The 56,621-nt window shown below is 71.4% G+C and carries 52 protein-coding genes and 1 pseudogene (1 of these 53 running past the window's edge); 25 read left to right on the top strand and 28 right to left on the bottom strand.

The features are described 5' to 3' along the window. Positions 1 to 194, top strand: the 3' portion of a protein-coding gene (locus ABEA87_RS29145) for an acyltransferase family protein (RefSeq protein WP_345635003.1). The gene continues 1,111 nt to the left of window position 1, outside the view; the window shows 194 of its 1,305 coding nt (coding positions 1,112-1,305); the start codon falls outside the window, past its left edge; its stop codon occupies positions 192 to 194. Positions 195 to 213: 19 nt separating this feature from the next. Here the strand turns inward: ABEA87_RS29145 and ABEA87_RS29140 are convergent, their stop codons facing one another. Both ABEA87_RS29140 and ABEA87_RS29135 read right to left on the bottom strand, forming a co-directional pair. Further along, on the bottom strand, positions 214 to 1,368 hold the full coding sequence (locus tag ABEA87_RS29140) for an RtcB family protein (protein WP_345635001.1): 1,155 nt from the start codon (positions 1,366 to 1,368) through the stop codon (positions 214 to 216). A gap of 102 nt (positions 1,369 to 1,470) precedes the next feature. Beyond that, the gene (locus ABEA87_RS29135) at positions 1,471 to 1,938 is read right to left on the bottom strand and encodes a nuclear transport factor 2 family protein (RefSeq protein WP_345634999.1); all 468 of its coding nucleotides are present in this window, start codon (positions 1,936 to 1,938) and stop codon (positions 1,471 to 1,473) included. Positions 1,939 to 2,152: 214 nt separating this feature from the next. Between ABEA87_RS29135 and ABEA87_RS29125 the strand changes: the two genes are divergently transcribed. The 4 genes from ABEA87_RS29125 (at position 2,153) to ABEA87_RS29110 (ending at position 6,675) form a co-directional block, all read left to right on the top strand. Continuing rightward, the gene (locus tag ABEA87_RS29125; protein WP_425570974.1) at positions 2,153 to 3,304 is read left to right on the top strand and encodes a cellulose binding domain-containing protein; all 1,152 of its coding nucleotides are present in this window, start codon (positions 2,153 to 2,155) and stop codon (positions 3,302 to 3,304) included. 34 nt (positions 3,305 to 3,338) lie between these two features. Next, complete coding sequence (locus ABEA87_RS29120) at positions 3,339 to 4,475, top strand: cellulose binding domain-containing protein (RefSeq protein WP_345634997.1); 1,137 nt, start codon at positions 3,339 to 3,341, stop codon at positions 4,473 to 4,475. Positions 4,476 to 4,586: 111 nt separating this feature from the next. Then, positions 4,587 to 5,792: a cytochrome P450 family protein gene (locus tag ABEA87_RS29115; RefSeq protein ID WP_345634995.1), complete on the top strand. Its 1,206-nt coding sequence runs from the start codon at positions 4,587 to 4,589 to the stop codon at positions 5,790 to 5,792. 145 nt (positions 5,793 to 5,937) lie between these two features. Then, positions 5,938 to 6,675 carry a FadR/GntR family transcriptional regulator gene (locus ABEA87_RS29110; RefSeq protein WP_345634993.1) on the top strand — a complete coding sequence of 246 codons (738 nt, stop codon included), beginning with the start codon at positions 5,938 to 5,940 and terminating at the stop codon, positions 6,673 to 6,675. Here ABEA87_RS29110 and ABEA87_RS29105 read toward each other — a convergent pair. The 9 genes from ABEA87_RS29105 to ABEA87_RS29065 form a co-directional block, all read right to left on the bottom strand. Next, positions 6,663 to 7,106, bottom strand: a complete 444-nt coding sequence (locus ABEA87_RS29105) for a nuclear transport factor 2 family protein (RefSeq protein ID WP_345634991.1) — start codon at positions 7,104 to 7,106, stop codon at positions 6,663 to 6,665. The genes ABEA87_RS29110 and ABEA87_RS29105 overlap by 13 nt on opposite strands. 27 nt (positions 7,107 to 7,133) lie before the next feature. Further along, a complete protein-coding gene (locus ABEA87_RS29100; protein ID WP_345634989.1) occupies positions 7,134 to 7,847 on the bottom strand; it encodes an HAD family hydrolase in 714 nt (237 codons plus the stop codon). Between the two features lie 97 nt (positions 7,848 to 7,944). Then, positions 7,945 to 8,445, bottom strand: a complete 501-nt coding sequence (locus ABEA87_RS29095) for a carboxymuconolactone decarboxylase family protein (protein ID WP_345634987.1) — start codon at positions 8,443 to 8,445, stop codon at positions 7,945 to 7,947. A gap of 69 nt (positions 8,446 to 8,514) precedes the next feature. Beyond that, positions 8,515 to 9,951 (bottom strand): MocR-like pyridoxine biosynthesis transcription factor PdxR, encoded by a 1,437-nt coding sequence (pdxR, locus tag ABEA87_RS29090; RefSeq protein WP_345634985.1) that lies wholly within the window; start codon positions 9,949 to 9,951, stop codon positions 8,515 to 8,517. 160 nt (positions 9,952 to 10,111) lie between these two features. Further along, entirely contained in the window at positions 10,112 to 11,065 is a 954-nt protein-coding gene (locus ABEA87_RS29085) for a sugar kinase (RefSeq protein WP_345634982.1), read from the bottom strand. Continuing rightward, the gene (locus ABEA87_RS29080) at positions 11,058 to 11,705 is read right to left on the bottom strand and encodes a bifunctional 4-hydroxy-2-oxoglutarate aldolase/2-dehydro-3-deoxy-phosphogluconate aldolase (protein WP_345634980.1); all 648 of its coding nucleotides are present in this window, start codon (positions 11,703 to 11,705) and stop codon (positions 11,058 to 11,060) included. The genes ABEA87_RS29085 and ABEA87_RS29080 overlap by 8 nt, the downstream gene beginning before the upstream one ends. A 5-nt stretch (positions 11,706 to 11,710) precedes the next feature. After that, on the bottom strand, positions 11,711 to 12,850 hold the full coding sequence (gene dgoD, locus ABEA87_RS29075) for a galactonate dehydratase (protein WP_345634977.1): 1,140 nt from the start codon (positions 12,848 to 12,850) through the stop codon (positions 11,711 to 11,713). A 43-nt stretch (positions 12,851 to 12,893) separates the two neighbouring features. Further along, a complete protein-coding gene (locus tag ABEA87_RS29070) occupies positions 12,894 to 13,670 on the bottom strand; it encodes an SDR family NAD(P)-dependent oxidoreductase (protein ID WP_345634975.1) in 777 nt (258 codons plus the stop codon). A 518-nt stretch (positions 13,671 to 14,188) separates the two neighbouring features. Then, positions 14,189 to 14,557 carry an FKBP-type peptidyl-prolyl cis-trans isomerase gene (locus tag ABEA87_RS29065; protein ID WP_345634973.1) on the bottom strand — a complete coding sequence of 123 codons (369 nt, stop codon included), beginning with the start codon at positions 14,555 to 14,557 and terminating at the stop codon, positions 14,189 to 14,191. Positions 14,558 to 15,247: 690 nt separating this feature from the next. Between ABEA87_RS29065 and ABEA87_RS29060 the strand changes: the two genes are divergently transcribed. The 3 genes from ABEA87_RS29060 to ABEA87_RS29050 all read left to right on the top strand — a co-directional run bounded on the left by ABEA87_RS29060 (position 15,248) and on the right by ABEA87_RS29050 (position 18,710). Beyond that, positions 15,248 to 15,841: a MarR family winged helix-turn-helix transcriptional regulator gene (locus ABEA87_RS29060; protein ID WP_345634971.1), complete on the top strand. Its 594-nt coding sequence runs from the start codon at positions 15,248 to 15,250 to the stop codon at positions 15,839 to 15,841. A 41-nt stretch (positions 15,842 to 15,882) separates the two neighbouring features. Next, entirely contained in the window at positions 15,883 to 17,526 is a 1,644-nt protein-coding gene (locus ABEA87_RS29055) for an MDR family MFS transporter (RefSeq protein WP_345634969.1), read from the top strand. A 188-nt stretch (positions 17,527 to 17,714) separates the two neighbouring features. Continuing rightward, a complete protein-coding gene (locus ABEA87_RS29050) occupies positions 17,715 to 18,710 on the top strand; it encodes an NADPH:quinone oxidoreductase family protein (RefSeq protein WP_345634967.1) in 996 nt (331 codons plus the stop codon). A 31-nt stretch (positions 18,711 to 18,741) separates the two neighbouring features. On the opposite strand, the gene ABEA87_RS29045 is transcribed toward ABEA87_RS29050, so the two are convergent. Together ABEA87_RS29045 and ABEA87_RS29040 are read right to left on the bottom strand one after the other, a co-directional pair. Next, complete coding sequence (locus ABEA87_RS29045) at positions 18,742 to 21,132, bottom strand: excinuclease ABC subunit UvrA (protein ID WP_345634966.1); 2,391 nt, start codon at positions 21,130 to 21,132, stop codon at positions 18,742 to 18,744. Between the two features lie 239 nt (positions 21,133 to 21,371). After that, the gene (locus tag ABEA87_RS29040) at positions 21,372 to 21,728 is read right to left on the bottom strand and encodes a VOC family protein (protein ID WP_345634965.1); all 357 of its coding nucleotides are present in this window, start codon (positions 21,726 to 21,728) and stop codon (positions 21,372 to 21,374) included. Between the two features lie 403 nt (positions 21,729 to 22,131). On the opposite strand from ABEA87_RS29040, the gene ABEA87_RS29035 reads away from it, so the two are divergent. From ABEA87_RS29035 to ABEA87_RS29015, 5 genes are all read left to right on the top strand, one after another. Next, positions 22,132 to 23,253 carry a type III PLP-dependent enzyme gene (locus tag ABEA87_RS29035; RefSeq protein WP_345634963.1) on the top strand — a complete coding sequence of 374 codons (1,122 nt, stop codon included), beginning with the start codon at positions 22,132 to 22,134 and terminating at the stop codon, positions 23,251 to 23,253. 113 nt (positions 23,254 to 23,366) lie between these two features. Beyond that, the gene (locus ABEA87_RS29030; RefSeq protein WP_345634962.1) at positions 23,367 to 25,805 is read left to right on the top strand and encodes a penicillin acylase family protein; all 2,439 of its coding nucleotides are present in this window, start codon (positions 23,367 to 23,369) and stop codon (positions 25,803 to 25,805) included. 331 nt (positions 25,806 to 26,136) lie between these two features. Continuing rightward, a complete protein-coding gene (locus ABEA87_RS29025; protein ID WP_345634960.1) occupies positions 26,137 to 27,324 on the top strand; it encodes an LLM class flavin-dependent oxidoreductase in 1,188 nt (395 codons plus the stop codon). Then, positions 27,324 to 27,806 carry a MarR family winged helix-turn-helix transcriptional regulator gene (locus ABEA87_RS29020; RefSeq protein WP_345634958.1) on the top strand — a complete coding sequence of 161 codons (483 nt, stop codon included), beginning with the start codon at positions 27,324 to 27,326 and terminating at the stop codon, positions 27,804 to 27,806. Before ABEA87_RS29025 ends, ABEA87_RS29020 begins: the two co-directional genes overlap by 1 nt. After that, positions 27,803 to 28,468, top strand: coding sequence for a CE1759 family FMN reductase (locus tag ABEA87_RS29015; RefSeq protein ID WP_345634956.1), 666 nt, complete (start codon positions 27,803 to 27,805; stop codon positions 28,466 to 28,468). Before ABEA87_RS29020 ends, ABEA87_RS29015 begins: the two co-directional genes overlap by 4 nt. Positions 28,469 to 28,504: 36 nt before the next feature. Here ABEA87_RS29015 and ABEA87_RS29010 read toward each other — a convergent pair whose 3' ends face one another. Both ABEA87_RS29010 and ABEA87_RS29005 read right to left on the bottom strand, forming a co-directional pair. Beyond that, entirely contained in the window at positions 28,505 to 29,161 is a 657-nt protein-coding gene (locus ABEA87_RS29010; RefSeq protein ID WP_345635146.1) for an aldo/keto reductase, read from the bottom strand. Positions 29,162 to 29,219: 58 nt separating this feature from the next. After that, complete coding sequence (locus ABEA87_RS29005; RefSeq protein WP_345634954.1) at positions 29,220 to 29,588, bottom strand: aldo/keto reductase; 369 nt, start codon at positions 29,586 to 29,588, stop codon at positions 29,220 to 29,222. Between the two features lie 164 nt (positions 29,589 to 29,752). Between ABEA87_RS29005 and ABEA87_RS29000 the strand changes: the two genes are divergently transcribed. Continuing rightward, positions 29,753 to 30,667 (top strand): AraC family transcriptional regulator, encoded by a 915-nt coding sequence (locus tag ABEA87_RS29000; protein WP_345634952.1) that lies wholly within the window; start codon positions 29,753 to 29,755, stop codon positions 30,665 to 30,667. Here ABEA87_RS29000 and ABEA87_RS28995 read toward each other — a convergent pair. After that, complete coding sequence (locus ABEA87_RS28995) at positions 30,659 to 31,261, bottom strand: TetR/AcrR family transcriptional regulator (protein WP_345634950.1); 603 nt, start codon at positions 31,259 to 31,261, stop codon at positions 30,659 to 30,661. The two genes, ABEA87_RS29000 and ABEA87_RS28995, sit on opposite strands and share 9 nt — an antisense overlap. A 92-nt stretch (positions 31,262 to 31,353) precedes the next feature. On the opposite strand from ABEA87_RS28995, the gene ABEA87_RS28990 reads away from it, so the two are divergent. Together ABEA87_RS28990 and ABEA87_RS28985 are read left to right on the top strand one after the other, a co-directional pair. Next, positions 31,354 to 31,776: a VOC family protein gene (locus ABEA87_RS28990; protein ID WP_345634948.1), complete on the top strand. Its 423-nt coding sequence runs from the start codon at positions 31,354 to 31,356 to the stop codon at positions 31,774 to 31,776. Positions 31,777 to 31,877: 101 nt separating this feature from the next. Further along, positions 31,878 to 32,606, top strand: a complete 729-nt coding sequence (locus tag ABEA87_RS28985) for a dienelactone hydrolase family protein (protein ID WP_345634946.1) — start codon at positions 31,878 to 31,880, stop codon at positions 32,604 to 32,606. Positions 32,607 to 32,656: 50 nt separating this feature from the next. Here the strand turns inward: ABEA87_RS28985 and mltG are convergent, their stop codons facing one another. After that, complete coding sequence (mltG, locus tag ABEA87_RS28980; RefSeq protein ID WP_345634944.1) at positions 32,657 to 34,939, bottom strand: endolytic transglycosylase MltG; 2,283 nt, start codon at positions 34,937 to 34,939, stop codon at positions 32,657 to 32,659. A gap of 119 nt (positions 34,940 to 35,058) precedes the next feature. Then, positions 35,059 to 35,472: a type 2 periplasmic-binding domain-containing protein gene (locus ABEA87_RS42745; RefSeq protein WP_425570973.1), complete on the bottom strand. Its 414-nt coding sequence runs from the start codon at positions 35,470 to 35,472 to the stop codon at positions 35,059 to 35,061. Between ABEA87_RS42745 and ABEA87_RS28975 the strand changes: the two genes are divergently transcribed. The 3 genes from ABEA87_RS28975 (at position 35,452) to ABEA87_RS28965 (ending at position 36,732) form a co-directional block, all read left to right on the top strand. Beyond that, positions 35,452 to 35,808, top strand: a complete 357-nt coding sequence (locus ABEA87_RS28975) for a hypothetical protein (protein WP_345634942.1) — start codon at positions 35,452 to 35,454, stop codon at positions 35,806 to 35,808. The two genes, ABEA87_RS42745 and ABEA87_RS28975, sit on opposite strands and share 21 nt — an antisense overlap. 93 nt (positions 35,809 to 35,901) lie before the next feature. Then, positions 35,902 to 36,045: a GPGG-motif small membrane protein gene (locus ABEA87_RS28970; protein WP_345634941.1), complete on the top strand. Its 144-nt coding sequence runs from the start codon at positions 35,902 to 35,904 to the stop codon at positions 36,043 to 36,045. Between the two features lie 159 nt (positions 36,046 to 36,204). Next, positions 36,205 to 36,732, top strand: a complete 528-nt coding sequence (locus ABEA87_RS28965) for a DUF6328 family protein (protein ID WP_345634939.1) — start codon at positions 36,205 to 36,207, stop codon at positions 36,730 to 36,732. Positions 36,733 to 36,815: 83 nt separating this feature from the next. On the opposite strand, the gene ABEA87_RS28960 is transcribed toward ABEA87_RS28965, so the two are convergent. Both ABEA87_RS28960 and ABEA87_RS28955 read right to left on the bottom strand, forming a co-directional pair. Beyond that, entirely contained in the window at positions 36,816 to 37,142 is a 327-nt protein-coding gene (locus ABEA87_RS28960) for a plasmid stabilization protein (protein WP_345634937.1), read from the bottom strand. Between the two features lie 95 nt (positions 37,143 to 37,237). Further along, on the bottom strand, positions 37,238 to 37,417 hold the full coding sequence (locus ABEA87_RS28955; RefSeq protein ID WP_345634935.1) for a thiamine pyrophosphate-dependent enzyme: 180 nt from the start codon (positions 37,415 to 37,417) through the stop codon (positions 37,238 to 37,240). A gap of 227 nt (positions 37,418 to 37,644) precedes the next feature. Between ABEA87_RS28955 and ABEA87_RS28950 the strand changes: the two genes are divergently transcribed. Beyond that, positions 37,645 to 37,815 (top strand): hypothetical protein, encoded by a 171-nt coding sequence (locus tag ABEA87_RS28950; protein ID WP_345634933.1) that lies wholly within the window; start codon positions 37,645 to 37,647, stop codon positions 37,813 to 37,815. 79 nt (positions 37,816 to 37,894) lie between these two features. After that, on the top strand, positions 37,895 to 38,080 hold the full coding sequence (locus ABEA87_RS28945; protein ID WP_345634932.1) for a CsbD family protein: 186 nt from the start codon (positions 37,895 to 37,897) through the stop codon (positions 38,078 to 38,080). Between the two features lie 121 nt (positions 38,081 to 38,201). On the opposite strand, the gene ABEA87_RS28940 is transcribed toward ABEA87_RS28945, so the two are convergent. Next, positions 38,202 to 38,618: a ferritin-like domain-containing protein gene (locus ABEA87_RS28940; protein WP_345634931.1), complete on the bottom strand. Its 417-nt coding sequence runs from the start codon at positions 38,616 to 38,618 to the stop codon at positions 38,202 to 38,204. 463 nt (positions 38,619 to 39,081) lie between these two features. Here ABEA87_RS28940 and metX point away from each other — a divergent pair, with 463 nt between their 5' ends. From metX to ABEA87_RS28925, 3 genes are read left to right on the top strand one after another with little or no spacing between them, the layout of a single operon-like run. After that, a complete protein-coding gene (metX, locus tag ABEA87_RS28935) occupies positions 39,082 to 40,317 on the top strand; it encodes a homoserine O-acetyltransferase MetX (protein ID WP_345634930.1) in 1,236 nt (411 codons plus the stop codon). Beyond that, complete coding sequence (locus ABEA87_RS28930; RefSeq protein WP_345634929.1) at positions 40,314 to 41,639, top strand: O-acetylhomoserine aminocarboxypropyltransferase/cysteine synthase family protein; 1,326 nt, start codon at positions 40,314 to 40,316, stop codon at positions 41,637 to 41,639. The genes metX and ABEA87_RS28930 overlap by 4 nt, the downstream gene beginning before the upstream one ends. Positions 41,640 to 41,646: 7 nt before the next feature. After that, positions 41,647 to 42,129 carry a CoA-binding protein gene (locus tag ABEA87_RS28925; protein WP_345634928.1) on the top strand — a complete coding sequence of 161 codons (483 nt, stop codon included), beginning with the start codon at positions 41,647 to 41,649 and terminating at the stop codon, positions 42,127 to 42,129. 98 nt (positions 42,130 to 42,227) lie between these two features. On the opposite strand, the gene ABEA87_RS28920 is transcribed toward ABEA87_RS28925, so the two are convergent. After that, positions 42,228 to 43,766, bottom strand: coding sequence for an FAD-dependent monooxygenase (locus ABEA87_RS28920; RefSeq protein WP_345634926.1), 1,539 nt, complete (start codon positions 43,764 to 43,766; stop codon positions 42,228 to 42,230). A 71-nt stretch (positions 43,767 to 43,837) separates the two neighbouring features. Here ABEA87_RS28920 and ABEA87_RS28915 point away from each other — a divergent pair, with 71 nt between their 5' ends. Beyond that, on the top strand, positions 43,838 to 44,536 hold the full coding sequence (locus ABEA87_RS28915; RefSeq protein WP_345634924.1) for a TetR/AcrR family transcriptional regulator: 699 nt from the start codon (positions 43,838 to 43,840) through the stop codon (positions 44,534 to 44,536). A gap of 55 nt (positions 44,537 to 44,591) precedes the next feature. On the opposite strand, the gene ABEA87_RS28910 is transcribed toward ABEA87_RS28915, so the two are convergent. From ABEA87_RS28910 to ABEA87_RS28885, 6 genes and pseudogenes are all read right to left on the bottom strand, one after another. Continuing rightward, positions 44,592 to 44,966: a hypothetical protein gene (locus ABEA87_RS28910; RefSeq protein WP_345634922.1), complete on the bottom strand. Its 375-nt coding sequence runs from the start codon at positions 44,964 to 44,966 to the stop codon at positions 44,592 to 44,594. Next, a complete protein-coding gene (locus ABEA87_RS28905; RefSeq protein ID WP_345634920.1) occupies positions 44,963 to 45,514 on the bottom strand; it encodes a hypothetical protein in 552 nt (183 codons plus the stop codon). The genes ABEA87_RS28910 and ABEA87_RS28905 overlap by 4 nt, the downstream gene beginning before the upstream one ends. Positions 45,515 to 45,638: 124 nt before the next feature. Then, positions 45,639 to 46,292: a hypothetical protein gene (locus ABEA87_RS28900; RefSeq protein WP_345634918.1), complete on the bottom strand. Its 654-nt coding sequence runs from the start codon at positions 46,290 to 46,292 to the stop codon at positions 45,639 to 45,641. Between the two features lie 14 nt (positions 46,293 to 46,306). Beyond that, a complete protein-coding gene (locus ABEA87_RS28895) occupies positions 46,307 to 46,885 on the bottom strand; it encodes a hypothetical protein (protein ID WP_345634916.1) in 579 nt (192 codons plus the stop codon). Next, positions 46,878 to 48,143 carry a hypothetical protein gene (locus ABEA87_RS28890; protein WP_345634914.1) on the bottom strand — a complete coding sequence of 422 codons (1,266 nt, stop codon included), beginning with the start codon at positions 48,141 to 48,143 and terminating at the stop codon, positions 46,878 to 46,880. Before ABEA87_RS28890 ends, ABEA87_RS28895 begins: the two co-directional genes overlap by 8 nt. Then, positions 48,140 to 56,621: pseudogene (locus ABEA87_RS28885) on the bottom strand (hypothetical protein); the annotation flags it as partial. The pseudogene ABEA87_RS28885 and the gene ABEA87_RS28890, both read right to left, overlap by 4 nt.

The following is a 56,621-nucleotide window of genomic DNA, read 5'->3' as shown; positions in this document are numbered from 1 at the left end:
CGCGGGTCTTCGAGCTGCCGTTCCGGCGCTACCGCGGCTGGGGCCCGATGTGGGCGGCGGCGGGGGCCCGGGCGCGGCGGCCGGGCAACCCCGACCGCCGCTCGACCGCCCCGCCGCTCGACTCCCCACCGCTCGACTCCCCACCGCTCGACTCCCCACCGCTCGACTGCCCCGCCGGTCGGCGCGCGGACTGACTGTCCGCCCCCGCCGCGATCAGCCCTTGTAGTTGAAGACCTGCCGGAGGGTGTGCCGCACCTCGACAAGGTCGCGCTGGTCCGCCATCACCTGGTCGATCGACTTGTACGCGGCCGGGTGCTCGTCCACCAGGGCCTGCGCGCGGTCGGCGTTCCAGGTGCGGCCGGCCATCGCGGCGGCGAGGGAGGCGCCGGTCAGCTCCTTGCGTGCCCTGGCCCGCGACATGCGACGGCCGGCGCCGTGCGAGCAGGAGTGGTACGACGCCCCGTTGCCCAGGCCCCGGACGATGTATGAACGGGTGCCCATCGAGCCCGGAATCACTCCCTCGTCGCCCTCGGCCGCCTTGATGGCACCCTTGCGGGTAATCCACAACTGCCGGCCGTGGTGCCGCTCCTGCGCGGTGAAGTTGTGGTGGCAGTTGATGGTCCGTACCCGGTCTCCGTGGCCGACCACCTCGAACAGCGAAGCCACCACCGCCGCGTCCATCCGCGCCCGGGAAGCCAACGCGTACCGCTGCGCCCACAGCATGTCCCGGATGTAGCTTGTGAACTCCGGGGTGCCCTGCACGAGATAGGCGAGGTCGGGGTCTTCGAGCGTGATGAAGTACCGGCGCATCAACGCCTTGGCCGCCTCGATGTGCCGCTTGGCGAGCTGGTTGCCGATGCCCCGCGACCCGGAGTGCAGCACCGTCCAGACCCGGCCACGCTCGTCCAGGCACACCTCGACGAAGTGGTTGCCCGAGCCGAGCGTGCCGAACTGGGCCAGCACGGTGTTCTCCTGCTTGCCGTTCAGCTCGGTGCACGGCCGGCCGATCGTGGCGACGGCCTCGGCGGTCCGGCCATCCTCGTGGCCCTTGCCGAGCCCGGCCGGGATGCGCCGCTCGACGAGCGGCATCAGCGAGGACAGGTCATCCGGCAGGTCCGAGGCGCACAAGGTGGTCTCGGTGGCCACCATGCCGCAACCGATGTCGACGCCCACCGCGGCGGGGATGATGGCCCCCTCCGTGGGAATGACCGAACCGACGGTGGCGCCGATGCCGAGGTGCGCGTCGGGCATGAGGGCGACGGGTCCTGGCACGAAGGGCAGGCGGGCGGCGCGGGCCGCCTGGTCGATGGTGTCCTGCTCGATGTCGCTCGCCCACGAAAGGAGGTTCGGGGCTACCTGGCGGGGCACGATGTCGTCCTCTCTGTCCGTACCGGAACTGCCCCGCCAGTGTGATCTACCGGGCCGGGTTCACGCGCCCGATTTTCGACTTTCCCGCACCGAACCGTCCCGTCACTTCGACGGTTCGGCGGACGCCGTGGCCGGGTGGGGTACGGAGCCCGTCAGCGGGGTGGTGTCGAGGTATCTGAGTTCGTAGACGCGCTCCGTGAACTTCCATCCCTCGGCGGTGCGCCGGTAGCGGTCGTGGTAGATGCCGTAGTTCGAGTGTGAGCTGCCGTCACGCAGGCGCCCGAACTCCGAGATGTAGGCGCGGCCGGACGCGGTCTGCCCGTCGAGCCGGATCGTGCCCGGGTGGATGGTCTGCACGAAGTACTCCCACAGGTCCTGCAGCCGCCGCGCACCGGCCCGAATCGCCTCGCGGCCGACGGCCTCGGCGTTGGCCTCCGGGATCCGCAGCACACCGTCGGGCGTGAACAGCGACGCAAGGCGGTCGTAGTCGTGCATCGTCGCCGCATCGGTGAATTCGCCGCGCAGCGCCTCGATCTCGAAACGATCGGCGATGGCTTGAAGGTCGGTCATTGGTCTCCCTCGTGTCGCGGGTACGGTCGCGGCGGGGTGCCGCCCGGGCCGGGCTGTATGCCCTTATCAGTACGACGAGACGGTCGACCGCGATGTGAGGCCGCCCTCGACGACTCCGAAAGTTAGGCGCTAGCGTGATGTCATCCCGCTGACCGCCATCCGACGGCGCATTACATATCTTGACGTCTATCAATGTCTCAATCATCGTTGGGGCATGTCAGAAACGAATTCCATTGCGGGTTTTCGCAACAGACGACCTAATCTCTTCGCCGCGATCGTGCTGTCCGTCACCGTGGTCGGAACAGGGCTGGTCGCCGTCAAAGCCGCGGATGCGGGATCGGTACCCACGAAACCGGCGGCCGCGCCGGCGACCACCCCAACCCCCTCGCTGCCGAACACCTCTCCCTTCCCACCGACGGCGCCGACCGATCTGGTCGTCACCGCCATCACGTCCCACTCGATCTCGATAGCGTGGACCGCGTCGACCCCCGGCTGCTGCGCGATCACCGGATACGACGTCTCGTACCCGCCGGCGTTCAGCGACATCTGGTCCGAGACGTCCGTCGGGAACGTCACCTCGACCACGCTCACGAACGTCGTGCCGACCGGGCAGTACTCGATCGCGGTGGCCGCCATCGACAGCCTCGGACACCTGTCCGCGTCATCCAATGTGCTCACGGTGGTCACTCCGGCCTCGGACAGCGGCCCGGACATCATCCCGCCGTCGGCGCCGACCGATGTGCGGGTCATCGCCGGCGCCCCGGTCATGCTCGCCTGGTCGCCGTCGACCGACAACGTGGGCGTCACCGGATACGACGTCTACCGATGGGACGGCCTCTACGCCCCGGTGCTGCTGGGCACGACGACCGGGACGACGCTCGCGGTGACCCAGGCGACGCCCGGCCCGTTCAGCGTGGTCTTTGTTCGCGCGCGCGACGCGGCCGGCAACCGGTCGATCGCCGGCCGGCTGGACGGCCCTCTCCCGCCGCCCACCTCTCCCCCACCGCCGACCTCCGCCCCGCCGGCTCCCTCGCCCACGCCCTCGCCGACCTGTGGAGTGACCTACACGACCGTGTCGCAATGGCCGGGCGGCTTCGCCGCGACCGTGCGGATCGCCAACTCAGCGTCGAAGAGAGTCAACGGGTGGCGGCTCGCGTTCGCGTTCGGCGGCGACCAGCGCATCACGTCCGCGTCGAACGCCGGGTTCAGCCAGTCAGGCGCGAACGCCACGCTGCGCAACGGGGCCCGCGACGCGGTCATCCCGCCGCACGGCAGCGTGATCGTGAGCATCCGCGGCACGTGGCGGGCCAGCGACGCACCGCCGTCGACCTTCCGGCTCAACGGCAACCCCTGCGCCGGCGGCTGACCGCGTCGGCCTCACCACACCCCTGGAGTCTCTGATGTCCACGAAAATGTTCACGAGACCGCTGTACTTGGCGGTGCTCGCCGCGGTAGCCGCGGCCGGACTCGCGATCGTGTTCATGCCCGACGCGCAGGCCACTTCCGCGCCTCGGGTCGATCCGCTCACCGGCGCCCACGTCGCGAACCCCGCGGCCACGGACACCGAACCGCCGACGACGCCGACCGGCCTGGGCTGGTCGTTCCGCTGCGACACCACCAGCAGCACCGGAACCATCCTCATCACCCTGACCTGGACCGCGTCGACCGACAACGTGGGCGTCACCGGGTACGACCTCTTCGCCGCCCAGGGAGTCACGTCCGACTCGTTCGCTCTGATCGCCACCACCACGACGACCTCGTACACCACGCCCGTCTTCCTCGGCAGGCTCGAACTGCGGGCCCGCGACGCCGCCGGCAACACCTCGGACTTCACCGCACCGCGCCTGATCGCGCCGCCGCCCTCGCCGTGCCCGCCCCCGGGATCGGTGCCACCGGTCGACACCCAGCCGCCGACGATGCCGGCCAACCTGACCGCCTCGTTCAGCTGCGACGGCACCCGGGGCGAACTCATCACCCTGAACTGGGCCGCGTCGACCGACAACGTCGGCGTCACCGGGTACGACGTCTACGCGACCGGGAGTTCGTCCGGCTCGTTCGGCTTCGTCGCCACCGCCCCGACGACCTCGTACACCCAGGCCGTCGCCTTCACCAGGTATGAGGTTCGCGCACGGGACGCGGCCGGCAACACCTCGGCCTTCACCGCGCCCCTGCTGACCCTGCCGCCGCCCTCGCCGTGCCCGACCCACTCGGCATCACCGCCGCCGAGCCACGGCACCTGCTCCGCCAACTACAGCCTGGGCTCGACCTGGCCGAACGGCTTCCAGGGCCAGGTCACGGTGACCAACACCGGCAGCGACTCCACGAACTCCTGGACGGTCACCCTCACCTTCGCCAACGGCCAGACCATCACCCAGGTCTGGGGGGCGGGCACCACGAACACCGCCAGCCCCTACACGTTCAACAGCCTGTCGTACGACGCGACGCTCTCCCCTGGCGCGTCCACCACGTTCGGCTTTCTCGGTAGCTGGAGCGGCACCAACACCGCCCCCGTGGTGACCTGCGTCCGGACCCCGTAGTCGCCGACGTCGGCCGGGGCGCCGTACCGCGCCCCGGCCGCACGCCCGCTCCCCGTGCGCCCGGGCGGCGCCCGGACGTGCCGTCCGGTATCGGTGGTAAGGTGCCTTTCCGTGCAGGCCGCCGCAGAAACACCAGAATCCGTCGACCTGGCAGCGCTGGTCGCCGATCCCTACACCGCCTATGCCCGGCTGCGCGACGCCGGCCCGGTGCACCGGATCACCACACCCGATGGCTTGTCCGCCTGGGTCGTCACCGGGTACGACGATGTCCGGCAGCTGTTGGCCGATCCCCGGATGTCGCTGAGCAAGCGCAACGCGCGCCCCGGCGGCTACCGCGGTCTCGCACTTCCCCCGGCGCTGGACGCCAATCTCCTGAACCTGGACCCGCCCGACCACACCCGGCTGCGGTCCCTGGTCACCAAGGCGTTCACCGCGCGGCGGATCGCGGACCTCCGCGACCCGATCCAGCGGATCGCCGACCGGTTGCTGGACGCCAGCATTCCGCGGGGGCACGCCGACCTGATCGCCGACTACGCCGCACCCCTGCCGATCGCCGTCATCTGCGAGCTCCTGGGCATCCCCGAGACCGACCGAGGAGACTTCCGCGGCTGGACGGACGCCCTGATCGCCCCCGACCCGGCGCGGCCGTCGGCGGCGAAGGAGGCCGTCGGCAACATGCTGCGGTTCCTGCACCAGCTGATCGCGCACAAGCGCACGCGGCACGCCGACGACCTGCTCTCGACCCTCGTCGAGGTGCGCGACGGCGGGGACCGGCTCACCGAGGACGAACTGACCTCGCTGGTGTTCCTGATCCTCTCCGCCGGGTACGAGAACGTCGTGCACCTCATCGGCAATGGCACGCTCGCCCTGCTTGAGCACCCCGACCAGCTGCGGACGCTGCGCGAGAAGCCGGAGCGCCTGGAGGGCGCGGTCGAGGAGCTGGCCCGCTTCGACGGGCCCGCCCCGCTGGCCATCCGCCGCTTCCCGGTCGAGGACGTGACGGTCGGCGGGGTGACCATCCCGGCCGGCGAGACGGTTCTGCTCTCCATCGCCTCGGCCAACCACGACCCGCGGCGCATCCCGCAGCCGCAGCGCCTCGATCTGGAACGGGAGCGGTCGGCGTCCGGGCACCTCACATTTGGTCAGGGCATCCACTACTGCCTGGGCGCGCCGCTGGCCCGCCTGGAGGTCACCATCGCGCTGGACACGCTGCTGCGGCGCCTGCCGCACCTCGCCCTCGGCGTGCCGCGCGAGCGGCTGCGCTGGCGGCCGACCATCCGCGCGCGCGGGCTGCTCGCCCTGCCCGTGACGTTCTGAGGCGCGGCGGACCGAAGATTTTTGCATAAAAGATTCCAAGGAGTAGGCTGCCTCGGGCGAGCCGTCGCACCCGTATGGGGCCGGCGCGCGTGGTGGTCGCTCGGCAATGCCAGCCGCGCGACCGGCGGCCCCCTGAGAGGAAATCGTGGCACGTTACCCCGGTCGCGGACTGCACGGACAGGCGGTGCACGAGCTCGGGGGCAGGGTGGTGCGCGGAGAGTGGGCGCCCGGGCAGACCATCTACCCCGAACAGCTCGAGGCCGAGCTGGGCGTTTCGAAGACGGTCGTCCGGGAGGCATTGCGGGTGCTGGGCGCCAAGGGCCTGGTCGACTCCCGCCCCAAGCGCGGCACCTTCGTGCGCGAGCGCAGCGAGTGGAACCTGCTCGACAGCGATGTCCTGCAATGGCAACTGCTCGCCGGTGCCTCGGACAATCTCCTGGCCGACCTCGCCGAGCTGCGCGTCATCGTGGAGCCGGCCGCGGCGCGCCTCGCCGCCCGGCGACACACCGCCGAGGACGCCGAGCGGCTCGGCTCGGCCCTCGACGCGATGGCCGCCGCCGAAGGCGACGCCGAAGCCGCCATCGCCGCGGACCTCGACTTCCACCGCGCGCTGCTGAACGCCGCCCACAACGAGCTGTTGCAACGCATGGACGTGGTACTCACCAACGCGCTGGGCGCACGCGACCGGCTGGTCCACCAGCAGGGCGACGCGTGGGCCGACCCCACCCCGATGCACGCGGCCATCCTGGAGCGGATCCGGGCGCGTGACGCGGAGGGCAGCGCCGCGGCCACGCTCGAGCTGCTGGCCAGCGCCGAGGCCGACGCCGAGCGGGTCCGCGGGCAGGCGCGCGAACCGAAGCCGGGCGGGACTCAGAAGTCCTGACGGGGCGTCCCGACCGTCCCGATGGCTTCGGCCGCCAACTGCGTGTCCTCGTACAGGTGCAGTCGTACGATCTGGCCGTCCCGCACGGTGAGGTGCATGGCCACCGGCGTGCCGAACCGACGCCCGTTCGCCTTCACCGTGTGCGTGAAGTGGCCCAGCGCGACCGCGTCGGCGCCCTCCACGACAACCTGGTCGATGGCGACTTCGCTCTCACCCGCGACAAATACCGGCCACATGGTGATGAAATATTCGGGAACCTGCTGCCGGCGAGAGCGGCGCCCCGCCCACGGGATGTCCTCGCGGCCCGGTACGAACCAGTCGATCTCCTCGGCGAAGAGGTCTGCGACCCGATCGGCATCGCGCTCGCCGAGGAGGCGGAAGAACGTCTCGACCGTCGCGCGGGTGCTGTGCGGGCCGTTTTCACTCGACATAACTGTTTCTCCTTATCATCGAAAAGACTAACTCCGGACTGTCCTGGGTGGACAGACACCGTTGAGGTGCGCGGGGAGCTGGCCGAGATCGGTGATCCGTGGCAGCCCGGGTCGCCCGGCCACGCCGTCGCGGTCCAGCCAGATCCCGACGAGCCCCGCGGCCACCGCGCCGGCGGCGTCGAGATCGGGGTCGTTGCCGACGTACAGGACTTCACTCGGGTCCAGATTCAGCGCGTCGCACGCCCCGTGGAAGGCGGCGGCCTCGGGCTTGGACGCGCCGAGTTCGGCCGAGCACAGTACGGCCTCGAAGTACTGGCGCACCCCGAGGATGCCCAGCTTGCGCTCCTGGTAGGCCAGGCTGGAGTTGGACAGGACGGCTTGCCGGTAGTCGCCCGCGAGCCAGTCCAGCGCCGCGAGGCTGTCCGGAAAGAGGGCCCAACCGGCCTCGAAGTGGGCCACGTACCGCTCGAACCACGAGTCCGCCTCGGCGTTGTCCAGGTCCGCTCCGAGGAATCCTCGGACCCGCGCCCGGCGCTGCCCCTGGAAGTCGGTGTCCCGCGCGGCGAACCTGGCCCAGTGCAAATCCGTCTGGGCTCGCCAGTGCCGCAGGGCGTGGTCGACGGAGGGGAACAGCTCGGTCAGCCCCTCGGCCGCCAGGTGGTTCCGGATGCCGACGCGGTCCGCGCCGGTGTAGTCGAACAGAGTGTCGTCGACGTCCCAGAGCACGGCGCGGATCGTCATGGGGTTTCCTTTGTCGCGGAGGGATGTCGGGGAGCAGTGGTGGCGCGCCGGACCCGCTGATCGGACCCGCTAATCGGACCCGCTGCGGCGGGTGCGGCTAGGCGCCCGGCGAATAGTGGCCGGGGACCATCCGGGTGGACACCCCGAGGCGGTTCCACGCGTTGATCGTCGTTATCGCGACGATGAGTCGGGCCAGCCCGGTCTCGGTGAACTCGTTCGCCGCTCTGGCATAGACCTCATCCGGAACGCCTCCGTCCGTGAGCACGGTGATCGCCTCGGTCAGCTCGATGGCCGCGATCTCCTCGGCCGTGTAGAAGTGTCTCGACTCCCGCCACGCGTCGAGCTGGATGATGCGCTGCGCCGACTCGCCGGCCGCCATAGCGTCCTTGCTGTGCATGTCGAGGCAGAAGGCGCAGCGGTTGAGCTGCGAGGCGCGGATCAGGACCAGGTTGAGCAGGGTCGGATCGAGGCCCTGCCGCGCGGCCGTGTCGAGACGGACCATGGCCCGGTACGCCTCGGGAGCGAGTTTGTCCCATTCCAGCCGTGGAGCGTGTTCTGGTAGCTTCTGCCCGCTGCCGGGATCGCCAGAGGTGGTCATGCGCCCAACGCTAGGCACCGATTGGTCGCCAGATCTGGTCCAGTTCAGGGGAGAATTGCTGGGCCAATCTCACTCGGCGGCGGCGTCTCCCGCCGATGGCATCACCGCGCACAGCGCGTCCAACGCGCCCGCCCACGCGCTGTTCGAGGGGGCCGCGTAGTTGACGACCAACGCGTCCCGCAGCGGTAGCTGCGCGCCGGAGCCCGCCACGTCATAGCGGAACTCCGCCATCCCGCTGACCGCCAGGCCCTGCCGGGCCGCCGCCTCGACGACCGAGCTCTCGGTTCCGGGCGGAAGTTCGAGGACCATCTGCAGCCCAGCGGCGATGCCGGTCACCCGGATGCCGGGCGCCCGCCGCGCCAGGGCGGCGACCAGTTGGTCGCGGCGTCGCCGGTAACGCAGCCGCATCGAGCGCACCTGACGGTCGTACTCGCCCGAGGCGATGAACTCCGCGAACGTCAGCTGCTCCAGCGCGCTGGACACCCAGTCGGCCTGCCCCTTCGCCGCCACGATCTCCGGGACCAGATCCCTGGGCAGAACCATCCAGGCCAGCCGCAGCCCCGGCGCCAGCGACTTGCTCACCGTGCCGAAATACACCACCCGCTCCGGGTCGAGGCCCTGCACGGCGCCGACCGGCTGACGGTCGTACCTGAACTCTCCGTCGTAGTCGTCCTCCAGGATCAGGCCGCCGGTGGCCCGCGCCCATTCAACGGCCGCCGCGCGCCGATCCCGGTGCAACACCACCCCCGTCGGAAACTGGTGCGCGGGCGTCAGCAGCACCGCGCCGACGCCACGCAACCGCACCAGGTCGTCGGTACGCGCGCCACGCTCGTCCACGTGGAGGGACGGGGTACGCAGGCCGGCGCTGGCGAGCTGGTCCCGAGACACGTCGAGGCCGTACGACTCGATGGCCACCGCCGGTACCTGCCGTGCCTGGAGCACCCGGGTGATCAGCATCAGCCCGTGGTGGAACCCCGAGCAGATGACCACCCGCTCCGGCTCGGCGTGCACCCCACGGGCCCGGGTCAGGTAGCCGGCGAGCGCGGTGCGCAGTTCGACCCGGCCGAGGGCGTCGCCGAGGCCGAAGGCTTCGTGCGGTGCCGCGGTCAGCGCGCGGCGGGCCGCGGCGAGCCACTGCTTGCGGGGAAACTCCGAGAGGTTTGGCGAACCCAGCAGCAGGTTGTACCTGGGGCCGCCCTCGGCCGGCCTCGTACGGACCCCGGCGGGCGTAGCGCCGACCGGCTCGGCCCGCCTGGCCACCCGGGTCCCGGAGCCCTGCTGGGCGGTGAGCCAGCCCTCGGCGACCAGTCGAGCGTAGGCGTCCACCACCGTATTGCGGGCGATGCCAAGATCGGCGGCGAGCGATCGGGAGGACGGCAGGAGTGCACCGGGCGCCAGGCGCCCCGTGCGCACCGCCTCCCGCAGGGCGTCCGTGAGCCCGACGCGCAGCCCGGGCCCGGTCAACTCCAGGTGCAGGTCGATCCCGAACGCCGAGGGCGGAGGCACCGCCGAGGGCGGAGGGATCGCCGAGGAGGGAGTCGCCGAATTGGACCCTGGATCCGCCACAAAACTGGACCCTACTCCGCGACCACCTGGTCGCGTAGCGTTACGCCCGGAGCCCTCGCGCGCCCCACACCGGCCGCCCGGCCGGCGCGGGGCTACCGGGTCACCGCAGCGTCGTCTCCGCCGGCAGCTCCATCAGCGGCAACTCTTCGCGCCGGGGCAGCCCTTCCCAGTCCCCCGCACACGACACGCAGAACGCGGCCACCGACGCGCCCCGGCGCAGCCGTTCGCGCGGCGGCAGGCCGTCGATGCGCGCGGACAGGTACCCGGCGACGAACGCGTCCCCGGCACCCACCACGTCGACCACCTGGGTCACCGGTACCGCGGGAACCTCCTGGCGCTGGTCCCGGGTGACCACCGCCGCGCCCCGGGGCCCGTCCTTGACGACCACCTCGGCCACCCCGAGCCCCAGCGCCGCCGAGACCGGGTCGTCCTCGCTGCCGGTCGCCGCGGCCAGCACGGCCAGCTCGTCGGTGCCGCAGAACAGCACCTCGATGTCGGGCAGGATGGCGCGCAGCCGTTGCCCGGCGGTCTCGACGGAGCACAGCCTGGTGCGGTGGTTCACGTCGTAGGAGACCGCGACCCCGGCCGCGCGGGCCGAGGCGACCGCGCCGAGCACCGCGCCGGCGGCGGACTCGCTCAACGCGGCGGTGATTCCGGTCAGGTGCAGGATCCTCGTGCCGGGGGTCAGGCAGTCGGCCACATCGGCCGCGTCGATCCGCGACCCGGCCGACCCGGACCGGTAGTACTCGACGGCGGTCAGCGCGGGCGTGCGGGGCGAGCGCAGCAGCAGGCCGGTCGGCGCGGCCGGATCCACCCGCGCCAGCGACACGTCCACCGACGACTCCCGCAGGCTGGACAGCACGAGTTCGCCGCCGCTGTCGGCGCCCACCCGGCCCACCCAGCGGGTCGAGTGGCCCAGCCGGGCCATGCCGATCGCCACCGTCGCCTCGGCACCGGCGACCGAGGCCACGAACGGCGACCCCACCCGCAACGGGCCCGGCTGGCCGCCGCGCAGGACGAGCATGGCCTCGCCGAGGGTGACCAGGTCAGCCATTGACTGCCTCGTCGAACCCGGCTGCCCGCCGGAACGCCCGCGCGCGCTGGGCGAGGGCCACCTGGTCCCCGCCGCGCAGGGCGTCCCCGAACAGTGGACCGCCGACACCCACCGCCACGGCACCGGCGGCCAGGTACTCGGTGGTGTGCTCGGCCGCGACGCCGCCGACCGGCACGAAGTCCACGTGCGGGAACGGCGCGCGCAGCGCCCGCAGGTAGTCCACGCCGCCCTGCGAGGCAGGGAAGAGCTTGACCGCGGCCGCCCCGGCCAGCCCGGCCCCCACCACCTCGGAGGGCGTGTACGCGCCGGCCACCACCGGCAGCCCCAACGCGACGCAGGCGTCGACGCCCGGCCCGAGCGCCGGGGTCAGGGCGAACGCCGCGCCGGCGGCCACCGCACCCTCGGCCTCGTCGGCGGTCAGCACGGTACCGGCGCCGACCAGCACCTCGTCGCCAAGTTCCCGGCGGGCGCGGGCGATGAGAGCCAGCGCGTCCCGGCCGGTCAACGAGACCTCGATGAGGGAGATTCCGGCCCGGGCGACGGTCTGGATGCTGCGCAACGCGGCCTCGTGGTCGTCGCCGCGCAGGATGCCGATCAGCCGGTGCTCGACCAGTAGCCGGCGTAGTTCCACAGTGGACATCCCGGTCACCACTCCGCCAGCGATCCGTCGGTGTGCCGCCACACCGGCGAGTGCCAGTCTCCGCCCAGTTCGTCGGCCCGGCGCACCGCGTCCTCGTCGATGTCGATGCCGAGTCCGGGGCCGGTCAGGCGCTCGATGTGCCCGTCGACATACCGGAACACGCCGGGATCCACCAGGTAGTCGAGCAGGTCGTTGCCGACGTTGTAGTGGATGCCCAGGCTCTGCTCCTGAATCAGGAAATTCGGCGTGGCGAAGGCGATCTGCAGGCACGCGGCGAGCGCGATCGGCCCCAGCGGGCAGTGCGGCGCCAGCGGAACGTCGAACATCTCGGCCAGCGCGGCGATCCGGCGCACCTCCGAAATCCCGCCCGCGTGCGACAGGTCCGGCTGCACCACCGAGATTCCGTTGTTCAGCACCGGAAGGAACTCGGCCCGCGAGTACAGGCGCTCCCCCGTCGCCAACGGCACCGGCCCGACCAGCCGCCCGATCAGGCCGAGGTACTCGGGCAGCACCGGCTCCTCGACGAACAGGGGATGGTACGGCTCCAGCAACGGGATGAGCCTGGCCGCGTCGGCCATCGAGACCCGGCCGTGGAAGTCCAGCGCCAGATCCCGTTCGTCACCGAGCAGGCCGCGGGCGAGCTCCACCCGCTCCAGTACGGCCGCCACCTCGGCGCGGTTGGACAGGCGGCGGAACCGGCCGGTGGCATTCATCTTGAGGGCGGTGAACCCGCGCTCCACCTGCGCCGTGATTGACTCGGCCAGCTGCGCCGGCTCGTCGCCGCCCACCCAGTTGTACATCCGCACCCGGTCGCGGACCGGGCCGCCGAGCAGTTCGTGGACCGGCGCGCCGCGGACCTTCCCCGTGATGTCCCAGAGCGCCTGGTCGAGCCCGGCCACCGCGCTGGACAGCACGGGCCCGCCCCGGTAGAAGCCGGCCTTCGTCATCAGCTGCCAGCAGTCCTCGAGGTGCAGCGGGTTGGCGCCCAGCAACAGGTCGGCCAGTTCGTGCACCGCCGTCCTGGTGGTGGCCGCGCGCCCCTCGACCAGCGGCTCGCCCCACCCGGAGACGCCCTCGTCCGTGGAGACCTTGCAGAACAGCCAACGCGGCGCGATCTGGAAGGTCTCGACCTTGGTGATTTTCATGGCTTCCTTGTCTGCCCGGCCTACGCCGACCTCTGTGCCCGGCCTACGCCGAGGCCTTGGTGATGCTCCAGCCACCGTCGATGACGAGCGAGGCTCCGGTGATGAAACTCGCGTCGCCGCTGGCCAGGAAGGCGATCGCGGCGGCCACCTCGTCCGGCCGGCCGAAGCGCTTCAACACGGTCTCCTCGACGCTGGCCCGACGCAGGTTCTCGTCGATGCCGTCCCAGGCCCGGGTGAGAATCGGGCCCGGCAGCACCGTGTTCACCCGCATCGCGGGGCCGTACTCGACGGCGAGCTGGCGGCCCAGCGCGGTCAGCGCGCCCTTCACGCTCGCGTAGGCCGGGTTGCCCGGCAGCCCGAACAGGGCATGCACCGAGGACGTCAACACCATCGACCCGCCACGCTCCAGCAGGTCCGCCAGGCAGGCGCGCAGGCCCAGGTAGGCGCCGGTCAGACCGACCTCGATGGCGCGCGCCCACAGCAGCGGGCTCAGCTCGTGGGCCGCCCCGGCGGGTTGGAACGCGGCATTGCTGACCAGCACGTCGATGCCGCCGCCGAGGGCACGCGCGGCGTCAACCGCCCCCGCCCAGTCCTCTTGCCGGGAAACGTCGCAGGCCACGAACGCGGCGCGCTCGCCCAGCTCGGCGGCGAGCGCCGCGCCCGCCACGGCGTCGACGTCGGCGACCACCACGGTGGCGCCCTCGGCGTGCAGCCGCCGGACGACCGCCTCGCCGATGCCCGCCGCGCCGGCGGTGACCAGTGCGCCGCGTCCGACAAACCTGCCGGTGGGCGATCGGAAACTTCCCTGATCGGGCACCATGCTCCCCTGTTGATCTCACGCGGCCGGCCCAAAGCCTACGACATGATTCATGTTTTATGAAGAGTTGGCCCGCAAGGGATCCATAGATGATTGTTGATTGCTACGCGGTGGTGGCGCAGCGCGACGATCCGGTCGCACGGCGATGCCACGGTGGGCATGCTCGGCGACACGCCGAGCCTCGCGATCGGCGACCCGCGGAGCCTCATGGTGTCGCCGCGCGCCTGGTCACCGGCCGTCGACGGGACGGCAGTGCCGGATGTGTCCATTGTGGAGGATCGGGAAGGATGCCTCGCTACGACGCGGGATGTCCGTTCACCGCGCCGACCTCTCGGCGGGCGGCGCGACCGCGCGGCCCCCAGGGGTACGCCGCTGCGATACCGGGAGCCGGGCGATCCGCCGCCGCGTACCGCAAGCCCGGCTGAGCCACCGCGGCGACCGGAGCGCCGCCCCAGCGCTCAGCGGCGCGGTGGCTCAGCGGCGCGGTGGCTCAGCGGCGCGGTGGCTCAGCGAGCCCGGGGCTACCGGACGCCGATCAGGTCGACCACGAAGATCAACGTCTCGCCCGGCTTGATCGCGCCGCCGGCCCCGCGGTTGCCGTACCCCAGGTGCGGCGGGATGACCAGCCTGCGCCGGCCCCCGACCCGCATGCCGACCACACCGCGGTCCCAGCCGGCGATGACCCGCCCGCCGCCCAGCGGGAACGCGAACGGTGAGCCCCGGTTCCACGAGGCGTCGAACTCCTCGCCGGTGGAGTGCGCGACGCCGACGTAGTGCACGGTCGCCTGCTGCCCGGGCCGGGCCTCCTCGCCCTCGCCGACGGTGATGTCCTCGATGACGAGGTCGGCCGGTGGCGCACCCTCGATCGGGTCGATCTCTGGCTTCTCCACGTGGGCTCCTTCTCCTATCGGGCCGGGGAGGGGTCTTTGTCTCCCCGTACATTCACCTCGGGCGGCGGCCCGCCCGATTCGGCACACTACCTGGCAATGGTCGCCGCGCGCCGCAGCGTCGCCGAACCCCGGCACCCGGGTGAGCCCGACCGGCCGCCTGTGGCCGGGGTCACAGGCGGCCGCCGCTTCGGGCCTGCCTCACGGCGGCCCCGGTTGGCGGATTCCGACCCGGTGCCGCACCACCCAGGTACGTCCACAGTGGACCTCGTAGGCACCACCGAGCCGGGAGGAGGTACGCGGAGTGTCGCCTGGCCACCCGTCAACCACCCCGGACCTCGACCACCGCTACCCCAGTAACGGGAGCCGACCACCGCTCCGGTGAGCGCGGCGCGGATCGCCGGGTGGTGATCCCGGTCACCACCGATCGCGCCCGTCCCCCGCCGCGCGACCGCCGTCCGGCCGGGACGATCGCCGGACCCCCAAGATCGCAGCCGGCGCGGGCAGCCGGGACAGACCGGCACCCGTCGCCGAGCCGTCGATCCTGGTTTCGCCGGACCGGTAAGACGGGGTCATTCCGGGTAGGGGGTGCCAGTCGGTGTCATCCGCGTCACGCCCCGCGAACTTGCCGCCGTGGTGGCATCTGCTGGATGCTTGTACACGGCAACTAGTTGGACACTACAATTAAGTGGGGTGAGGGGCCTGATGGTCGATCCCGCGTCGGCGATCGCAGAACCAGACTCGGCCGAACCGCTCCAGTGTGGCCAACTGGACTGGGCGGACAGCTCGAGTGTGGCCGGGGTCGCGGACTCCGTTGTCGACCTGTTGCGGACGGTTCGCCGGGCCAAGGCCCGGCTGCTCGCCGCGACCGGCAACGACGTCGAGTCGGTGACTCAGGTCCTGCTGCGCACGGTGGCCGCCGAGGGTCCGATCCGGGCCAGCGCGCTGGCGGTCAGCGTGCACTCGGACCTGTCGACGGTCAGCCGCCAGACGGCCGCACTGGTGGCCGGCGGGCTGCTGGAGCGCCGCGCCGACCCGGTCGACGGACGCGCCAGCCTGTTGGCGGTCACCGAGGCGGGCCAGGCGGTCCTGTCCGAGCACGGCCAGGCCAGGGCGGCGTTCTTCGCCCAGGTGCTGGACGGCTGGGACCCCCAGGAACTGGACCAGTTCGCCCGACTGCTGCAGCGGTTCACCGCCGCCTACGACCACACCCACACCGCATGGATGGCCGGGCCTATTCCGGGCCATCCCACCGAATCCCCCGATCCGGAAGGCGCCATCGTATGACCAGCACCGCACAACGTCCGGCCGTCGCTCCATCGGACGGTGTGTTAACCCACCGTCAGATCCTGACGATCCTGTCGGGCCTGGTGATGGGTATGTTCCTCGCCGCCCTGGATCAGACGATCGTCTCTACCGCGATCAAGACCATCGGGAATGATCTCGACAACCTGTCGGCCCAGGCCTGGGTCACGACCGCGTTCCTGATCACCTCAACGATCGCAGCTCCGCTGTTCGGCAAGCTGTCGGACATTTACGGCCGCAAGCGACTGTTCATGTACGCCATCGTCATCTTCGTGGTCGGTTCCGCGCTGTGCGGCCTGGCCCAATCCATGTACGAGCTGGCCGCGTTCCGCGCCTTCCAGGGCATCGGCGCCGGCGGCATCATGCCGCTGGCACTGGCGATCATCGGCGACATCATTCCGCCGCGGGAGCGGGCTCGCTACCAGGGCTACATGATGGCCGTCTTCGCCAGCGCCTCGGTCCTCGGCCCGGTGCTGGGCGGGCTGCTGTCCGGCACTGACAGCTTCCTCGGCACCGCCGGGTGGCGCTGGATCTTCTACATCAACGTCCCGATCGCCGCCATCGCCCTCGTGGTGATCGCCAGGGTGCTGCGCATCGACCACGTACGCCGCGAGCGGCGCATCGACTGGTACGGCTCGGCCACCCTCGCCATCGGCCTGGTGCCGTTGCTGATCGTCGCCGAGCAGGGCCAGGAGTGGGGCTGGGCCTCGATCAGTTCCTTCGCCTGCTACGTGATCGGCGCCGCTGGACTGGCCTCGTTCATCTGGATCCAGCACCGCATGGGCGACGACGCCCTGCTGCCGCTGCGACTTTTCCGCAGCCGCACCTTCTCGGTCGCCTCGGCGCAGGCCGCCGTCATCGGTATGGCCATGTTCGGTGGGCTGTCGGTGATCCCGCTGTACCTGCAGATCGTCAAGGGCGCCTCGCCGACCAAGTCCGGTCTGCTGCTGCTGCCGCTGGTGGCCGGCATGATGGTGGCCTCGCTCGGCGCGGGTCGAATGATCTCCCGCACCGGTCGCTACAAGATCTACCCCGTCGTCGGCTCCGTGCTCATGGTCATCGGCATGGCCCTGATGGTCCAGGTCAGCGCCGATACGGCCCTGTGGCAGACCGACATCTACATGGTCATCTTCGGTGTCGGCCTCGGCCTGAACATGCAGAGCCTCGTGCTGGCCATGCAGAACGCGGTTCCCCCGAAGGACATGGGTGTCGCCTCGGCCGCCTCCACGTTCTTCCGGTCCGTCGGCGGCACGCTCGGCACCGCGATCTTCCTGTCCATCCTGTTCTCCCTGGCGGGCACCAAGATCGGCCAGAACTACACCAAGGCCGCGCACGACCCGTCCTACCTGGCCGCCGCCAAGGCGCACCCCGACCAGGTCGCCTCCCTGCAGCAGCACCTGGGCGGCGGACTGAATGACACCTCGTTCCTGAGTGGGCTGGTCAGGCCCCTGACCCACCCGTTCTTCGCCGGGTTCTCCTCGGCCGGGGACATCGTGTTCCTCGTCACCGCCATCCTGCTGATCGGCGCGGTCATCCTGTCGGTCTTCCTCAAGGAGGTACCGCTGCGGCTGATGTCCGGCAACCAGGCCCGCGCCCAGGCGGAAGCCGGCAAGATCGAGGAGTCGGAGCAGGTCGAGTTCGCGAACGACGACGCCCTGCTGCACTGACGACGCCTGACCACCGGTACCGGTGATGCCCGCTCAAACGGGCATCACCGGTACTTTTTTGTCCCCACCCGCCATCGGAGCTTCCCCGTACCGACCCCTCGTGGCCTGGGAAAAGTCATGGGTGGACCCGGCCGGCGTGCGTATCGTACGAAGGGGGGAAAGATCATGTTTCCAGGTAAGGGTGTGCAATGTTCTCTGGTCGCGCATGGCGCGTGGTGAATTTCGGCGAGCCGCGACGGGCGGTTGAGCTTCAGGAGCTGACCTGGGCCGAGCCGTCCCCGGGGCAGGTGCTGATCCGGGTACGGACCGCGGGCGCCGGGTACCCGGACTCGATGATGGTGGCCGGCCAGTTCCCGCTGCTCGGGCAGCCTCCGTTCGGTCTCGGCGAGGAGGCCGCGGGCGAGGTCGTGGCGGTGCCGCCCGGCTCCCGGTTCGCCGTGGGCGACCAGGTCACCGGCATCACCGCCTTCCTTGAGGGGTGGGGTGGGTACGCGGACTACGTGTACCTGCGCGAAGGGTCCATGATGCGCATCCCGTCGCGGATGACCGACGAGCAGGCCGGCGGGTTCCCGATCGGATTCCGCACCGCGTACGCGGGTCTCGTCGAGCGCGCCCCGGTCGAGGCGGGGCAGACCCTGCTGGTGCTGGGTGCGGCGGGCAGCAGCGGCGCCACGGCGCTGCAACTCGGCAAGGCGCTGGGCGCGACCGTGATCGCGGTGGCGGGCAGCCCCGAGAAGCTGGAGTTCTGCGCCCGGTACGGCGCCGACCACGGGGTGAACTATCGCACGGACGACCTGACCGCCCGGATCTCGCAGCTCACCGACGGGCGCGGGGTGAACCTGATCTACGACCCGGTGGGTGGAGCGACGGCGGCCACGGCCATGAAGAGCCTCGCCCGCAACGGCCGGATAGCGATGATCGGGGTGTCCAGCGGGGCTCCCGCGCCGCTGGACTCGATGGACATGCTGCTGCGCAACGTCAGCGCCATCGGCGTGCTCGCCCAACCGAACGACACCCCGGCGGTCGAGGCCACCGTCTGGCGTCACCTCGCCGGCATGATCGAGCAGGGGGCGATCAGCACCCCGGTGGGCAGGGTGTATGGCTTCGACGAGGTACCCCAGATGATCGCCGACCAGACCGCTCCGGGGGCGGGCAAGGTGGTGCTCCGGGTCGCCGCCGCGTAGCCGGTTCTTCCGCGACCCCCGCCGGCCGCGCTCAGGCGCCGACGTAGGCCGCGAGGTGCTCGCCGGTGAGGGTGGAACGGGCCGCGACGAGGTCGGCCGGGGTGCCCTCGAAGACGACCCGGCCGCCGTCGTGGCCGGCACCCGGGCCGAGGTCGATGATCCAGTCGGCGTGCGCCATGACCGCCTGGTGGTGCTCGACCACGATGACCGACTTTCCGGAGTCCACCAGCCGGTCGAGCAGGCCGAGCAGCTGCTCGACGTCGGCGAGGTGCAGGCCGGCGGTCGGCTCGTCGAGGACGTACACGCCGCCGTCGGTGGCCATGTGCGTGGCCAGCTTGAGCCGCTGCCGCTCGCCGCCGGACAGCGTGGTGAGCGGCTGGCCGATGCCGAGGTAGCCGAGCCCGACGTCAACCAGCCGGCCGAGGATGGCGTGCGCGGCGGGGGTGCGCGCCTCGCCGACGCCGAAGAACTCCTCGGCCTCGGTCACCGACATCGCGAGCACCTCGCTGATGTCACGGCCGCCGAGCCGGTACCCCAGCACCGCCGCGTCGAACCGCCTGCCCTCGCACTCCTCGCAGGTGCTGGCGACGCCGGCCATCATGGCCAGGTCGGTGTAGACGACGCCGGCGCCGTTGCAGTTCGGGCAGGCGCCCTCGGAGTTGGAGCTGAACAGCGCCGGCTTCACGTCGTTGGCCTTCGCGAAGGCCTTGCGGATCGGGTCGAGCAGGCCGGTGTACGTCGCCGGGTTGCTCCGCCTCGAGCCACGGATCGCGCCCTGGTCGATCGACACCACCCCGGCGCCGGCCGGGATCGACCCGCGCACGAGCGAGCTCTTGCCGGAGCCGGCCACGCCGGTGACGGCGACCAGTACCCCGAGCGGGACGTCGACATCGACGTCGCGCAGGTTGTGCTCGGTCGCGCCGCGGATCGCGAGCTGGGCGGTGGGCGTGCGTACCTTTTCCTTGAGCGTCGCCCGGTCGCCGAGGTGGCGGCCGGTGATGGTGCCGCTGGCCCGCAGCTCGTCGACGGTGCCCTCGAAGCAGACGGTGCCGCCCGCCGTACCGGCGCCGGGGCCGAGATCGACCACGTGGTCGGCGATGGCGATGGTCTCGGGCTTGTGCTCCACGACGAGTACCGTGTTGCCCTTGTCCCGCAGCCGCAGCAGCAGGTTGTTCATCCGCTGGATGTCGTGCGGGTGCAGGCCGATGGTGGGTTCGTCGAAGACGTAGGTGACGTCGGTGAGCGAGGAGCCGAGGTGACGGATCATCTTGACCCGCTGCGCCTCGCCACCCGACAGCGTGCCCGACGGCCGATCGAGCGAGAGGTAGCCCAGCCCGATCTCCACGAACGAGTCGAGCGTGTGCCGCAGCGCGGCCAGCAGCGGCGCGACGGACGCCTCGTCCAGTCCCTCCACCCATCCGGCCAGGTCGCTGATCTGCATCGCGCAGGCGTCGGCGATGTTGATCCCCTCGATCTTCGAGGACCGGGCGGTCTCGGCCAGCCGGGTGCCGCCGCAGTCGGGGCAGGTGGTGAAGGTGACCGTCCGCTCCACGAACGCCCGGATGTGCGGCTGCAGGGAGTCGACGTCCTTGGACAGCATCGACTTCTGGATCCTCGGGATCAGGCCCTCGTAGGTCAGGTTGATCCCATCAACCTTGATCTTGGTCGACTCCTTGTAGAGCAGATCATGAAGCTGCTTCTTGGTGAACTTCTTGATCGGCTTGTCCGGGTCGAAGAAACCGCAGCCCGTGAAGATGCGGCCATACCACCCGTCCATGCTGTACCCGGGAATGGTCAGCGCGCCCTCGTTGAGCGACTTGCTGTCGTCGTACAGCTGGGACAGGTCGATGTCGTTGACCGAGCCCCGGCCCTCACAGCGCGGACACATGCCGCCGAGGATGCTGAAGCTGCGCCGCTCCTTCACCGTCTTCCCGCCGCGCTCGAGCGTGACCGCGCCCGCCCCGCTGATCGAGGGGATGTTGAAGGAGAACGCCCGGGGCGAGCCGATGTGCGGCCGCCCGAGCCGACTGAACAGGATGCGCAGCATCGCGTTGGCGTCGGTGGCGGTGCCGACCGTGGAGCGCGGGTCGCCACCCATCCGCTGCTGATCAACGATGATCGCGGTCGTCAGCCCCTCGAGCACGTCGACCTCGGGCCGCGCCAGCGTGGGCATGAAGCCCTGCACGAAGGCGCTGTACGTCTCGTTGATCAACCGCTGCGACTCGGCGGCGATCGTGCCGAACACCAGCGAGCTCTTGCCCGAGCCGGAGACGCCGGTGAACACCGTCAGCCGGCGCTTCGGGATCTCGACGCTGACGTCCTTGAGGTTGTTTTCGCGCGCGCCGTGCACCCGGATCAGGTCGTGGCTGTCGGCGACCTGCGCGGCGGCCGAGCGCCGCTGGGTCCTCGCGGTCGTGCTCATGGTGCCTCCAGCTGGCTTGTTGGCGGACCGCCGGCGGCCGCCGCGCGTCGGCTCGTCACGGGCGGCCCGCTCGCCTGGCGCCGTACGCGGCGCGGGGCGGTTCGGCGCTGACAGCGTACGCGGGACGGGGCCGGTACGGGCGAGGGACCGGTCGCCCCGGCCCCGGAGCCCGCACCGGCCCTCGCCCCGCGGCGGTTCTGGGCCCGCACCGGCTCACGCCCCGCGGCGGTTCTGGGCCCTCACCGGTCCTGAACCAGGCCCAGGACGTTGCCGTCGGGGTCGGTGACGGCGGCCACCAGGCGGCCACCACCGACGTCGTGCGCGGCCTCCTTCACCGTGGCACCGGCGGCGGTCACCTCGGCCAGCTTCGCCTCGATGTCCGGCACGTGCCAGTACGCCACCGGCGAGGTCATGCCCTGCGGTCCACCATTGGGCACCAGCCCGATGTGCTGGCCCTCGGCCTCGAACCCGACGTAATAGGGACCGTCGGTCTGCGGCGCCACGCCGAGCAGGGCGGAGTACACCGCCTTGGCCGCCGCCAGGTCGGACACCGGATGCAGTACAGTCTTGATTCCCTGGGTGGAAGAGCCGGTCATGGTCACTCCTGTTGTAGCGGGTCGCGTCGACCCGGTGTGTCGGGTTGCGGTTATCAACGAGCGGGGATCCCGGAAGTCGGCCTATCGGGCCGCCCGGCCGGGGTCGGCCATGATCCAACCGGTCCCGTCCTGCGTCGTTCGCATGGCGTTCACGCTAACCGCGGCGCCGTGACCAGCGCTTCTTGATTCCTGATCGATCTGATCACCCGTTCCGCCACGCCCGACGGCCGGCCCGCCGTCGCCCCTGCCGCGTGGTGCTCGCGAACTAGCGCAGCCGCCGGGAGGCGGCGAATCCGCTGATTCTCCGCGAATCGCGCCACCGCATCGAAGTGGCCTTAACTCTGTTGGCGCGGAACAGCGCACTCTGAGTGGCTGATGTAGCACTCTGAGTACACATCGATGGATGGAGGTGGCGATGATGCGCACGCCCACACTGGTCATGGACCTATCGGCCGTCGAGGAGGCCTACCGCCGGTTCACCGCGGTGATGCCGTCCATCGCCGTGCATTACGCGATGAAGTGCAACCCGCACGGGGAGGTCCTGGCCACGCTGCTGTCGCTGGGCTGCCGGTTCGAGATCGCGTCGGCGCCGGAACTCGACCGGCTACGCACGCTCGGCGTTGACCCGTCGACTGTGCTCTACAGCAATCCCGTCAAACCCGGCACACACATTCGCGCCGCGTACGCCGCCGGCGTGCGCTGCTTCGCGTTCGACTCGCTGGAGGAGGCGACCAAGCTGGGTGCCCTGGCGCCGGGCTCGAACGCCACCGTCCGGCTGAACGCGGGCGCCACCCGCAGCGGCGTACCCAGCGAGGGGAAGTTCGGCGTGGACCCGGACACCGCCGTGCGGCTGCTGGTACAGGCACGCTCGCTCGGGCTGCGCCCGTTCGGGGTCGCGTTCCACGTCGGCTCGCAGATGCTCCTCCCGCAGGCGTGGCAGCCGCCGCTCGTGGCGGTTCGTCACATGATGCAGCGGTTGGCGGACAAGGGGATCTTCCTGCAAATGGTGGATCTCGGCGGGGGCTTCCCGGCCCGGTACGGCGTGACACCGCCACCGCTGGAGTCCTACGCCGCCGTGATCGAGCGCGGCCTGGCGGCGTTACCCTACCCGGTGCGGGCGGTGGTCGAGCCGGGTCGGGCCATCGCGGCCGAGGCGGGCACGCTGACCGCGACCGTCATCGGCACCGCGTTCCGGGGCGGCAAGCGGTGGATCCACCTGGATGTCGGCGCGTTCAACGGGTTGATGGAGAGCCTGGAGACGGGCAACGAACTGCGCTTCCCGGTCAGCGACTCCCGGGGCAGCGCGATCCGCGACCGGTTCACGCTCACCGGCCCGACCTGCGACAGTCAGGACACCATCCTCTTCGACGTCGAACTATCCGCCGATCTATCGACGGGGGACCTCGTCCACATCGGAACGACGGGCGCCTACACGACGGTGTACGCCTCGACGTTCAACGGATTCGAGATGCCAACGGTCAGATGCGTATCGGGGAGCCGGCCGGTTGGCGCCGCGATCGATTGAATCTATCCGTCACGATAGGTACTGTCGCGACTACGCGGGGTTCCCGGACGTCTCGATCATCCTCAATACCGGTGACCCCTGGTTGAGGTGAATCGACTCGGAGGGGATCCCCCATGAGACGCCGACGCTTCAGACTCTCGCTCGCCGTACTCTCCCTCGCCGCTTCCGGCCTGATCGCGGTGCCGGCCCCGGCACACGCGGGGCCGGAGACCGCCACCACCACCGCCTACTCGGCGGTCATCCGGCGGACCAGCTACGGCATCCCACACATCACCGGGTCCAGCCTGGCGAACGTCATGTTCGGCCAGGGCTGGGCGTACGCCGAGGATCGGTTCTGCGACCTCGACGACCAGGTCATCAAGGTACGCAGCCAACGCTCCAGGTGGTTCGGGCCGGGGACCGGCGACATCAACATCGCCACCGACCTGGGCTACCGGGAAATCGACATCATGGGCCTGGCGACCGCGCAGCTGGCCCAGCTGTCCACGAAGGAGTCACAGGTACTCGAGGGCTACGTCGCCGGATACAACGCGTACCTGTCGAAGGTGGGCGCCGCGCACGTACCGGGGTGGTGCGCCGGGGCACCGTGGATCACCCCGATCACCGATGTGGACGTGCTCGCGTACCAGCGCGACGTGGCGCTGCTGGGCAGCGGGCAGAACTTCCTCGGCGCGATGGCCGCGGCGGCGCCACCCGGAGCAGCCGCCTCGTTGGTTCCGAAGGCGGCCGGCGCACCGGGCGTGCGCAACGCACTGGCGCAACAGGCCGGCGACGGGGCGCTGGGCAGCAACGGCTGGGCGCTGGGCAGCCAGAAATCCACCACCGGCAAGGGCGCGCTGGTGGCCAACCCGCACTTCCCGTGGCAGGGCAATCTGCGCTTCTGGGAGTCGCAGCTGACCGTCCCCAACCAACTCAACGTGTACGGCGGCAGCCTCGGCGGCATACCGGGCGTGCAGATCGGGTTCAGCGACAAGGTGGCCTGGACACACACCATCGCCGCCGGCGCCCGGTACACGTTCTACTCCCTGAACCTGGTGCCGGGGTCCCCCACCACGTACCTGGTCGACGGGGTACCCGAGGCGATGACCGCAAAGACGATCACGATCCAGGTGAAGAACGGCAGCGGCACGGTGAACTACACCACGACGCTGTACCAGAGCCGCTACGGGCCGATCATCGACCTGTCCTCGATCGACCCCAGCCTGGGCTGGAACACGGTCAGCGCGATGACCTACCGGGACGCGAACATCGACAACAACCGGGTGATGATCCAGTGGCTGGACATCGCGCAGTCCGCGGATGTCAACGGTGTCCGCAGCGCGATCGCCCAGGACCAGGGCATCCCGTGGGTGAACACGATCGCGACAGACAGCGCCGGCCACGCCTGGTACGCGGACGCCTCGCAGACCCCCGACCTGTCTCCGGCATCCACCGCGGAGTGGGAAAGCAACCCGCTGGGCATCCTGGACGGCAGCAACAGCGCCGACGCGTGGGTGGTCGCGCCCGGTGCGCGCTCCCCCGGCCTGATCCCGTTCGGCGCGCAGCCCCAGTTGTCGCGCAACGACTACGTGTTCAACGCCAACGACAGCCACTGGCTGGCCAATCCCAACCAGTTGCTGACCGGGTACTCACCGCTGCAGGGTTTCGAGGGCACCCCGCAGACCGTGCGTACCCGGCAGAACGTGGCGCTCCTTGCGGGCGGGTTCCCGGGCACGGTCGACTCGTCCGGGCGGTTCAGCCTGAACGGCCTGGGCACCGCCATCCTGTCCGACACCTCGTTCACCTCCGATCAGCTGGTCGGCACGGTGGTGGCGGCCTGCCACGCGCGGGGCTCGACACCGGTGGTGGTGGACGGTCACTCGGTGAACCTCAGCGCCGGATGCTCCGCGCTGGCCTCCTGGGATCGCACGTTCGACGTCGGCAGCAAGGGTGCGGTGCTGTGGCGGGAGACCATCGCGTCGGTGCTCGACCAGGATTCGGACGCGCTCAGCGATGCCGGCCCACTGTGGGGGGTGGGTTTCAACCCGGCCGACCCCGGCCACACCCCGCGCGGCGCGCCCGCCGATTCGACGCCACTGCTGCAGGCGATGGCACGGGCGATCGTCCGGCTCGGCAGCCTCGGCTACGCGCCGAACGTGCCGCTGCAAACGGTGCAGTACACCATCAGAAACAACACGAGGATCCCCGTTCCGGGTGCGAACGAGAACGTGGGCATCGCGAACGCGGTGTACTTCGAGGACGACACGAACACCTCCAATGAGCCGCGGATGACCAACGGCACCGCGATCCCCGGCACCGACCTGACCACCGCGGGGTACGTCGTCAACTACGGCACCAGTTTCCTGGCCACCGTGCAGTACACCGCGTCCGGCCCGCAGGCCCGGGGTCTGCTCACGTTCGGCGAGTCCGGCAACCCGTCCTCGTCGCATTACTCCGACCAGACCCAGCTGTTCAAGACCAAGACGCTGCGGCCGATGCTCTACACCGACAGCGCGATCAACAGCGATCCGAACCTGTCCGTCGAGGCGATCCTGAGCCTGCACTTCGGCTGAGACCCGCCACGCTCCCCCGGCGCGGGCCGTCGATCGGCCCGCGCCGGGGCCGAGCCCGGCACCTGACGGTCCGGCTGCGCAAGGCCCGGCGCCGCGAACCCCGTTGGCCTCCGGCCGGCCCGTTGGCCCCCGTCGGCTCATCTGCCCCCGCCGGCCCCGCCGATCCCCGCTGGCCCTCCGCCGGCCCCCGGAGGATGAGCTGGCTCACAGGACTGCCGTGCGGGAATAGCACGGCCGCCGCGGTGTTGAAGTGCATGCAAACGCATAAACCTTGGGACGGCGTCCGGCCGGACCGGGAAGCGTTGAGGCACAGGTGCGGAGGTAGGAAGCCATGCAGTTCGGGATCTTCTCGGTGAGCGACATTACTCGGGACCCGGTGTCGGGGGAAACTCCGAGCGAGGCGGAGCGCATCGACGCGGTTGTGCGGATCGCCCAAAAGGCCGAAGAGGTGGGACTCGACGTCTTCGCGATCGGCGAGCACCACAATCCACCGTTCTTCTCCTCCGCCCCCTCGACGCTGTTGGCGTTCATCGCGGCGACCACCCAGAAGTTGATCGTCACGACGTCGACGACACTGATCACCACCAACGACCCGGTGCGCATCGCCGAGGAGTACGCGATGCTGCAGCACCTGGCGAAGGGCCGGCTGGACCTGATGCTCGGGCGCGGCAACACCGCGCCGGTCTACCCGTGGTTCGGCCAGGACATCCGCAAGAGCCTGCCGCTGGCGCTGGAGAACTACAACCTGCTGCACCGCCTGTGGCGGCAGGACGTGGTGGACTGGGAGGGGAAGTCCCGCACGCCCCTACAGGGCTTCACGTCGGTGCCGCGCCCGCTGGACGACGTGCCGCCGTTCGTGTGGCACGGCTCCATCCGGACCCCGGAAATCGCCGAGCAGGCCGCATACTACGGTGACGGTTTCTTCGCCAACAACATCTTCTGGCCCAAGGAGCACTACATCCGCCTGATCGGGTTCTACCGGCAGCGTTACGCCCACTACGGCCACGGCAGCGAGAAGCAGGCCATCGTCGGCCTGGGCGGCCAGGCCTACCTCGCGAAGAACTCGCAGGACGCGAAGCGGGAGTTCCGGCCCTACTTCAACGAGGCACCGGTCTACGGGCACGGGCCGACGATGGAGGAGTTCATGGATTCCACGCCGCTGTCGGTGGGCAGCCCGCAGGAGGTCATCGACAAGACACTGACCTTCCGCGAGTCCTTCGGCGACTACCAGCGACAGCTGTTCCTCATGGACCACGCCGGGCTGCCCCTGAAGACCGTGCTCAACCAGCTCGAACTGCTCGGCTCGGAAGTGGTTCCGGTGCTGCGCAAGGAACTGGCCGCCAAGCGCGACCCCGAGGTACCCGACGCCCCGACACACGAGAGCCTGATCACGGCCAAGTACGGCGACCAGCCGCCACGCCAGCCACGCCCGAACGCCAACCGCGGCGACAACGTGACCGGCTCGTCCCCGTACCAGGACACCGCGCCCGAGGTGCGGACGAGCTACCCGAGCCTGTGATGCGCGGCAGGGCTCGACTGGCCAACGACGCGTGGGAGGCTCTCCTGACCGCCCACGCGTCGTTGCTCCGGCAGTTCGCCGCCGAGGGCAGCTGGCAGGATGTGTCGATGCGCGAGTACGACGTGCTCTACACCCTGTCCAAGTGCGACGAGCCGGTACGCATCGGCGAGCTGCACCGGCACGTCCTGCTCAGCCAACCGGCGCTGTCGCGCCTGGTGGACCGGCTGGTGGAACGGGGACTGGTGGAACGCGACGCCGACCCGGCCGACGGGCGCGGCGTCCGGCTGGCCCTGACCGAGGCCGGCCGGGCCCGGCAGCGCGAGGTGGGGCGCCGGCACGGCCTCAGTGTGGCCCGCGCCCTGGGTTCGAGGCTGAGCAGCGAGGAGCTGCGCCAGCTTGAGGCGATCGGCCTCAAGCTGGCCGGACCGGCCACTTCCGACGATCCGACGACAACCGACAGGAACGAGGAGACGCCAAGATGAGCACGTACCGGCTGGTGGTGGTCAACGCCGGAACCAGCGACCCCTCCTCGACCCGACTGCTGGCCGACCGGGTCGCCAGCCGCGTCAGCGCGCTGGCGGCCGGGCGCGGCGCCCAGGTCGCGGTCAGCGTGATCGACCTGAGGGAGTTGGCCAGCGAGATCGCCACGGCGCTGGTCTCCCAGCTGATCGGACCCAAGCTCCAGAAGGCAATCGAGGCCCTCGGCCAGGCCGACGGAATCGTGGCCGGCGCACCGGTCTACAAGGCCGGGCCCAGCGGGCTGTTCACGTCGTTCTTCCAGGTGCTGGACGACGACCTGCTCATCGCCAAGCCCGTGGTGCTGGCCGCGACCGCCGGGACGGCGCGGCACGCCCTCGTGGTGGACGAGCAGATGCGGTCCCTGTTCGCCTACCTGCGCGCGCTGACCGTGCCGACCTCGCTGTTCGCCGCCCCCGAGGACTGGGGCGACGGCGCGCTGAACAAGCGGATCGATCGCGCCGCGGTCGAGCTCGTCCTGCTCATGGCCAGCGGCTTCGCCCAGCAGGTCAAGGACGAGTCGTGGCAGAGCTACCAGCACGAGTTCGGCAGCGCCGGCGGCACCGAGACCGGCATCGAACTCGACTCCGACCTGATGCGCCTGGCCGCCGGCGGCTCCGGCGGCTGACCCCACCACGTTCGCGCGCGGGTCCGGCGTGCCGCTTCAGTAGCGGACATCGCCGGCCAGCAGCGGCGGGTAGACGCCCGAGGTCTCGCCGTCGACAGTGGCGCCCGCGAACTGGAGCATCGCCCGCAGCGCGCCGTGCATCGGCGCCGGGTAGTTCAGGGTCGGGGCGGAGACCTCGTCCAGCACCCGGAGCTGTTCCGGGCTCAGGGTCACCCCCAGGCCGGCCAGGTTGCTCTCCAACTGTCCCACGCGCCGGGCCCCGACGATCGGCACGACGGTGCCCGCGCGGGCGCGCAGCCAGGCCAGCGACACCGCCGCCGAGGTGGTGTCGAGCGCGTCGGCGACGGCTGCCACGGCATCAATGACGGCGAATTCCTCCTCCGTGGGTTGGCCGACGAAGGAGGTGCGGGCCGAGTCGGACACCGGCGCGCCGCGGCGGTACTTGCCGGACAGGAACCCGTTCCGCAACGGGCTCCACGGCACCAGCGCCAGGCCCTGGTCGAGCGCGAACGGCGCCAGTTCACCCTCGACGGTGCGGGCCAGCAGCGAGTACTCGACCTGCAGCGCGACCAGCGGGGTCCAGCCTCTCAGCAGCGCCATGGTGTGGGCCTGCGCGGTGAACCAGGCGGGGGTGTTGGAGAACCCGAGGTACCGGATCTTGCCGGCCCGCACCAGGTCGTCGAGCGTGCGCAGGGTCTCCTCGATCGGGGTGTGCCGGTCCCAGTTGTGCAGCCAGTACAGGTCGAGGTAGTCAGGTGCGCAGCCGGCGCAGGGTCTCGTCGAGCTGGGCGATGATCGACGTGCGCCCGGCCCCGCCGCCGTTGGGATCGCCGGGGTAGAGGTTGGTGAAGAACTTCGACGCGAGTACCACGTGCTCGCGCCGCCCGGGACGCGCGGCGAAGAAGTCACCGAGGATCTTCTCCGAGTGCCCGTTGGTGTAGAAGTTGGCAGTGTCGATGAAGTTCCCGCCGAGATCCAGGTAGGTCCGCAGGATCGTTTCGGACTCGGCCACATCGCAGCCGGCCCCGCCGGGATCCTCGCCGAAGGTCATCGCGCCGAGGGCGAAGGGGCTGACCCGCAGCCCGGAGCGGCCGAGGGTGACGTAGTGATCGAGTGGCATCTGGGGTACTCCCGCGGGTTGTCGAAACGGGCCGGACGGCTCACTCCCATCGAACGTCGGCCGTGCGGCGTCGGGTAGACCGATCCGCGCGGAGTCTTGCCCGATCCTCTCGACATCGCGAGGATCGGGTAGCCGGGCGGGTGGCCGCGTGGTTCCGTGGAGGGGTGCTCGACACCCGACCGCTGGACGAGATCCGGGGCCGCATCGCGACCCACGCCCGCCCCGATCTGCGAACCTCGATCGATGGGCTGCTACTGGCCAGGGTCGAGACGGCGGCGCGGGAGCATTCGCTGACCGAGCCGCTGCTGGTCGTCATGGCCCAGGGCGGCAAGCGCCTGTTGCTCGGCGACCAGGTCTTCGAGTACCGGGCCGGGGAGTTTCTCGTGGTCACCGCGGACCTGCCGGTCACCGGCCACTTCATCGGCGCCAGCCGCCGGGCGCCGGCGCTGGGCGTGGGGCTGGTACTGCGCCCGGCCGTCATCGCCCCGCTGCTGATGCGCACGCCGGTCGGCCAGTGGTCCCGCGGTGCGGCCGCCCAGCCCGCGATCGCGACCGGCGAGGCCGGCCCCGAGCTGATCGACGCCATGGCGCGCATGCTGCGGCTGCTCGACCACCCCTCGGACGCTCCCGTGCTCGCTCCGCTGATCGAGCAGGAGATTCTCTGGCGGATGCTCACCGGCCCGCAGGGGCCGATGATCCGGCAGATCGGCCTGGCCGACAGCGGCCTGTCCCACATCGGCCGGGCGATCGGTTGGATCCGCGACAACTACGCCGAACCGATGCGGGTCGCCGACCTGGCCCGGCTGTCGGGGATGAGCCCATCCGCGTTCCACCGGCATTTCCGCGCCGTCACGGCCATGAGCCCCCTGCAGTTCCAGAAGCACATCCGGCTTCAACAGGCGCGCTCGCTGCTGACCGCTCGCCCCGGCGACGTCGCCCGCGTCGGGCACCTGGTCGGGTACGACAGCCCCACGCAGTTCAACCGGGAATACCGCCGGCTGTTCGGCACCCCACCCGGCCGGGACGCCGCGCGGCTACGCACCGGGGCCGGTGCCGGACCGGTCCGGCACCTACCCTGAACGCCCGCCGGTCACCAGCCGGCGGGCCGCGTCGCGGGCCCGGCGCTTGGTGGGCTCCAGCGCCCCGGCCGGGTCGCCGAAGATCCCCTCGGCCAGGAAGGCCGCGAAGCCGTGCGCCGTGGCGCCCACCGCGTGGATGAGGTCGAGCGCCCCGGCGGGATCCCGGACGAGCCGCGCGGCCGGCTCCCGGAGCAGCTCCAGGACCCGGTCGCCGGCCCGCCCCAGCTCGGGGTAGAGCTGCTTGTCCAGTCCGGTGGCGAAGGTGATGTCGAACAGTGCCCTGCTGTCCGCGGAGAACTGCACGTACGCGGCGGCGAACGCGGCGAGCTGCTCGACCGGGTCCCGCTCACCGGCCATGGCGGCGGAGAAGCGCTCGTACTGCCGCTCGTAGCCGGTGCGTGCCAGCTCGGCCAGCAGCGCTTCCTTGTCCGCGAAGTGCTTGTACGGTGCCGCCACGCTGACGCCCGCCCGGCGGCTCGCCTCGGCCAGCGTGAATCCCTGGGCGCCACGCTCGGCGACCAGTTCCAGGGCGGCGCGCACCAGGGCATTACGCAGGTCACCGTGGTGATGGCCGGTCGGGCGCGCGGTTGGCACCCGCCAAGGTTAACGCCATTCACTTCGCCGTTGGCACCCGATGGTTAATGTCGCTAACCTGGTTAGTGCCGTTAACCATTCGGGAGGTACCCATGCCCGGCTTCGTCTTCGACCACGTCGGCCTCTCGGTCGCCGATCTCGACGCGCAGCGCCGCTTCTACGGTGAGGCGCTCGGCCTCACCGAGGCGGAGGAGACCGTCGACCTGCCGGCGGCACACGTCCGGACGGCGATCCTGCGTGCCGGCAACGGCCTGAAGATCGAGCTGATCGAGCGCCGCGGTTCCCTGCCCCAGGAGTTCGCCGACCCGTTCGACGGCGCCGGCGCCCAGGGCTACTTCCACTGGGCGGTCTACGTCGAGGACCTCGGCGCGGCGTTCGCGAGCGTGCTCGCCGCCGGCGCCCGCGAGGTGTCCGCGCCCGCGGACGCGGTACGGCCCGGAATGCGCTTCGCCTATGTCAAGGACCCCGAGGGCAACCTGCTCGAACTCATCCAGCCCGCGAACCGCCCCGCCTGACCGCACCGTCCCGCGGGACCGTCCCGCCGGACCGCACCGGCGCGGCGCGACCTGGGGCGGGCCCGGGACGGCCGGAATCGCTGGCGGTAGTGTCACTGGACGTGAAGCTGCGTGAGACCGAGGTGCTGGTTCCGGCGCCCGACTGTCAGATCCGTTCGGTGGTCATCAGCCCGGTCGGCGAGGGGCCGTGGCCGGGCGTGCTGCTGTACACCGACATCTTCCAGTTGACCGAATCGACGCTGCGTACGGCACGGCGCCTGGCCTCGGCCGGATACCTCGTCTGCGTACCCGAGATCTACCCGCGCGCGCTGGCCGGCGTCGCGCTGGAGTTCGATGACGCCGGCAAGCAGGCCGGACTCGCGGCCGCCGCCGGCACCAGCACCGCCCAGTTCGACTCGGACCGCGTCGCGGTGCTCGACTTCATGGAGCAGCGCGGTGACATCACCGAGCTGCGGGCGGTCGGCTTCTGCCTGGGCGGCCACCTCGCGTTCCGGGCCGCCTTCGACCCGCGCGTGGCGGCGACCGTGTGCTTCTACCCGACCGGACTGCACGACGGCGCGCTCGGTGCCGACGACGCGGGATCGCTGGCCCGCGCCGCCGACATCCACGGCCGGCTGATGGTCATCTTTGGCTCCCGGGACCCGCACGTGCCCGCCGACGCGCGGCTGCGGACCCTCTCCGCCCTCTACGCCGCCGGCCTGGAGGACCTTGAACTGCACGTGTACGCCGGGGGCGAGCACGCGTTCATGCGCGACATCGGCGCCCGGCACGACCCGGAGCTCACCGACCTCGCGCTGACCGAGGCGGTCTCCTTCTTCAACGGTCGGTGACCGCCGCCGGACCGGCGTCACCCCGCCCCCGCCGGGCGGGGTGACGCCGGTCAGCAGCTCTCGTTGCGCTGCTGACACGCCTCCTGCCCGGTCTTCGCGTAAACCACCTTGGGGCTGCCCGGCAGCGTCTGCCAGTAGTAGTAGGGCCGCTTCGAGGTGTCCGGGTGCAGCGCGGCCGACAGCGCGTCCTTGCCCGGGTTCCCGATCGCCCCCGGCGGCAGTCCCGGGTTCAGGTGGGTGCTGTAGGGGTCCTGCGTACTCGTCAACTGGGACATCGTGAGGTTCTCGGAGTCCTGCGCCGAGTGCCCGGTGATGCGCAGCCAGTAGTTGACCTCGCTGTCGATCTCGAGCTTGGCCCCGGAATCACCGCCGTCCGGACGATAGATGCGGTTGTACACGACCTCGGCGACGCCGGCCATGTCCGGCTGTGACGCCGCCTCCTCCTGGGCGATGGACGCCGTGATCAGGACCTCGTACGGCGTCATGCCCAGCGTCTTGGCGCCGGCCTCGATGTTCAACTGGCTGGACCCGGCCGCATCCATGAACTCCTTCACCATCGTGCTCAGCATCTGCTTCGCGGTCTCGCCCGGCTGGAACGTGTAGGTGTCCGGAAACAGGAAGCCCTCGATGGAGATGATGGACTTCTTGCCGTCGTCGCGGGTGTACCAGGAGGACGGGACGCCCAACGACTCGGGGTCCTTGGCCGCCGCGACGAAGTCGGCCACCGGAACGCCGGTCTTCTCGTGCAGCTTCTCGAAGATGTCCACCGAGATCATGCCCTCGGTGATGGTGATGCCGTTCGACACCAGGTTGGCCAGGCTGCCGTCCGAGTTCTTCGCCAGCAGCATGTCCAGCGCGTTGGCGGCGCTCATTCGCTTGTGCAGGTTGTAGGAGCCCGGCTGGATCTTCACGCTGTCCGGGTTGCTGGCGGCGGCCTTGAAGAACGCCTTCTCGCTCTTGATCACGCCTAGCTTCGTCAGCGACGCTCCGATCAACGTCGCGGTGTCGCCGGGATTGACGGTCGCCTGCACGGTTCCCGAGCCGGAACCGGAGTAGTCCGGAGTCGCGAACCGCGTCTCGTACACGCGGAAGCCAACCAGACCGACGGCGCCGACGAAGCCAACGATCAGCACGAGTACGAGCGTCAGCACCCCGCGGCGCTTGCGGCGCGGCCGCCGCGGGCCCTCGCCGTCCGCTTCGCCGTCCCCGAGGCCCCGGCCGGTGTCGTCGCCACGGTCGTCGGCGTCGCCGAACCGGCCGCGGTCACGCGCGGGCTGGCCGTAGACCCGATCGCTGTAACCCCGGTCGCCATAACCCGGCTCGCCATAGCCCGGGTCGCCATAGCCGCTGGCGCCGTGGCCCGGGTCGCGATAGCCACTGTCGCGATAGCCACTGTCGCGATAGCCATTGTCTCCGGCATAGCCCGGGTCGCCGTGACCGCGATCGCCGTGGGTCCGGTCGTCGTAACCGCGATCGGCGTGGCTCCGGTCGCCGTAGCCGCGATCGGCACGGCCCCGATTGGCGTAGCCGAGATCGGAGTGAGCCTGGTCGGCGTAGCCCCGGTCGTCGTGACCCGGGCCGGGGTATCCGGCGGAGTAGCCCGCGTCGTCGTAGCCGGGGCCCGCGTGTCCCGCATCTCCGCGACCGGGGATGGGGTATCCGGCGGTGTCGTAGCCGGAGGGGGCGAATCTCGGATCGGCGTAGCCGTCGCGATGTCCGCCGTCGTAGCGGTCATGAAGTCCGGTGTCGTAGCCGTCGCGCTGGGCGTTGCCGCGCGATTCGGGGCCACGGGGGTCTGGCTGGACGCGGGGATCCGGCTGGGCTCGGGGATCCGGCGGCTGGACGCGGGGATCCGGCTGGACGCGGGGGCTCGCGAAGCCGCCGGTCTCCGGGATGCCGCGCTGGAATCCGGTCTCGCCGCGGCCACCGCGGCCGTCGTCGTGGCCCCAGGAGCCCGTCGGATAGTCGGCCGCGGGGCCGGGGCCGGGGACGGCGCGGGGATCGGTGGCATGCGCGGGGGCGGCACGGGAGTTGGTGGTCTCGGTCGGAGGTTTCCGCCGGCCGCGCGCTCCGCCGCGCTGGCGGGGAGCCGGTTCATCGTCAAAGCCGCGCTCGATGAAGCTCGGCGCGTAGCCGGAGTCGTCACCGTATGATGTCGGCGGGTACGCATCGTAACCGGGTTCGGAATACCCCGGTGGCTCGTAACCGTACCCGTCCGGCTCGGCACCGCCCTGGGCGTCCTGCCCCGTTGAGTATCCGTGGCCCGGCGCGGAGCGCCGCCGCCGCTCGTGACCTCGGCCGTCATCGTAGGGCTGATTACGTCCGTCTATCATTCGTGAACGCCCTCCCCGAGAGCCGAACACGCGACAGGGTCGATTCGATCGCCGTGCGCATTCATCGCACCCACTCCCGCGTCCTCCGAGCCAGCTCCGATAACGACAGCCCGCTGACACTATCCCGTGGCGCGTGGTTGGGCCAGCGCGGCAATACAACGCTCATCGATATCTTGTGGCACGGACGGACCCGCGCTATCCAGTGAAGCTCCGTGACGGAGAGTAACCACGGTCGTCGATCGCCGACGGATGCTCCGCCGGCGCACCGCCAGCACTGTCAGTGCGCGACCGTGGGCACCGAGTTCGTTTCCCGAGCGGCGGTGACGAAGTCCCGGAGGACGGGGTCGGTGTTGTCGGCGAGTGTTGGCCACCTCGGCGCCGATCCGAGGCGGGGCGTCGAAATCGTCGCGGGCCAGCCAGAAGTCGCGGAACGGCCCCGACGCGGCGGGTAGCGCGACGAACGTTTCGTCGGCCAGGTCGCGCAGCCGGACGGTCTCGCGGGTGACGAGCCGGTGCCCGGTGGGCAGGGCCACCCGCCGCCGGTCGCGGTGGATGGTCTCGGTGGCCAGTTCGCCCTGCCCCGGTACCGGCGCGCCGCCGTCCAGCTCGGCCTGTTCAGCGGGGCGACCCTCGCTCCGCTGACGATCGGCGCGCTGTCCACCACGCTCGGTGTCAGCGCCGCCGTGCTGGTCGCCGCGGCCGCGACGCTGACCGGAGCACTCGCCATCGAGGGCGGCGCCCTGCGGCTGAGGAACCGACCGCTAGCATCGCGACGGCCACAACGGCGGGCCGGCACCTCCGCCCGGTCGGCGCGGGAGACGGATCAGCGGAACGGCACCGGAACGGCGACCGGCATCCACTATGGATGAACACGGACCGCGAGTCGCCGTCCCGGAGACGGATTCTCGCGCGACAACGTGAAACTGGTTTCGCCATTCCGCTCCGAGGGGTACTTCCAGGTCATGGACTTCATTCTTTGGATTATCGCGGTCATTCTCGTCATCTCCGGAATCTTCGCGCTGGTCCGCCGCCAGCTTATGTGGGGCATCCTGCTCATCATCGTCGGACTGCTGGTCGGCCCCGGCGGTGTCAGCATCTTCAGTTAGGCAGCGGGTGGTCTGCCATCCCGGCGCGGCGGCGCGACACGGCGGCTGTGCGGCTGCCCCCATTCGGGGCGGCCCGCACAGCCGCCGTCGACCGGCGTCGGGCCGGCCGGCTACCAGGCGAAGAAAGGGGCGCCATGCGCCCGATGGTGAGCTTCGGCGATGACTGACGTCAATCCCGATGACGAGGGCCGGGGCCGGCAGGATTCGTCCGGCGGACCGCGTGCCGCGGCCGACGGACGCAGCGAGACCCCGATGGAGCGCTGGGACCGCAATCTGGGCGAGTTGCTCCAGGAACTGCGGGTGGCCCAGACGGGGGTGCAGATTCTGTTCGCGTTCCTGTTGACCCTGCCGTTCACCAATCGCTTCGCGCGGGTCGGCTGGCTGGACCGGGACGCGTACCTGGCCACCCTGGTGGCCTCGGCGACGGCCAGCGCCCTGCTGATCACGCCGGTCAGCTACCACCGGCTGGTGTTTCGCAGCGGGCGCAAGCCTCAACTGGTACGGATGGCCTCGGTGCTGGCCGAGGCGGGCCTGGTGTTTCTTCTGGTGGCGGTGGCGGGCGCGGTGTTCGTGGTGGTGGACGCGGTCTCCGGCACGTGGGCGGGGGCCGTGCTCGCCGCCGTGATGGCCGCGCTGTACGTGTGCCTGTGGTATGTGGTGCCGCTGATCCAGCGGTCCCAACGGTAGCGGGTGCGCCGAGAGTCACGGGGCCGCTGGGAGCAGGCACGGTCCGGGCGAGGCACCGCCCGTCCGGCCCGGATAACTCATGACTACCTGCCCACGGCCGTTTCCAGTTGCGCCTTGGACATCGTGGACCGGCCCCTGATGTTGCGCCGCCTGGCCTCCTCGTAGAGCTGGTCGCGGGTGCGGCCACCGGAGCCGGAGTGCGACCGCAGGCCGCCGCGGCGGCCCGACGAAAGGTCGTGGGTCGACGAGCGGCTGGCGGTCTTCGACTCGCCGGAGCGGGCGCGCTCCTTGTTCACCGTGCGGGCGGCGATCTCCTCGGCCACGTTCTCGGACTCGCCGCGCTGCTCCGCGCTGTCCTTGACGTGCTGGTACTGGCGTTCGCGCTTGGCGCTGCATTGCTGCCGTGGCATGTCGTGTTCCTCCTCGACCCTGTCCTGTCCATCTACTGTGGACTGGTGTATCTCCGCGAGCCTTGTGCGGCTGGCCGCGGTGTGGAGCTCCGCCATCAGCATCGCGAACCCGCCTCGCCGACGAAGGCCACCGCCTGCCGGCCCGGGTAGGCGCGCTGGATGCCGATGGCGTACGGCAGCCCGGGCGCCATCGACGCGAGATTGCCCGACAGGTAGAACTCCCGCCCGCCGCGCACCTGCCAGTGCCGGGCCGCCCACGTCGCGATCGCAGTCATGGCGCCGGGTACCCGATGCCTCCCCCGGCCAATCCTGGCCGAATGCCGCCGAATCCCCGCACGGCGGTGGGCCCTCGCACGAACGGGGACCGGTGCGGTTTCCCTGAACCCGGCTTCGGGTAATTGATAGGCACGATGTCGACAGGCGCGGCGCCTCCGACTTCGCGTGGTGTTTGATTTCGGCCCGGCGAGGGTATTCGTGAACGTCGATTAAAGGAGTGTGCGACGTGGCTATCCTTCTCATCGTTCTACTGCTTGCCCTCGTGCTCGGTGGGCTGGGGTTCGCCGTTCACGTGCTGTGGTGGATCGCCCTGGCGGTGCTGGTGATCTGGTTGATCGGATTCGTGGTGCGGGGCGCCGACGCCGCCGGCACGCGCAGCCGTTGGTACCGCTGGTGATTGGCGTCGACGCGATGTGACAAGTTTCGCCTTCGCCGACCCCGGGCACAAGGACACGACCGTATCAAGGAGGTACGCGATGGGCCACGACGACAAGGTCCGCAACGAGGCCGAGCAGCTCAAGGGCAAGGTCAAGGAGTGGATCGGCGATAAGACCGACAACGAGTCCCTGCAGGCCGAGGGCATGCGGGACCAGGCTTCCGGCCGGGTGAAGCAGGCCGGGGAGCATCTCAAGGACGCCGCGGACGACGTGACCGGTCGTTGATGACGGCAGCGATAGGGGTGGCGGGCGACCGCCACCCCTATCGTGCGCCTTGAACAGCCACCACTACGGCCCGAGGGTGTGCCTCGGCCGCCTGCCGGCGGACGCCGGCAGGCGGCCGCACTCATTGTCCGAGCGCCGTGCGCAGTTCCATGACGTGGTCCTGGGTCTGGGTCAGCAGCGGCTTGAGCGCCTCCGCGACATCGGGCAGGCCCAGGTCGCCGGCCTGGGCCACGCGGTCGCGGTAGCGTTGCAGCTGAGCGGTCTCCAGCGCGAGGTCCTGGCGTAGCGCCGCGTCGTCGTCCGGCTCGTTGACGATCTGAGGCACCGCCACGGTCGGCACGCCGCCGAGGAAGTCGACCTGGTTCGCCAGCGTCATGGCGTGGGTCAGTTCCTGGCTGACGTGCTGGCGCAACTCCTCGATCAGAGCCTGGTACTGCGCGCCCTTGATGGTCGCGATGTGCTGCGTGTACTGCACGATCGACTGGTACTCCGTCGAGAGATCCTGATTGAGTAGCTCGACGAATTCTTCCTTTTCCATGAGATCACCACCGGTCATTCGAGAGCGTCGCGACGTGCACTACCCGCCGGCCGCGTCGGCTAATCCAGGGCGGCAACCAGTGCCGGTCCGGCATGACACATGCCGATCTCCCACAAACTCGGCCTGGACCAGGCGCCCGACGGGTATCGGCACGCCGACCACCGCGACGAGGGCTGGACCAAGGTCGTGCTGCACCCGTAACGACCAACCCACCCCTCACCGACCGGGTCACCGGAGCGCGACAGCCGGCGGCCTCGCCCGCCAAGGCGAGCGCTCAACCCGATTGATCATCACGCGGCATCCGTTGTCGGTTCGCCGCACGGCCACGAGGTTCGTACCATTTTTCCGATAAGGGCGAGCGCGTGAGCACGTGACGGTCGACTTACGGTGAGTGCGGTCAACCGGCGTCGAACCATGATCCCCACCAGGGGAGTTGGCTCATTGCCTGGCTATACTCGCGCACATGGCGTCACCCCCGACACTCGTACCCGGCTCGGTCGGCAGTGTCGAAACCAGATATCTCGACCTGCCGGCACCGATCCGGCTCGACTGCGGTCGAGAACTGCACCCGGTCCGGGTGGCGTACGAGACCTACGGAGAACTCTCACCGGAGCGCGACAACGTCATCCTGGTGTGTCACGCGCTCAGCGGCGACGCCCACGCGGCCGGCCACTCGGCGGAGCCACCCGCGGAAAGCACCCGTGACGGGTTCGGGGCCGAGCGCCGCGACGGTGCGGCCGGCAAGGGGCTCGGCTGGTGGGACGGGATGATCGGACCCGGCAAGGCGTTCGACACCGACCGTTTCTTCGTCATTTCCACCAACCTGCTCGGCGGCTGTCGGGGGACGACCGGCCCGTCGTCGATCGACCCCGCGACCGGCCAGCCGTACGGGTCCGACTTCCCCGTCGTCACGGTCTCGGACATGGTGCGCACCCAGCGCGCGTTCCTCGACGTGCTCGGCATTGACCGGCTCGCGGCGGTGGCCGGCGGTTCGCTCGGCGGGATGCAGGCGCTGGAGTGGGCCGTCCTGTTCCCCGACCTGGTCGACGCCGTAGTGGTGATCGCCAGCACGCACGCCCTGCACACCCAGGGCGTCGCCTGGAACGCGATTGCCCGCAATGCGATCATGGGCGATCCGGCCTGGCAGAACGGCCACTACTATGGCACGGGGCGCACGCCCGACGCCGGCATGGGCGTGGCGAGGATGGTCGGTCACGTCACCTACCTGTCCGCGCCGGCCCTGACGGAGCGGTTCGGCCGGCGGCTGCAGTTCGCCGACGACATCCGCTACACGCTGCGCGAGCCCGAGTTCGAGATCGAGAGCTACCTGCGTCACCAGGCCGGGTCGTTCGTCAAGCGGTTCGATGCCAACACGTACCTCTACACGTCGCGGGCGCTGACCTACTTCGATCTCGCGCGCCAGCACGGCGACGGATCCCTCGCGCGGGCACTGGAGGGCGTTTCGGCGCGGACGCTGCTGATCGCGTTCAGCTCGGACTGGCTGTATCCGCCGTCCGCGTCGGAACAGATCGAACAGGCGCTGCGCGCGCTCGGCAAGCCGGTCGAGTTCGAGGTGATCGACGCGCCGTACGGCCACGACTGCTTCCTGCTCGAAGAGGCGCAGCAGATCCCCATCATCCGGCGTTTCCTGGGCGACGGGGAGACCAACCCGCACAGTCGAGAAGAGAGGTCTTCGTGACCGGCGAACCACACCGTGCCGAGCAAGCCCGCGCGTTTGGATTCGAGACCCGCCAACTACATGCCGGACAGCGACCCGACCCGAACACGGGCGCGCGTGCGGTGCCGGTCTTCCAGACCACGAGCTACGTGTTCGAGGACCCCGAGTCCGCGGCGGCGTACTTCAACCTCCAGGAGTACGGCAACACCTACTCGCGCATCATGAACCCGACCGTCGCGGTGTTCGAGGAGCGGGTGGCGAACCTGGAGGGCGGCGTCGGCGGGGTCGCGTTCTCCAGCGGCATCGCCGCGCAGGCGGGCGCGCTCTTCACCCTGTTGGAGCCGGGTGACCACGTGGTGTCCTCCTCGGCGCTGTACGGCGGCACGGTCAACCAGTTCAAGCACCTGCTGCGCAAGATGAACGTCGAGGTCACCTGGGTCGACCCCGACGACCCGGAGGCGTGGCGCAAGGCGGTCCGCACCAACACCAAGGCGTTCTTCGGTGAGACGATCGGCAACCCCGCCGGCAACGTGCTGGACATCGAGACTCTGGCGACCATCGCGCATGAGCACGAGTTGCCGCTAATCGTCGACAACACGTTCGCCACGCCGTACCTGTGCCGCCCCATCGACTTCGGTGCCGACATCGTGATCCACTCAGCCACCAAGTTCATCGGCGGCCACGGCACGAGCATCGGCGGCATCGTCGTCGAGGCCGGCACGTTCGACTGGTCCAACGGTCGCTTCCCGGTCGTCGCCGATCCGTCCCCGGCCTACCACGGTCTGCAGTTCCACGAGACCTTCGGCAGCTACGGCTATCTGATGAAGCTGCGGGCCGAGACCCTCCGGGATCTGGGCGGCACGCTCGCGCCGCTCAACGCCTTCCTGTTCCTGCAGGGGCTCGAGACGCTGTCGCTGCGGATGGAGCGCCACGTCGCCAACGCGCGGAAGGTCGCGGCGTTCCTCGAGTCGCACCCGCTGGTGTCCAGCGTGAGCTACGCCGGCCTGCCGTCGAGCAAATACCAGCCGCTCGTGGAGAAGTACCTGCCGCGCGGCGCGGGCGCGGTGTTCTCGTTCGAGTGTGCCGGCGGTCGGGCCGGCGGTCAGGAACTCATCCGCGGCGTGTCGCTCTGGTCGCACCTGGCGAACGTCGGCGACGCGAAGAGCCTGATCATCCACCCGGCCAGCACCACGCACCGCCAGCTGAGCGACGAGGAGCTCCAGGCGGCCGGTGTCGCGCCGGGGACCATCCGGCTGTCGGTCGGCATCGAGTCCGTCGAGGATCTGATCTGGGACCTGGAGCAGGGCTTCGCCCAGGTCGCCGCCGCAGTGGAAAAGAGGTAATGGGGACATGACCGACCTCGGGCAGTACCAGGACCCCTTGACGATCCAGCGGGTGTTGAACACCGCGCGCACCATCGCGATCGTGGGCCTTTCCAGCAACGAGCTGCGCGCCAGTTATTTCGTGGGCTACTACCTCAAGCGGCACGGCTACCGGGTGATCCCGGTGAATCCCCGCGAGTCGGAGATCCTCGGCGAGACCTGCTACCCGAGCCTGCTCGATGTGCCCGTGCCGGTGGACGTCGTCGACGTCTTCCGCGCGCCGCAGGCCCTGCCGGGCATCGCGCGGGAGGCCGTGGAGATCCACGCCGGTACGTTGTGGTGCCAGTTCGGCGTGATCAACGAGGAGGGCGCCCGGATCGCGGAGGACGGCGGCCTCACCGTCATCATGGATCGCTGCATGAAGATCGAGCACGCCCGTTACATCGGCCGGATGCATTGGCTCGGCTTCAACACCCAGCGCATCACCTCGGTCCGCTCCGGGCTTCAGTAACGTAGTTCCTCATCGGCCGGGGCGGCCCTCGTGTGATGCGATGAGCCGCCGCCAGCCGTCCGCGTGACCTTCCCGGAAGACGATCCTCGACCGCGCGCTCAGGCGGCCGGAACGGGTGCCCGCCGGTCGACGAGGCGGTCGAACGTGGCGCCGAGCCGGTCGGCCTCGCCGCTTCCCGCGCGCCAGGCGATGAAGCCGTCCGGTCGGACCAGGAGGGCGCCGCCGCACGGGATCTGCGGCAGTTCGACCGCCCGGACCGCGATGCCCTGGCGGGCGGCGGCCGCCCGCCAGGCCGGGTCCTCGGCGCCGATGAACAGCGTGAACCGGGACCGAACCAGGTCGAGGGTGCTGACGTGCTCGGTGACCCAGGCGTGTGGGAGCCGGGAGCCGGGCGCGCCGTCGAGGGCGACGGTGAGGTCCTCGGTCGAGGGAAGCTCGGGTTCGGCGTCGATGATCGCCGTGGAGTCGTAGCGGTAGGCGGCGTGGACGATCGGGGCGTTGACGGCGCCCGCCTGGGCGCGGGCCTCGACGACGGCCGGCCCGCTCCCCCAGTGCAGGCGCGGATCGCCCAGGCGCAGGATCGCCTGCTCCATCGCGAACTGCGCGACCGGCCGGCGCTCGGTGTCGTACGTGTCCAGCAGCCCGGAGCCCGCGACACCGCGCAGCACCAGGGCGAGCTTCCACGCCAGGTTGTGCGCGTCGGCGATGCCGGTGTTCATGCCGAAGGCCCCCATCGGTGGGATGGTGTGCGCGGCATCGCCCGCCAGGAACACCCGGCCATCGAGGAAGCGTTCGGCGACGTAGGCCCGCACCCGCCACGGCATGGCGCCGAGGATCTCGATGTCCACATCGGACGAACCGAGGGCGGCACGGATGTGCTCGATGCCCGGCGCGTCCGCGCCTTCGGTGTGGAGGACCCACTCGTGATGGCCGTCGACGGTGACCAGCATCCCCTCGGCGCCCGGGTGAGTGAGCTGGCAGGCGATGAAGTGCCGGCCGCGGGTGAGGTGGCTCAGGTCGGCCCGCAGGAGCGTGTTCATCAGCGGCTGGCCCAGGTTGCCGGGGCCGTGGGTGGCGATGCCGAGCGCGCCGCGCACGGTGCTGCGCACGCCGTCCGTGGCCACCAGGTAGCGTGCCCGGACGGTGCGACCGTCGGACAGGGTCGCGGTGACGCCGTCGCCGTCCTGGGTGAACCGCTCCAGCGCCACGCCGTAGTCGACGGTCGCGCCGCGGTCGCGGGCCGCCGGCAGCAGCACGGCGTCGAGCCGGTTCTGCGGGCAGATGCCCGGCAGGCGAGCCGGGGTGTACGCGGGCGGCGGTGCGGTCCGGCCGGGCGGTGCGGTCCGGCCGGGTGCCGGCACGGGATCGCCGGCGGACAGGACGGCGGCCGCGAGCGTGTCTCCGCTGATCTTCCCCAGGTTTCCGGTCGACATGTCGACCGCGACGTCGCGGACCGAGCGCTCCAGGCCGACCTCGCGGAGGAATTCGACGGTGCGGAAGCCCACGCCGGTCGCCCGCGGGTGGATCCGCGGACCGGGTTCACGCTCGACCACCTGCGCGCGGACGCCGTGATGGGCCAGGAACACCGCGGCGGAGAGCCCCACGGTTCCGGCTCCTGCGATCAGAACGTCTGTCATGGCATCCTCCCGTAGTGGGAACAGCGTTCCCGTTGTGGGAACAGTGTACCCACGACGGTAGAGTGCTGTCCATGGGAGACAGCGAACTCGTCTGGGCGCGCAGGCCGCGAGAGGTCCGGCGACCGGCGCTGAGCGTGGAGCGGATCGTCCGGGTCGCCATCGCCACCGCCGACGCCGACGGGCTGGATGCGCTGTCGATGCGCCGGATGGCGACGGACCTCGGATCGGGCACCACGTCGCTCTACCGGTACGTCACCAACCGCGACGAACTGGTCGACCTGATGACCGACAGCGTCCTCGGCGAGGAGCCGCCCGAACCGCTGACCGGCGACTGGCGCACCGACCTGCGGGCGGTCGCGACGCGGCAGCGCGTGGGCATCCTGCGCCACCCCTGGCTCGGCGCCGTCATGACCACCCGACCGGCGCTCGGGCCCAACGCGCTGCGCGCCGTGGACCTCGCCCTGACCGCGGCCGCCGGCCTGACGCCCGACATCACCGTCGCCGCCGACATCATCGCGCTGATCGGGAACTACGTCTTCGGCGCCGCCTCACAGGAACTCGCCGAGCGGGAGGCCCAACGGCGCACCGGCCAGACCGAGGAGCAGTGGCGCGCCTCGGTCGGGCCCTACATCCGCCAGGTCATCGAGGGCGGCGGCTACCCGCAGTTCGCCCGCCAGGTCATCGAGGCCGAGGACCGCACCTTCGCGGAGCGTTTCGAGTTCGGCCTGGCGTGCCTGCTCGACGGGATCGGGGCCCGCTGCCGACCCTGACCGCCGATCCCGAGCACGGCGGCCGGCCGTCGGCTCGGCCCATGGCCCGTGCGGCTCAGCCCATGGCCAGTTGGGCCGCCCGCCGCAGGACGTCCGGGGCCACCCCGGGCGGCTGGTACTGGTACCGCTTCAGGTGCGCCAAGAACTCCGGCTCCGGCGCGATGCCGTGCCGGGTGGCGAAGTAGGCCAGCGACTCCGACCACACCCAGAACCCGTCGGTGTGGAGGTGCAGCGGCACCACCTCGGGCCGCGCCGGGTCGAAGGGGTCCACGTCGAAGCCGTACGCCGCGACCGCGATCGGCGCCCGCCTCAGGTACCGGCCGACGAAGACACGTTCGAGGTCATCCAGCCGCTCGTCGGGCAGCGCCGGGCTCCCCTGCGCATCGGGCCGCACCGGCGAGACGCCGGCCAGTCGGAGTTCCCCGCTCACCGTGACTCCTGTCCCGAGCCTGCCAGCACCGAACGGTACGCCGCCGCCGCGGCGACCAGACTCGCGCGCCGGAACCGGCCCGGCTCGACCGCCCGCAGGCCTGCACCGCGCTCCGACCAGAAGGCCGAGTCGGGCACGGTACCCGTACCGTCGGGCAGGAACCGCAGCACCTCGTCGATCGCGGCGGCCGCCGAGGCCAGCGCCTCCCGATCCCGGTCGAGCGCCGCCCCGCCACCGTCCGGCGGGTCCGCCGGCCGCGCGCCCAGCAGGTCGGCGAGCCACAGCCACTCCCCCGCATCCAGCAGCTGTGAGGTCCCGTCGACCGACCACGCGCCCTCGGGCGGCACCACGAGCCGCTCGGGCTGGCGGAATTCGAACAGCCGCTCCCGGCCACACCGCTCGCACTCGCCCCGGTAGCGGCAGAGCCAGCCCCCGCCGGCCCCATCGATCCCGCCGGCCTCGCCGACCCTATCGATCCCGCCGGCCTCGCCGACCGAGCTGTCGCGCTCGAATCGCGCCTCGCCACAAACGCATGGATGCAGGTCCATGTAGAGATGCGCCTCACGACTGCTCCGCGCCAGCGGCGCGTCCACCGGCCCGCCAGCGTTCAAGGGGCCGCCACTTTTCATCGGGCCGTCGCTGTTCATCGGGCCGTCGCTGTTCATCCTGCCGTCACAGTTCATCGGGGTCCGGATGGGTGTCGGTGAACTCGCGCAGTCGGGCCCAGCGCTCCGCGCGCTCCCGCTCCAGGATGTCCCGACGGAATTCGTCGGGCACGGCCTGGTACACCTCGCGCCCGGTGGCGGTCCAGAACGCGCCGGCCGGCATCGCGGACGCACCGACGGGCAGGAACTTCAGCGCCTCGTCCACCGCCGCGGCCGAGTTCACCAGGATCGAGACCATGTCCTCCCACGCCTCGGGATCACGCCAGGCCCGCTCCGGGTCCACTCCGCCGGCCACCGTGTCGGCGATCCCCCCGTACGTGCGCGCCGCGATCCACCACTGGCCGGGGTCGATCAGTCCGGACGGGCCGTCGTCCGGAAAGGAGAAGCTGTCGGCGGCCGGCGGCCCGCCGGGCCGGTCGGGCACCTGGAAGGTGAATTCCCGCAACGCGCCGCATCGTTCACAGTCGCCCGCGAAGCGGATCGGCAGCACGCCGTCGCGCTGGGCAAGGACCTCGACGTCCCGCTCGAACCGCGACTCCCCGCATTCGCAGGGATTGATATCCATGTAGAGATGGGCCTCGGCGAAGGTCCGCGCGAACAGCAGCACCGCTGGGGTACCGGCCGGCCGGACACGCTCCGCACCGGCATCCGACGACATCATCAAGGTTGCCTCGCTCACCCTTCGGCGGGCCGGTAACGGGCCCCGAACTCTTCCCACTCCCGCTGGTACCGGGCCCGGGCCTCGGCGATCCGCGCCCGGCCGAACAGCTCCGTACTCGTCTGCCACAACTGGAGCCCGTCCGGTGTCCAGAAGGCGGTCGGCGGCGGTTGGTCGGCGTCCGGGGGGATGAACTTGGCCAGCTCGGCGGCTGCCGCGTCGGCGGTGCTCCAGGCCCGCCGGATCGCCAGGTACCACTCGCGGTCCGGCGTCCGGCCGGCGAGGTGCGTCATGCCCGCCTCGGCCTGCGCGGCGTTGCCCAGCTCCACCAGGCCCCACTGCCCCGCGTCGATCAGGGTCGACCGGCCCTGGCCGTAGGTGAGCCGCCCGAGCTGTTCCGCCCGGGCCTCGGAGTCGACCGGCACGGCCAGCTCGATGCGGTGGTGCTTCCCCTCGTACGGGCCGTCGAAGCGGACCACCCAGCTGTCGTCCTCCTTCGCCACGGTCGAGTACCTGCGGTAGTCGGCCCTCTCCCTCCCGATGAGCGTGACCTCGATATAGATGTACGCCTCGGCGATCGTTCGCGCCTCAAGCACCGTTACTCCTCTCTCCGCCGGCTGCCCCAGCCGCCACCGACCGGCGCGGCCGCGCAGCCGACGACCACCCCGGCTGCTGGGCGCCGACGGCCTGCAGCGCGACCATCGCGCGGAACAGCTCCAGGTGCCCCGGCGCCCGCGCACCCCCCGCAGCCGCCGGCCGGTCCGGGGCCGCCGGCCGGTCCGCCACGTGTGCCAGGTGCGCCAGCAGCGGCGCGGCCGGCGCCAGCTGGTATCGATTCAGGTAGTACGCCGTCGCGACGGACCAGACGAAGCGACCGTCGGTGCGCAGGTCCAGCGGTACCACCGCTGGGCGGTCCGGATCCAACACGTCGCCGCCCGGCTCCTGGGCGGCGAGCAGCGGCGTGTTCGCCGTCAGGTACGCGGCGAACCGCGCCCGCCGTGCCCCGTCGGACAGCCGCGGGTGGTCGGGGTCGAAGCGCGCGCCGAGCATCGGATCCACGGTGTCATACACGGCGGCCACGTGCACCGGGACGCCCGGTGCGGCGCACCACAGCAGCGCCGCGTGGCCCAGCGCCGACCGCTGGTACGGCGGCAGCGCCTGGGCCGCCCCGAACACCTCGACCTGCGGGTCGGGCTCGCCGTGCCGGGCCAGGGCGCACTGGAGCCGCAGGGCGAGCCGGGCGGGATCGGCACCGTCACCCGCCTGCGCCAGGTACACCCGACGCACGGGGATACCGGCGGAGCGCGAAAACCGGTACCCGCGCCACAGCGCCACGGGCCCGGGCCAAGGCGGGCCCTCCGAACACCGCTGTCGGGCGGCGAGGTCTGCGGCGCCGATGGCGGCGAGGTCTGCGGCGGCGCCGACGGCGGCGGAGTCCAGCTCATCCACCAGGCCGGGGTGGCGGTGCCGGTCCGGCCCGGCCGTGAGGTCCAGCCGGTGCGGAATGGCCCCTCCGGCCGCGCGTAGTACCGACGGCGCGGCCGGGGCGAACCGGTACGCCGGCTCCCCGACCGGACCGACCAGCGCGGCCAACGACGCAGCGGACGGCGCGGCGGACGGCCGATCCCCGGGCAGCAGCCAGGCCAGCAACCACGCGTCGGCGGGGTCCAGCGGGGCGCGCGCGGCCACCACGGCCGAGCCGACGTGGTGGCCGAGCGACCGCAGGTCCCCGGCGACCAGCCAGTGCCGCGCCTCGGCGAGCAGCCGGTCCGGGACCCGCCCGGCCAGCCGCAGCAGCAGGTCGTGGCACGCCGCCGCCCGCTCGGAGTACGCGTTCGCCGCGAGCCCGCTCATCGCCCACCCCCTTCGACCAGGTCCGGCGTCGTGACCCGCCCGGGGCCGTGCGGATTCCATTGCCCGACGATTTCGGTGAGCCGCCGATAAGTCGGCTCCGGCAGGTGCTCCAGCAGGTCGACGTCGTCATCGCCGCCGCCACTGCCACCGCCGCCGCCGGCCGCCGACCAAAGGCCGCCATCCTCGCCGAAGCACCCGGTGCTGGCCGACCGGATGCCCCGCATGATTTCGGACAGCGCGTGCTGGTGCTTCATCAGCATCCAGCCGAGAACCGCATGCGCGAACATCTCGGGCGCCACCCCCGGCACGTCCAGCGACCTGAAGAACGACATCATTCGGGCGGCGGTGCCGCGCACCCCGGCGTCGGCCGGCAGTCCCCGGTCGTCAAACACCCGGTCGCTCCACGGGTCGGGTCCAACGCCGGCCGGCAGGTCCCCGTCGCCCGGCCCCGGCGGGCTCGCCATCGCCGGCTCGTCGGACGCCGGCCCCGCCCCGGGCAACTCTTCCCCGGACAGCTCGTCCCCCGACGACTGGTCCTCGAACGGACGAGTCTCGGACGGGCGAGTCTCGGCCAGGGTCTGCCCCCACCGGTGTGTCTGGTCCGCCGAGAGCCGGGCGGCCGGCGACCCGTCCACCGGGCTCGCGGCCAGCGCGGCGTCGTGCAGCGCGGTCATCGTCTCGTGCAGGCCGGCGGCCGGCACCGCGGGGCCGGAGTCGCCCCGGTTGGGATCGTCCCCGCCGGGGCCGAACCGGTCGAGGCCGAACCGGTCGAGGCCGTGCTGCGTGCCGCTCAGCCGGGCGAGCGTGGCCGCCGCGGCGTCGCGCGCCGCCGGGTCGGACGCGAGCGCCTCCCCGAGTCCGCGCTCGATGCCCGCCATCCGCTCCGGCGACATGGCCTGCCGGTCGCCCATGCCCCGATCGCCCCGCCACCAGGCATCCTCGCCGGTGGTCACCGGGCGTCCGGCACCGGTCAGCGCCCAGCGCGGCCCGGCCTCGCCGCCGGCCGGCCCGTCGACGAGCCCACCGACCGGCTCGCCGCCCAGACCGCCACGCGGCTCACCATCGAGCCCACCGACCGGCTCGCCGCCCAGACCGCCACGCGGCTCACCATCGGGGCCGTGGGCCGGCTCGGCGCTCAGGTCGCCCCACGCCGTCGGCCGCGCGCGGCCCGGTGCCCCGGACCTGAAGATGTCCGGGCGGTCCTGCTCCGGCAGCGCGTCGGCGATCTGGCGCAGGTGCTCCAGGCGGGCGACCGCCATGCTCATCCGGTCGACCAGGTGTTCGGCCTGAAGGCGGAACACCTCCAGCCTGTCCTCGCGGGCGAACTTGAAGTTCCGGTAGATCATCTGTTGGCGTTCCTCGGCGATGTCCCGGAGTGCGACGTCGTGGAAACGGTCGCCCACCGCCCGGGTCGCCGAGAAGGCCCACGCGTTCACCGCCTTGGCGCCCTGCTGGATGGCGGCCTCGCCCGCCGCCATGGGCCCGCGGGTGACCACGTTGGCCCCGACCGCCAGGGCCTGGCCGACCGCGTCACGGGCCAGACCGACGACGCTGGCGCCCAGACCGGGCACGTCGCTGGGGATCGCGGCGTTGCTCCTGATCTCCGCCTCGATCCAGTCGCGCACCGCGGCGGACGTCTCGTCGGGCGACCGTCGCGGGTCGACGAGCAGCGAGTAGGTGACGTCCGAGTCGACTAGGTGGGCCCGCATTGCGGCACCTCCGGTCGGCCCGGAGCCGATCTCAAAGACGAAGTTGTCCGGGTCGCCGTCGGCCCGGTAGGTCACCCGGAAGGTGTTCCGGGAGCCGTCGACGGGCGAGACGGCGCCGTGGTGCCCGAGCCCGGTCAGGTGGCGGATCCGGAATCCGAGCTGCGTCGCCAGATCCTGCTCCGGCATCGGGATCGGACCGGCGTCGTGGCTCAGGTCCGCGACCCGGCCGGCGAGGTCGGTGTGCCCCGCGAGCTGCCGCTCGGTCACGCGTACCAGCTTCTCCAGGTCCTCGACCGCGGCCTGGTGCCGATCGCGGAGGTCGATCAACGCATCGGGCGTGACATCGCCCGCCCTCATCTGGCTGAGCACCCGGTGGAACGTGATGTCATGCTCGGTGATCTCGTGGTACCGGGTCAGGCCCTGCCGGAAGACGTGGAATCCCGCGCCCAGTCCGATGTACGCCGCTGTCCACAACGAACCAGTGGCCATCCCGATCAGCGCGGAGCTGCCCAGACCGGCCGTGCTCGGCAGGGCGTCCTCACGCAGCCACCGGCCGATCGTCATTCGATCGTCGCGGCGCCACAGGATGCCGTCGGCGATCAGGTGGATCGCCTTGCGGATCTCCGCCGGATCGGCCCGCGGGTCGACGACCAGCTCGAAGAAGCCCTTGCGCAGCCGGCCCTCGGCCGGCACCACCGGCCGGTCATCGTCGATCTCACGGTAATGAACCTTCAGGATCGGATCCCGCCTCGCTTCGATCTCCGCGTGGAACGATTCGCTCCCGTCGTTCCGGCTGAACAATGCCCGGAATTTCTTGGGCCGGCCCGGCTTCCAGTCTCCGAAGCTGTCGCGCAGCCCGTCGCCGACGGCCCGCTCGGCCTCCGCCCGGCCGGGTCGGGCCGGGCCGCCGGCCGGGACGTTCGCCGCCCCGATGACCCGTTGCACGATCGCCTCGGTCACCTCCACGCCTCGCTCGTTGAGGTCGACCACCTGCCGACCGAGGTTGCGGACGAGGTCCCGATCCAACCGCGTGGACGCCAACCGGTCGTGCGCCTTGCGCAGGTGCCACCGCTCGGCCTCGCTGTGGCCGAGCACCGCCTTGCCGATCCCCTCCGCCATGGCGGTCGCCCCACTGGAACTGGCCAGAATGAGAGGCAGGTGGGAGTCGGCCAGTTCGGCCGGCCCGTAGGTGAGCAGCTGTTGGCGCGCCTCCGGACCGACGCTGCGGCTCAGGTGCGCCAGCGGGCCCTGCCGGAAGCGGGCCAGCTCGTGCTGGTGCGTAGCCACCCTCCAGAGGGCACCGCGTACCACGTCGTGCAGTTGGGCGGCGCCGGCCGTGGCCAGCTCGGGGGGCACCCCCAGCACCACGGTGTTACCCGAGTAGTCAACGGTGATCGTGTCGGCCCGCGTCTGGTGGGACACCTCGACCCTGATCACGGCGTTGCGGCCGTCCCGGATCACCAGCTTGTACCGGTCGCCGGACAGCGGCTTGATCCGCTTGAGCTGGTCGATGCCGATCTCGCCGGGGGTGTCCGGGGCCCCCAGGCGGCGGCCGATCGCCTCGATCTCGTCGCCGACGGCGGTGCGCAGCGGTTCGGCGATCCGCTCGGACACGAATCCCTGGCCACCGGCGGGCGGAATCTCCGGCGCCACCTGGCGGCGGGCCAGGGTCGGGTCACCGGTGGCCACGTCGGCCAGCCCGTCCAGCTTCGCGAAGGTCGCGTCGATGCGCGACTGCAGTCCGTCGCGCGCCGCCTGGTCGCTGCCGGCGTACAGGGACAGCACCTGGTCGTGCGCTGCCTCCAACTTGCGCAGCGCCAGGTTCCGGCTGATCCGGTTGCCGGTGACCAGATCGACCGCGAGGGTGGTCACCGTGGTGTAGATCAGCGACTCCGCGTCCAGCAGGTGCGCGACGCCGTACGCGGCACCGCCGGATGCCGCGGTGGGCAGGCCGCGAACCAGCTGTTCGACCAGCGTCGCCGGTACCTCGTGCGGTCGGCGGTCCTGCTCGCTGACCTTGCGATCCAGCGTGAACACCAACTCGTCCCGCACCGCCGCGCGGGTCATGTCTGCCGCGACGCGGTTCGCCACGACCAGCTCGAAGTGCCGGTCGACCGGGGTACCGCGGAACTCCATCGGTCTGTCCCCGGTCGTGGTACCGGAGCGCAGCTCGAAGGTGAACGTGACCCGACCCTGTTTGGACCAGCCGTCCGGCTCCACCCGGAACATCGAGTGCCCCGGTACCGGCACGGGCGTGATCTTCATGCCGGCGAAGTCGGTGCTCACCAGGTCCGTCGTGTCGGTACCGAGCAGGTGCCGCACGATTCCGACCGACGGCTGCGGATCGTTGGCCGGCGACCGGCGCCGGTCGAGCATCGCCCGAGCCTGGTCGGAGAGGCGGCCGGCGGCCAGGTCGGCGCGCCTCCCGGAACCGGCGAAGCCGGACCGCAGGCCGTGGTCGTCAATGAAGCGGTCGAGGTCGGCCTCGATCGCCGATCGGTCGGCGCCGGTGGCCGCGTCGTGCAGCCCGACCAGTGCCTCGAACTCGCCCAGGTGAGCCAGGTCGCGCCCGCTCAGACGCGGCGAACGGCCCGGTGCCGGGTCGGGCACCAACGCGTCCTCGCCACCCAGCCGACCGCCGTGGCGACCGAGCGCCCGGGTCAGCCGGTTGCCTCGGGCGGCCTCGACCTCGCCGCCGGTGTGCCCCACCGCGCGGGCCATCAGCCGCTGTACCCCCGCCCGATCGAGGCGGTTCACCGCGTCCGGGGAGAACTCCAGCCGGTGCGGCGCGTCGCCGGCGCCCAGGGTCAGCGTGAACGGCCGGTCGAGGCCGTCGGCGGTGCGGAACTCGACCCGGAAGGCCCTGCCGGACGGGGGCCGCACCTCGACCGTCCGGTCGTCGACGACGTGTACCGCGCCGAGGCCGCGCTCGGCGCCGGCCGACCCGATCGGGACCGAGATCTGCACCGCCGCCTCGTACAGCCGGACCGGCAGCCTCGGGTCGACCGCGCCGGACGGCGGCGGCAGGTGATCGGCCAGCCCGGCCAGGTTCAGCCGGTCGGTGTCCAGCCTCCGGACCCAGGTGTCGCCCCGCCCGTCCACCTCCACCTGGTAGTGCTCGACAGTCAGATCGCCCCGCACCAGCGCGCGGTGGATCTCGTCCAGTTGCTCGGGGTGGTCGCGCAGGTAGTCGTGCAGCCCCGGGTCGTACTCCAGGACCTGCCGGACGAACTCCGGGGTACCGCGCTGCGCCAGCGTGCCGTCCTGGACGAGCTCGGGCCGGCGCGCCGGCGCGGTCTCCACCACCACCAACCGGTGATCCACCCTGTCGAAGCCCGCCGCGCTGAACTCGCCCACCGGGCGCGGATTGCTGGACGGCTGGCCGACGAGCACGTCCGCGCCGGTGATGCCGAACCGATCGGCGAGCAGGTCCCGCGCCGCGGCGAGCGCGACCTCCTGGCCCGCCGCGCGCAGCTCCGCCATCCGCGGGCCCCGGTAATCGGCGGCGGCGGCGTCCAGCTCATCGATGGTGGCGAGCTTCGCGGGGTCGTCGGCGTACGTGGCGCGCAGCTGGCGCAGCGTCTCGGCGCGCCGGCCGCCGGGGCGCGGGTCGCCGGATAGGCTGTTCAGTCCGTCCACGCCCAGCTCCCGCAGCCGCGGCTCCAGCTCGTCGCGGCGGAACCGCTGGCGCTGGGCTCGCAGCTCCTCCACCCGGGCACGGGCCCGCGCCACCGGGTCGGGCGACGTGCCGGACCGGTACCGCTGGGGCCCGGTCTCGACGGCCACGTGCGCGACCGATCGCCCCTTGTCGAGCAGTGGGTCGGACAGCCGCCGGCCGGTGGCGGCCGACATCAGGTGGAAGTGCCCCGGCGTCCGGTACGTGCCGGGCGGGTCCAGCTCGTGGTGCAGCCGGTGGTCGGGCTCGTCCCGGTAGGTGTGTTCGCGATCCGCGTCGAAGTGCAGCCGGCCGTCGCCGTCGCGGTGGCTGCGCAGCGGGTCGCCGATCGCGTGCGCGACGCCCTGCGCATCGTGGTACAGGTGCGGGCCGCCGGCCGGGCCGGGCGCGGCGAACCGCGCCACCGCGCCGACGTCCTCCAACTCGCCGACGCCCTCCAACTCGCCGACGCCCTCCCGCTCGCCGACGAGCGACATCCCGCCGGCGAGCGCCAGTTCGTCGTCGAGCGTCATCCCGTCAAGGAGTGCCAGCTCGTCGGTAAGCGTCGTTTCGTCGGTGAGCGTCGTTCCGTCGGTAAGCGTCGTCTCGTCGGTGGCCGGCCGGCCGCTGTCCGGTGCGCCGCCCTCCTCGGTGATTTCGACCCCGTTCCCGTCAAACGTGCGCCAGTGGCCCCGCACGTCCCGCGCCGGCACCCGGCCGTTGTCCGGGTCGGGTGGCGCGATCACCTCACGGCCTCCCGGGTACGACCAGATCAGGTCGGTCGGCGCGCTGACCTCACGGCGCAGGACCACGGCGATCCGGGCCGCGCCGGGGTTCTCGCCGCCGCCCAGGCCGCAGGAGATCAGCCTGAGCGCGCCGTCGCCGAGGTCGACCCGGCCCGAATCGGCGAGCCTGGCCACGCCGTGCGCGTACTGCTCCGGCAGGATCCGCTTGCCACCGACGACGACGGTGCCGTCACGCAACCCGTGCGCGCTGAGCCGGACGTGGCCGCCCTCGGCCGGGGCGGCGTCGGCCAACTCGCGCATCCCCGGGTCGCCGGTGAAGTCGTACCCGCCGGACCGGGTCCGGTACAGGGAGTCCGTCATCGTCCGGTACGCCTCTTCGAACGAGGTGACCAGCGGGTGCTCGCCCGGCGTCGCCGCGACGTCGCCCGGCTCGTGCCCGACCTCGGATTCGTGGCCGACCTCGGATTCGTGGCCGGCCGCCGGCTCGCGTCCGGCCGTCAGGTCGTGGTCCCCGGCCAGGTCGTGGTCCTCGGCCAGGTCGTGCTCCTCAGCCCGGTCGTGCCGAACCTCGGGCTCATGGCCCACCGGGTCAGGGTCGATGGCCGGGTCATGGCGGGGGGCCGAGTCACGGCCGGGGGCCGAGTCGCGGCCGAGGGGGTCCGGCTCGGTGCCGTGCTCCGTGGCGTGGGTCGGCTCGTGCCCATGCTCCGAGGCGGCCTGGTACTCCTCCGGGCCTTCGGCCCGCCGGTGGTCCTCCCACTGCCTGTCCTCCACCGGATTGGTGGGTTCTCCGTGCTGGTTCGGCAACGGCTCGACGTCGAGGGTCGTGGTGCGGGCATCGGCGGGGTCGGCGCCCCGGTCGAAGTCCGGACGATCCGGCAGGACCACCTGCTCGGCCCCGACCTCGTCGGGCTGCGCCGGCGGATCGGGACGCACCGGGCCGGGCGGGAGGGTCGACTCGCCGATCGGCCGGTCGGTGTCGTGAGTGGACGGCGACGCCGGCCGCGACCCGGCTAGGTCGCCGTGGGACGGCGACGGCTCCCGCCCCGCCGCCGTGGTGTCCGAGGGGGCGGGGTGCTCCGACCTCACGTCCGGATGCGGGGTGACGGCCTGTTCCCGCGCCGCCGGAGCGTCCGCACGCGCCGCCGGAGCATCGGATTCGGCCCGCCGGGTGTCACCGATGGGCGATGCGCCACGGGCCGACCCGACAGCCTGGGAGGCCCCAACAGCCCGGGAGGACTGCGCATCGCGGGAGGACGGCGCCGTGCCTTCGCGCGCCGGTACCCGCGGATCCCCGCCACCCGAACCGCCACCCGACCCGACGGCCGGCTCGGCGACCCGGATCCGCTCATCCTCAGCCACCCCGGCTCCGGCGTCATACCGCGTAGCCTCGACCGATCGCGTGCCAGTCTCGACGGCGGTGGGTTGCGCCGTCGGCGCCTCGTCGTCGGCCGCCACCTCCGCCGAGAGGTTCGGCTCGCGCGGATCCGGCGGGTATCCGTCGGTCCGCACCTCGGGTACGCCTCGCGCCGGCCCCTCGATGAGCCGGCTGGCCAGCCCGCCGGCGCCGTGCTTGGCGGCGCCCAACCCGCCGTAGCCGGCGCCGCTGACCAGGTCCCGGACCCAGTCGACCCGCCGGCCGGTGACAGCCGCCGTGACGGCGTCCCAACTCGTGGATGCGACCGCCATCGAGGCCATCGAGCCGACCATGCGATGCCCCAGGAAAGTGGTCACCGGGCCGCCCAGGGCGCCCGTGGCCAGACTAGATCCGACGTCCTTCGCCAGCGAGACGATGGTGAGCTTCGGGTGATGCCCTTCCAGCCCCTGCAACGCGCTGAAGCCCAGGGTGGTCTTGAGTTGAAACGAGGCGAACCCTCGGGCGCCCTGCCAGACGTTGCCGAGCAGGTTCTTGCCCACGTCCTTCCAGGCGGGTACGGCGCCCTGCTCGCTCAGTGTCTTCAGCGCGTCCCGGTAGGCGGTCCGTCTCACGCGCTGAGTGGCGACGCGCTGCGCGGCCCGTTCGCCCAGTGCCGAGCCGACGCTCCGTTCTGCGACCATTTTCCCGATGAGGTCGCGTACGCCGCCCTCCAGTCGGTTCTTGGCGAACGCCGCCGCCGCGCGCTCCGCCGCGTTCCGGGCGGTCAGCCGATTGCCGACCCAGGTGACTGGCCGCAGCAGCCGCCGGCCGAGGCTCTTCGCGCCGTCACCGGCCAGGTCGGAGCCCGCGTCGGCGAGCGCGTCCGAGGCCAGGCCCTGCCCGGCGCCGGTGAGCGCATCCGCGCCGGCGTCGGTGAGCGCATCCGCGCTGGCGTCGGTGAGCGCATCCGCGCCGGCGTCGGTGAGCGCATCCGCGCCGGCGTCGGTGAGC

Source organism: Rugosimonospora acidiphila, from assembly GCF_039543385.1.
GTDB classification, from domain to species: domain Bacteria; phylum Actinomycetota; class Actinomycetes; order Mycobacteriales; family Micromonosporaceae; genus Rugosimonospora; species Rugosimonospora acidiphila.
This window is presented reverse-complemented; position numbering and strand designations above follow the sequence as displayed.

Bases quoted from the DNA above. Each gene is read 5' to 3' on its own strand.
- ABEA87_RS28955 (WP_345634935.1), bottom strand. From the start codon at position 37,417: ATGACTGCGATCGCGACGTGGGCGGCCCGGCACTGGCAGGTGCGCGGC.
- dgoD (WP_345634977.1), bottom strand. From the start codon at position 12,850: ATGAAAATCACCAAGGTCGAGACCTTCCAGATCGCGCCGCGTTGGCTG.
- ABEA87_RS28965 (WP_345634939.1), top strand. From the start codon at position 36,205: ATGACTGACGTCAATCCCGATGACGAGGGCCGGGGCCGGCAGGATTCG.
- ABEA87_RS29085 (WP_345634982.1), bottom strand. From the start codon at position 11,065: ATGGCTGACCTGGTCACCCTCGGCGAGGCCATGCTCGTCCTGCGCGGC.
- ABEA87_RS29070 (WP_345634975.1), bottom strand. From the start codon at position 13,670: ATGGTGCCCGATCAGGGAAGTTTCCGATCGCCCACCGGCAGGTTTGTC.
- ABEA87_RS28890 (WP_345634914.1), bottom strand. From the start codon at position 48,143: ATGAGCGGGCTCGCGGCGAACGCGTACTCCGAGCGGGCGGCGGCGTGC.
- ABEA87_RS29100 (WP_345634989.1), bottom strand. From the start codon at position 7,847: ATGACGATCCGCGCCGTGCTCTGGGACGTCGACGACACTCTGTTCGAC.
- ABEA87_RS28925 (WP_345634928.1), top strand. From the start codon at position 41,647: ATGACCGACCTCGGGCAGTACCAGGACCCCTTGACGATCCAGCGGGTG.
- ABEA87_RS28940 (WP_345634931.1), bottom strand. From the start codon at position 38,618: ATGGAAAAGGAAGAATTCGTCGAGCTACTCAATCAGGATCTCTCGACG.
- ABEA87_RS28915 (WP_345634924.1), top strand. From the start codon at position 43,838: ATGGGAGACAGCGAACTCGTCTGGGCGCGCAGGCCGCGAGAGGTCCGG.
- ABEA87_RS29080 (WP_345634980.1), bottom strand. From the start codon at position 11,705: ATGTCCACTGTGGAACTACGCCGGCTACTGGTCGAGCACCGGCTGATC.
- ABEA87_RS28920 (WP_345634926.1), bottom strand. From the start codon at position 43,766: ATGACAGACGTTCTGATCGCAGGAGCCGGAACCGTGGGGCTCTCCGCC.
- ABEA87_RS28970 (WP_345634941.1), top strand. From the start codon at position 35,902: ATGGACTTCATTCTTTGGATTATCGCGGTCATTCTCGTCATCTCCGGA.
- ABEA87_RS29050 (WP_345634967.1), top strand. From the start codon at position 17,715: ATGTTCTCTGGTCGCGCATGGCGCGTGGTGAATTTCGGCGAGCCGCGA.
- ABEA87_RS29135 (WP_345634999.1), bottom strand. From the start codon at position 1,938: ATGACCGACCTTCAAGCCATCGCCGATCGTTTCGAGATCGAGGCGCTG.
- ABEA87_RS28960 (WP_345634937.1), bottom strand. From the start codon at position 37,142: ATGCCACGGCAGCAATGCAGCGCCAAGCGCGAACGCCAGTACCAGCAC.
- ABEA87_RS29005 (WP_345634954.1), bottom strand. From the start codon at position 29,588: ATGCCACTCGATCACTACGTCACCCTCGGCCGCTCCGGGCTGCGGGTC.
- mltG (WP_345634944.1), bottom strand. From the start codon at position 34,939: ATGATAGACGGACGTAATCAGCCCTACGATGACGGCCGAGGTCACGAG.
- ABEA87_RS29045 (WP_345634966.1), bottom strand. From the start codon at position 21,132: ATGAGCACGACCGCGAGGACCCAGCGGCGCTCGGCCGCCGCGCAGGTC.
- ABEA87_RS29095 (WP_345634987.1), bottom strand. From the start codon at position 8,445: ATGACCACCTCTGGCGATCCCGGCAGCGGGCAGAAGCTACCAGAACAC.
- ABEA87_RS29105 (WP_345634991.1), bottom strand. From the start codon at position 7,106: ATGTCGAGTGAAAACGGCCCGCACAGCACCCGCGCGACGGTCGAGACG.
- ABEA87_RS29125 (WP_425570974.1), top strand. From the start codon at position 2,153: ATGTCAGAAACGAATTCCATTGCGGGTTTTCGCAACAGACGACCTAAT.
- ABEA87_RS29030 (WP_345634962.1), top strand. From the start codon at position 23,367: ATGAGACGCCGACGCTTCAGACTCTCGCTCGCCGTACTCTCCCTCGCC.
- ABEA87_RS29025 (WP_345634960.1), top strand. From the start codon at position 26,137: ATGCAGTTCGGGATCTTCTCGGTGAGCGACATTACTCGGGACCCGGTG.
- ABEA87_RS29040 (WP_345634965.1), bottom strand. From the start codon at position 21,728: ATGACCGGCTCTTCCACCCAGGGAATCAAGACTGTACTGCATCCGGTG.
- metX (WP_345634930.1), top strand. From the start codon at position 39,082: ATGGCGTCACCCCCGACACTCGTACCCGGCTCGGTCGGCAGTGTCGAA.
- ABEA87_RS29015 (WP_345634956.1), top strand. From the start codon at position 27,803: ATGAGCACGTACCGGCTGGTGGTGGTCAACGCCGGAACCAGCGACCCC.
- ABEA87_RS29035 (WP_345634963.1), top strand. From the start codon at position 22,132: ATGGAGGTGGCGATGATGCGCACGCCCACACTGGTCATGGACCTATCG.
- ABEA87_RS28990 (WP_345634948.1), top strand. From the start codon at position 31,354: ATGCCCGGCTTCGTCTTCGACCACGTCGGCCTCTCGGTCGCCGATCTC.
- ABEA87_RS28900 (WP_345634918.1), bottom strand. From the start codon at position 46,292: ATGATGTCGTCGGATGCCGGTGCGGAGCGTGTCCGGCCGGCCGGTACC.
- ABEA87_RS29120 (WP_345634997.1), top strand. From the start codon at position 3,339: ATGTCCACGAAAATGTTCACGAGACCGCTGTACTTGGCGGTGCTCGCC.
- ABEA87_RS28945 (WP_345634932.1), top strand. From the start codon at position 37,895: ATGGGCCACGACGACAAGGTCCGCAACGAGGCCGAGCAGCTCAAGGGC.
- ABEA87_RS28905 (WP_345634920.1), bottom strand. From the start codon at position 45,514: ATGGACCTGCATCCATGCGTTTGTGGCGAGGCGCGATTCGAGCGCGAC.
- ABEA87_RS29020 (WP_345634958.1), top strand. From the start codon at position 27,324: ATGCGCGGCAGGGCTCGACTGGCCAACGACGCGTGGGAGGCTCTCCTG.